The following is a 57,671-nucleotide window of genomic DNA, read 5'->3' as shown; positions in this document are numbered from 1 at the left end:
AAATCAGCAAATATAAATCCAAAAACTAACATAGAAGAACCTTCATAAATACCCAATATGATAATAAGCGTAAAGCCTAGTAAAGAAGCTAACAGTAAACGCCAATCTTTAAACCATAAAGCAATATAGAAGGCTACTAAAAATAACATAAGGATAATTATTTTAGCCATTAACGGTAATGGAGAATTCGAACTTAATACCATTGTAAATAAAAAAACAAGTGATACAACATCGATAATTAAATAGTACTTTACCTGGTCTCTTGGATAAATCTTTATAGTTCACACCAACCCTTGTCGATTATTTCTGTGTGACACTTTGAATGGCGTGTTTCCGAATCCATTCCATTGGCCCAACATGAAAATGCTTGATACAAATATGTGCCATGAAAAGTTGTAGAAGGGAGAGGGTTAGCCAAATGCTGATAACTTCAATGCTATTCAATTTTCCACCTAAACCTAAGCCCCAACCATAGAAAATAATAGATGCAATAACATTTTGAAGCACATAGCAACTTAAAGACATTTTCCCAATCTCACCAAATCTCTTCCATAACCAATCAAGCTTCTTATATTCTATCATTTTACCTAATATACCAATATAACCAATTGATAGAATTGGTGCGAATAAATAACGTACAGGTAAATCAAATGCTCCACCGGGAATAAAAATTAGAAGGTTTAAAGGTACTCCAATAAAAATACCGATTTTGAATAGTTTTTGACGCGCCTGACGTCCTTTGTCATCTTGCGAAAATACACCATTCCTCATCAGTTTAACACCAAGTAAAAATAAAAAGATATTCATTGGAATAATAAAAATAGCTTCTGTTCTATAATAAAGAAAATTTGTTAAACGATATTGTATTTGCTCAAACCAAGTTCCATTTTCATAAAGACTAACGACTGGATCGAGTCCAGCAAGGGAAACATTGATGGCACCTAGCAATGCGCTAACTAAAATCAGCAGAATCGTCAGTGCGTGGAAACTACCAAAAACGTATAAAGCACGTTTAATCGCTTTATCACCAAATTTAACGATAAAAGTAACGATGACGGCTGTCACAGCATAGCTCATTAAAATATCATATTCCATAACTAAGGCGAAGTGGATAAGCCCCTCCATAAATAAAAAGACTATCGTCCAAATATACATGCCTGGCCAAGCATTTCCTTTTCGCAAAGCTTGCTGATATTTTAATTCTAGACCTACACCAAACATGATTGTTAATAAACCAAGGAGTTTACCGTTTACTAAAAAAAGGACTGCCATTCGTAAAAAGTCGTTCAATGACCACCAACCTGAATAACTACTCGTTGTGATATACGAAATATCTCCAAGATAAGCAAAAATCCAAATATTCGTGCCAAGTGTCCCTAATACAGCAAAGCCTCGTAACATATCGATTAGGGGTAATCTTTGTTGAACCTTCATCATAAAATCACTCTTTCTCTGTTTTCTTACAATAATGATAAGAAAACGAAAGGGAAAAACATATTCACACCAGTCAAAGCTTCTTTATGACAGGTGTCATTTTATGGTGTATCAAGAGCACAGGAAATAATAAAACAGCTTTGCTTTTTATTAACACTATGGTGTTTTGGCTAGGGAAAATAGGAAGCGGTCACTTTTAGAATAATGTATTAGAAAAGCAGGAATCTTTCCTTCGAGGCACGAGAATTTTAGTCAAAATCCAAATTTTTATAATTTAAATATTGCGAAAACTAATCATATTAGTTAAAATAGAAATACGATTAGTCGATAAAGGGGATTTGATTTAGAATGAAAATTACGAAGATTGGTACAGTGTTTCAATTGTCATTTATGCCGAGGATTTTTCCTGTTAATTGTTATATTGTAGAAGAAGAAAGCGAGCTTACACTGATCGATGCAGCCCTACCATATAGTGCAAAAAGTATAATAAAAGCGGCTGAAAGTATTGGTAAACCGATTACAAGAATCATCATTACTCACGCACATAGTGATCATATAGGAGCGCTAGACACGTTAAAAGAATTATTACCAGATAGTCAAGTGTGCATTTCTTCCAGAGATGCTTTGTTATTGGAAGGAAATAGTGCATTACTTCCAAATGAAAAAAACACACCCATTCGGGGAGGTATTCCAAAAAATATTAAGACTAAACCGGACTTATTACTCGAAGAAGGTGATCGTGTTGGTTCATTAGAAGTGATTGCAACTCCAGGTCATACACCTGGTTCCATCACACTTTTCGACACACGCAATAGAAGTTTAATCGCGGGTGATGCCCTCGTAACAAGAGGAAAACTACTAGTATCGGGAGTAATGAATCCGTTGTTTCCATTTCCTGCTCTAGCAACATGGGATAAAAGCACAGCTCTAATAAGCGCAAAAAAATTAAGGGATTTAAATCCAAGCTTACTTGCTGTGGGGCACGGAAAGATGTTGAAGCAACCACAGGAACTTTTGGACATAGCAATAGCAGAAGCAGAAGCAAAAAAAAAATTTAGACAATCAAAATAGGAAGTGAAAAAAATGTCCCGTCGAATGAAAATAGATATATCGATTATTTTACAAAAGGCAACGGAGCTAGTTGATGAACAAGGATTGGATCAACTTTCAATTGGACTATTAGCAGAAAAATTGGAAATACGACCACCTTCCTTGTATAACCATCTTGATGGATTAAATGAATTGAAGCAGAAGTTAGCTATTCAAGGCGTAAACAAATTAAATGAATATATGCTTCAAGCTGCAGTAGGACGTTCAGGTGATGATGCCGTTCGTGCAATTAGTCAGGCATATATTCGATTTGTTAGAGAGCATCCGGGGCTGTATGATGCAAGCACTCGCTTTCCAGATACTAACGATCAAGAACTTCAGCAAGCCCAAGAAGCTGTCGTGCAACTTGTACTTCAAGTACTTGATGCCTATAATTTACAAGAAGAAATTGCGATTCATATGGTCAGAGGGTTACGAAGTATTCTACATGGATTCACTTCTATTGAACAAATGGGGGGATTTGGGATGCCACTTGATATCAATAAAAGCTTTTTAATCTTAATCAATACTTTTATTGAGGGCATTCATGCAGTGACGATTAATGAAGATAAATACATGCAAAGGAATGACTAAGGAGGAAATCTTGCTCTTTTAGGGAAAAGAAAGAAGCGGGAAATGGCACAAAGGATTAATTTCCCGCTATAAATTGTTGAACAGAATGGATGTTGAAGTGGGAGATTTGTCGTTGAACGAGTCTGCTGCTCTTTTTTATTTACATAGCAGTTAAGTTAAATAACATCCTCACACTATTTAGTACATGAATAAATTCTATAGTCTAAAACGCCTTCATACTTTAAGTTCATTTCAAAATGTTTATCCATTACCTCATAAAGTTCAGGTGCAATATCCTTCGAGTGATGAAGCTCAGGAATGGAGAAGATTGATTTATTTTTTTGAATACGAATATTTTTAAAACCAGCCTGGTTAAACAAAGCTACCCAATCCTTTTTCATTGAACAAGAATCAAATCCATAAAACTGTTTGATTTCCTTTTCAATTTTTTCTTCAAGTGGTTGATGAATAGTAAATTCAATGGCAATAAACCGACCACCTTTTTTTAATAAACGAAAAATTTCTTTCAGTGCATTAGGTTTATTGACAAAAGAAAGAACAGATTCAGAAATAATAAAATCAAATGTATGATCAGGTAACGGCACTTGTTCTATAGAGCATTGAATTATTTTTACGGGTAAGTGATTTTTTTTCATTCTCTTTTTAGCCTTTGCGACCATTTCAGGATTGATATCAATACCAGTTACTTTTGCTTCATATGTTTCCGCCAAATAGGCAGAAGTTTGGCCTGTACCACACCCTGCATCCAAAATGCGGGAGTTTTCGTTAATGCTCTCTACCTTGAATATTTCCTTAGTTAGATTAATGCCACCAGGATGCGCACCGCCAACGCCAAATTTGGACAGAAAATCTAGATATTTTGAATTTTGAATCGGAATCCCTTCTTTATTCGTATTTTTGTATAATATGAAATTAAAAAAAGTATGGTTCCAGAGTTGTCATGAAGAACCTTTCAGAAAGGAAGGAGAGAATGATAAATAATTGGGCTTCAACATTTTTACAATACATATCAATATATTTTTTTAGCAACTTCTCCGATAGTCTAAACAATAAAAAAATACAGACGTATACTAGTAAAAAGATATTTGATAGGGGGTGAATTGATGCCATTTTATCCGCCTAATTCTAGAATGAGACCATTACCACCAAGATATAGACAAGGTTTTGGCCCTCCTATTCAAGGTAGAAGGGTGCAACCTTTCTTTAACCCTAATCAACAACCCCAAACTTCTAGATTTGGAAGATTACCACAGCATTTAAATACCATTATGGGCCATGCGGGAACAATAACAAATGGAGTTGGTATGTTAAGGCAAATGGGTGCATTTTTAAATTTCTTTAGGTAGATTATTTCGATGGGTCTTTTAAAGTCCATCCTATAAAGATAGCAAGAAAGGCTTAAGAACCCCTCTGAAGAGTAAATTTTCTTAAGAGGGGTTGTTGTGATTGAATAATCATTGTATTTAGTTTTTAAAGATTATTTAAGGTGCTTTTCAATAATAGAGCGATTTTTCTCTTTAAACACTTCATTATGTGATGAAACGACCCCGTGACGATAGGCAGTAGGCTCTAAATACGTTTTAATAGAGTTCACGGCATTGGCTGCATCTTGGAAAGTACCTAAAAGGAGATGAATTTTCCCTTCAAATGCTAAAATATCACCCGCTGCAAAAATACCGGGCTGCTCAGTTTCTCCCGTTGCTTTTCCTTCGAAATAGTAATCATCTTTTTTAGGAATGGTCAGTGATTGATCCAATGCTAATGATGCTTCGCGGTTATAGCCATGACTAACAATTACTTCATCGATTTGACGCGTGTAACTTTGCTTTGTTTTTGAGTTTTCACATGTCACTAATTGAATCGCTGTTTTGTCAGCATTAGCAGTCAATTTTGAAATAGTTGTATGGCATTCAATCTTTACACCAGCATCTAAAGCTTCTTGTATTGTTGATTCATGCGCAGATAACTTATCTTTCCGATAAACTACAGTTACATTTTTAGCGATAGGACTAAGTTCAACTGCCCAATCAATAGCCGCATTTCCGCCTCCTGAAATAATAATTTCCTTGTCCACAAAGTGTCGATAAGATTGCACTGTATAGTGTAAATTAGTCATTTCATATTTTTCTGCACCTTCTAGTGAAAGCTTTTGAGGGTTAATAATTCCACCACCAACTGCTAAAAGAACGGTTTTAGAATAATGTTTATCTCCTTGCGCCGTATGTAGAACAAAAATTTCATCTTGGCGCTCGATAAAATCGACTTTCATACCTGTTAAAATGGTTGGATCAAAAGTTTTTGCCTGCGCAATCAACTGTTTTACAAATTGTTCGCCTAACACAGGAGGGTGTCCGCCAATATCCCAAATGAGCTTTTCAGGATAAAGTAAAACTTTACCACCAAGCTGATGTTGACTCTCAATTAACTTCGTCTTCAATCCTCGTAAACCACTATAAAAGGCACTATATAGACCTGCGGGGCCACCGCCAATAATTGTTACATCGTATAAATGTTGCATTTATAACACCACATCCTTAAAAAATAATAAAAAAGTATTTGACAAAACTTTATAGGAAAACTAGACTAACTTTAGTGATAATGATTATCATTATCGGTTATTCGTTATCATAGCATGGAAAGAAGTAAAAGGAAAGAGAGGTTATGTTGTGCGTTTACAAGTTGAATCGATTCGTATCGGCTACGAGGACAAAACGATTGTGCATGATTTATCGCTACAAATTCCAGACGGTAAAATAACGACCATTATTGGTTCCAATGGCTGTGGCAAATCAACACTTTTAAAGGCCATTACAAGGATTTTGAAGCATAAGAGTGGACAAGTCATATTAGATGGTCAAAATATTTCCGAGATGAACACAAAAGAATTGGCGAAAGAACTCGCCATCTTACCACAAAGCCCGGAAAGTGCACATGGTTTAACAGTAGAAGAACTTGTATCCTACGGTCGATTTCCATATCAAAAAGGCTTCGGTAATTTATCGAAAAAGGATAAAGAAATGATTGACTGGGCCTTAAAGGTAACTAAAACGGATGACTTTCGTCAGAACACGGTTGATGCCTTATCAGGTGGACAGCGTCAACGAGTGTGGATTGCGATGGCATTAGCGCAAGAGACCGATATTATTTTTTTAGATGAGCCAACAACGTATTTAGATATGGCCCATCAGTTAGAGGTTTTAGAATTACTTTACAAGCTTAACGAAGAAGAGGGACGCACAATTGTTATGGTGCTACATGATTTAAATCAGGCAGCCCGTTTTTCAGATTTTATCGTTGCGCTGTCAAAAGGAGAGCTTGTGAAGTTTGGTACTGCAGAGGAAGTCATGGTACCTGAAGTATTAGAAAAAGTGTTTAATATTGATGCAGTCATTGGTAAAGATCCACGAACAGATAAGCCAATGTGCATTACATATAACTTACTAGAAACAGTGTAAAAGGAGATATATTTATGAAAAAGTGGCTATTACCAATGTTTATGATGGTCGTACTAGTGCTTGCAGCGTGCGGCAATAAAGAAGAGAAGGCGGAAGAGGGCTCTAAAGATAAAACATCTGCAGAAACGATTACGTATCAATCAGAATCAGGTCCTATTGAAGTACCAGCTAACCCTAAACGTGTAGTTGTGTTATCTTCATTTGTTGGGGATTTACTACAGCTTGGCGTTAATGTTGTCGGTGTTGATTCATGGGCTGCAGATAATCCAAACTTCCAAGATGATATTAAAGATGCAGTAGTTGTTGAGAATACGGATATCGAAAAAATTATCGAGCTTGAGCCAGATTTGATTATTGGTTTAAATGGTATTGAAAATGCGGATAAATTAGCAGAAATCGCACCAACTGTATTATTTACTTATGGTAAAGTAGATTATTTACAACAATTTATTGAAATCGGTAAGGCTGTCAATAAAGAAAAAGAAGCAACTGATTGGGTAAAAGATTTTAAAGAGCGTGCCGCAGAAGCGGGTACAAAAATTAAAGAAAAAATCGGCGAAGATGCAACGGTTACTGTTGCAGAAATGTTCAATAAACAATTGTATGTTTATGGAGATAACTGGGGTCGTGGCACAGAAATTATATATCAAGAAATGGGCTTGAAAATGCCTGAGAAAGTGAAGGAAGGTGCTTTAAAACCAGGTTATTTAGCAATTTCTCAAGAGGTATTAGGGGATTATGCGGGTGACTATGTGATTTTTAGTACATTTAAAGGCGAAGATAGCGCCATTAAAAATGCTGCGTGGTTTAAAGATTTAGAGGCTGAGAAAAATGGCCATTTATTTGAAGTGAATGCCAACGAATTTTACTTTAATGACCCAATCACTTTAGATTATCAACTAGATTTCTTTGAAAAGAAATTTTTACAATAATTTCAGTAGAGAGTAGCGAAGGAAAATGATAAAGTTTCAACATTTCCCATTTTGGCTTCAGGTGTTGCTTTCACTGATCTTATTAGCAGTGACAGTTACGATTTCACTTTGTATCGGCGCAGCAAATACGAGCATTCAAGATGTTTATCAAGCGATTGTCGGACAAGACGGTGGCAAGCATTATGCTATTTTAAGAGAAATTCGATTTCCTCGTATTATTGCTGCTATTTTTGTAGGTAGTGCACTCGCAGTAGCTGGGGCTATTATGCAAGGAGTTACTAGAAATCCGTTAGCGGATCCGGGACTTCTTGGCCTCACAGCAGGTGCGAATGCAGCACTTGCATTGACGATGGCATTCATCCCAAATTCCTCGTATTATATGCTTATTTTTGCATGTTTCGTAGGTGCGGGCGTAGGGATGATTGTTGTCTATGGTATTGGCGCTTCAACTAAGAATGGCTTTTCTCCATTAAAGTTAGTTTTAGCTGGGGCAGCTGTTTCCGCTTTATTACAAGCAATAGCAGATGGTACGGGAATATTATTTCAAATTTCAAAAGATGTTTCGATGTGGACGAGTGGTGGTTTAATAGGTACTACATGGCAAGCTTTAATAATTGCTCCGGTTATTGTGGTCGGATTAATTGTAGCGTTTGCGTTTAGTCGTCAGCTAACCATTTTAAGTTTAAATGAAGAAGTAGCTGTTGGGTTAGGACAAAATACAGCCGTTATTAAAGGAATTATGATGTTTGTCGTTGTAATTCTTGCAGGCTCCGCAGTAGCACTTGTAGGTAATCTAGCATTTGTTGGTTTAATGGTGCCACATATTGTCCGTGCAATTGTAGGGACAGACTATCGATTTGTCTTACCGATGAGTGCTATTACCGGTGGATGGTTTATGGTGACCGCGGATTTTGCAGGTAGAATGATTAATGCTCCATATGAAACTCCGGTAGTTGCCATTATTTCAATAATAGGCCTTCCATTCTTCTTACTTCTTGTTCGGAAGGGAGGTCGTCAGATTGTTTAATGTCGGGCGAAAAAAACAACGTAGATGGTTATTGGTTTGGATCTTATTAACAATAGTAATTTTTGTTATGGGTATTTCAATGGGAGCAGCTTCGGTTTCGATTGATCGCATACTACCGATTTTAATGGGAGACGGTAGCTTCAAAGAATCATTCGTATTGTTCTCTGTTCGCTTGCCAAGATTGTTTGTGCTGGCAGCTGCAGGGATGGCGTTAGCTTTAGCCGGTGCCGTTTTGCAGGGGGTGACCCGTAATGACTTAGCGGACCCTGGTATTATTGGGATTAATGCAGGTGCAGGTGTAGGGATTACCCTTTTTTATCTCCTCGTCAATGGAGACTTACCTAACTTTGCGTATATGCTACCACTTGTAGGATTTTGTAGTGCTTTATTAACGGCAATCTGCATTTACTTTTTCTCGTACAAGCGCAATGAAGGTGTGCAGCCGGTCCAACTCATTTTAGTCGGAGTAGGTGTAGCATCTGCCTTATCGGGTGTAATGATCATATTAATTTCCTCAGCTGAGCGTAGTGATGTGCAATTTATCGCGCAATGGCTTGCGGGCAATATTTGGGGAACAGATTGGCCATTCTTCTGGGCTTTATTGCCTTGGCTTGTGCTAGGCATTCCATTTATTTTTTATAAAGCAAATGTGTTAAACGTACTGGCGATGACAGAACAAACGGCGGTTGGCTTAGGCTTAAATATCGAACGAGAACGTTTACAATTATTAGTTGTCTCTGTAGCACTAGCTGCGGCAGCTGTATCGGTCACAGGAGGCATTGCCTTTATCGGTCTCATGGCTCCACATATTGCAAAACAGCTTGTCGGACCACGCTACCAGTTCTTTCTACCCCTGACATTGTTTATCGGTGCAAGCTTACTAATGCTAGCGGATACAATTGGCCGCGTAGCTATTTCAAGTGCAACAGTACCAGCAGGTATTGTCGTAGCATGTATCGGTGCACCTTATTTTTTATATTTACTACGGAAAAACGACTGAATGGCTTTGGCTGTTCAGTTGTTTTTTTATGTTGAAAGGCTTTATGGAAAGAAGTCTCAGAGCGACGGAAAGAACAGCGACTTCGACGGAAAGAAAGCCCGAGTCGACGGATAGAATTTATGGCGACGGAAAGCAGGCCAGACCGATGGAAAGAACAGCGACATCGACGGAAAGAAAGTCTGAGGCGACGGATAAAATTAGCGTCGACGGAAAGCAAGGCCAGACCGACGGAAAGAAGTCTCAAAGCGACGGAAAGAACAGCGACATCGACGGAAAGAAAGCCTGAGGCGACGGATAAAATTAACGTCGACGGAAAGTAAGGCCAGACCGACGGAAAGAAGTCTCCGAGCGACGGAAAGAACTCCTGCATCGACGGAAAGAAAGCCCGAGTCGACGGATAGAATTAATGGCGACGGAAAGCAAGGCCAGACCGACGGAAAGAAGTCTCCGAGCGACGGAAAGAACTCCTGCATCGACGGATGGCAATCCCAGGGCGACGGATCGAAATAGCGGCGACGGAAAGCGAGACCCCACCGACGGAAAGAAGTCTCCGAGCGACGGAAAGAACTTCTGCATCGACGGAAAGAAAGCCCGAGCCGACGGATAGAATTAATGGCGACGGAAAGCAAGGCCGACCGACGGAAAGAAGTCTCAAAGCGACGGAAGGAACAGCGACATCGACGGAAAGAAAGCCTGAGTCGACGGATAAAATTAGCGTCGACGGAAAGCAAGGCCAGACCGACGGAAAGAAGTCTCAAAGCGACGGAAAGAACAGCGACATCGACGGAAAGAAAGCCCGAGTCGACGGATAGAATTAATGGCGACGGAAAGCAAGGCCAGACCGACGGAAAGAAGTCTCCAAGCTACGGAAAGAACTCCTGCATCGACGGAAAGAAAGCCCGAGTCGACGGATAGAATTAATGGCGACGGAAAGCAAGGCCAGACCGACGGAAAGAAGTCTCCGAGCGACGGAAAGAACTCCTGCATCGACGGATGGCAATCCCAGGGCGACGGATCGAAATAGCGGCGACGGAAAGCGAGACCCCACCGACGGAAAGTCCGAGCGACGGAAAGAACTCCTGCATCGACGGATGGCAATCCCAGGGCGACAGATCGAAATAATGGCGACGGAAAGCAAGGCCAGACCGACGGAAAGAAGTCTCAAAACGACGGAAGGAACGCTGACATCGACGGAAAGCGAGCAAAAAAATACTAGCAAGAGCTGAATAGTAGGAATTTTTCCGTTCTTTCTATCTAAAAAAGTTGATGAAAGATTTAATTTGTATTATACGTATTTCAAGTTTTTTGGAACCTCTTTTAATGAGGTTCTTTTTTTATACAATAGTTATAGGGGGTGAAGAAACAATGATTTTATTAGACCGTCAGGAATCGGAGCAACACAAAATTTTAGATGCTTTGATACGGAGATTACCTAGCACACATACTGAATACATGAATTATTTTGAGAGGTTGAGACGTATACACGCAGGCTTTGCTGGTGAGCAAAGAGTAGATGCCGAATGGCTTGAAATTAATTTACCTCATCAGCATTATTTTCTTCATGATTTACAAATACTTAATCACTTTGGCACTACTCATCAAATAGACACCGTTTTACTTTGTCCTCAATTTATATTGATACTCGAAATTAAAAATGTAACAGGCTTTCTTGATTTCGATGAATCCTTTAATCAATTTACACGAACTACAGCTGAAGGGGATATCGAGGGAATGACTAATCCATTTCATCAAGGGAGGCGACATATGGAATGGATGATGGGAATGTTGCATCAGTCACGGCTTGAGATTCCTGTCCATTATGCTGTCGTATTGGCTACGAAAAATGCTATTTTATCGAAGAGTTTAAGGGGACAACCAATTTTTCATGTTTCAGGTTTACGTTATCATGTTCGAAAATGGCTTCAACAGCATAAAAAGGCGGGGGTGGATGAAGAAAAGTTATTTCAATTTGCTTCTAAATTATTATCCATGCATAGGCCAATCAAAAGAGAAATAGCACTGCCTGTCCGAGATTTAGTAAAAGGTGTGCTATGTGAAAGTTGTTTAAATGGACAGAAAATGAACTATCGTTTCCCAAAATGGTATTGTCAGCGTTGCGGAGCAGTTGATCAAGAGGCAATTTTTAGGACGCTTGAAGATTATCGATTGCTAGTAGGCGAAACGTTAACAAATAAAAGCTTTTGTGAGTTTTTTGCAATAGATTCGCCGAATACAGCTTATAAATTACTACAAAAGTTACCGTTGAAAGCTGAGGGTACAAAAAGTAACAGGAAGTATTGGATTGTAGATTAAAGAGCAGAAATTCAAGCGGTCTGAAGTTTTGCTAGGAATGTTGCAGAAGGCTAGAAGTCTTAGAGCGACGGAAAGAACTCCTGCATCGACGGAAAGAACCCTCAAGGTGACGGATAGAATCAGCAACGATGGAAAGGAAGGTCTCACCGACGGATAGAAGTCTCGGAGCGACGGAAAGAGCTCCTGCCCCGACGGAAAGAACCCTCAAGGAGACGGATAGAATTAGTGTCGATGGAAAGGAGTGCCTAAACGACGGAAAGTAGTCTCAGAGCGACGGAAAGAACTCCTGCCCCGACGGAAAGAAACCTCAAGGAGACGAATAGAATCAGCAACGACGGAAAAACTGGCCTCAACGACGGAAGAAAGTCACGAAGCGACGGAAAGAACTCTGGTCCCGACGGAAAGAATCCTCAAACTGACGGAAAGAACATTCCCCAAATGACAGGATTACTCGCAAATTCCCTACTAGACAAATAGAATTTTTAAGTATATAGTTAGCTAGGCTAACTAATTGAAAAGGAGTGGTATTTTTGACAATCGAACAAGAATTTTTTAATCAATACCGCTTAATGTACAGACCGTTTATCAATCTAGTAAATGTGCAGTTAGAGAAATATCAGTTGTATAGTTCTCAATGGGCTCTCCTTCGGTTATTGATGGATAAAGGGCCACATACATTTGTTGACATTGCGAATTTTATGTTTATTGAAAAGCCGAGTGTGACAAGGCTTGTGCAAAAGCTTGTGGAGCTTGGCTATGTGGAAACGGTAGCGGGTAGGGATAAGCGCGAAAAGCTTATACAATTAACGGCTAATGGTGAAGAGGTTGTGCAGGAAATTAAGGCACAATTAAAACCATTTTTTGAACAGGCACTCGCAGGCGTATCAGAGAAGGAGATTGAAATTGCGACAAAAGTTTTAGCGAACATTTGTGCAAATATCAATCGGTAGGAGAGAAAAAAGTGGAAGCATCTAGACAAAAACTTTGGACGAAGGACTTTTTAATCGTCTCACTTATAAACTTTACCATTACATTAATTTTTTATTTATTGATGGTAACAATTGCAGGTTATGCGGTTGAGCACTTTGGGGCTTCAACTAGTACGGCAGGGCTTGTATCGAGTATTTTTATTATTGGTACTTTATTTGGTCGTCTTGGGACAGGGCGTATCATTGGGGATTGGGGTAGCAAGAAAACATTATTTTGTGGATTATTATTGTTTATGCTATCAACGATGTCTTATTTTATCGCAACGAATTTGCCGCTTTTAATGATCAATCGTTTAGTACAAGGGATTGCACTTGGGGTGGCTAGTACGGCGACAGGAACAATTATTGCGCAAATTTTACCGCCTGAGCGTCGAGGGGAAGGTATTGGTTATTACAGCTTAAGTGCTATTTTAGCAACGGCTATAGGACCTTTTGTAGGTATTCTTTTAACACAGTTGTTTGAAGATTATCGTATGATTTTTGCTGTTGATTCCGTATTAGCTATTGTTTGTTTTTTGATGTATTTTATCGTAACCGTTCCGGATGCAACGAAGAAGGCCAAAGAAATGGCTGAGAAAACAGGCTTTAAGCTAAGTAATTTTATCGAAATGCGCGCTGTGCCAATTGCTTTTGTGGCGCTCGTTATTGGCTTTGCCTATTCAGGGGTTATGTCATTTATGACGTTTTACGCGAAAGAGCTTAATTTGGTTACAGCAGGAAGTTATTTCTTTATTATTTATGCAATTGTTATTTTAGCGACACGTCCATTTACAGGGAAATTACTAGACACTAGAGGTGCGAACATTGTTATCTATCCATGTCTAGTCATTTTTGCGATCGGTATGTATGCCTTTAGTTCGGCGACAAGTAGTGTTGTCTTTTTACTAGCTGCTGCTTGCATAGGGATTGGTTATGGCAATTTCAACTCGGTAGCGCAAGCAATAGCTATTAAAGTTACACCAAATGAGCGTTTAGGACTTGCGACATCGACATATTTTATCTTATATGATTTAGGTTTGGGGGTTGGTCCTTATTTCTTAGGATTCTTCGTCCCTACGTCGGGGTACAGTGCCATTTTCTTCGCGATGGTATTCGTTATTTTAGTTTCAATTGTCCTTTATTATTTCTTATACGGAAAGTATGAAAAACAAGCAAAAATTTCATAGGTTAGAATCGTTATATTGAAGAAAAAACATCATTATCAACTAGATAATGATGTTTTTTTCTTTAAATGAAAATACTTCTTGCATTTGAAGATGATAATCATTATCATTCTCGATATAAACTATTTCGGAAGTAGGTACTTAGCATGAAAAAAACATCATTATTGTCAGTATTAGTTGCAGGGGGCATTCTTATGACTGGCTGCGGCAATACAGATGAAGCTAAAAAAGAAGATAAGCCTGCAACAGTGCAAACAGAGCAAGCTTCAAAGGTTGATTTATCTGCTGAACTAGCAGCCTATCAAAAATTTGCTTTAGAGCAAATGGATCAATTTTTAATAAAAACAGAAGACTTTGTGAACGCATTTAAATCTGGTGATATTGAAAAAGCAAAAGCAGCTTATGCACCAGCACGTATGTATTTTGAGCGTTCAGAGCCAATCGCTGAGAGTTTCGGTGACCTTGACCCACGAATTGACGGTCGTTTAGCTGATATCCAAGAAGAAGGCAAGGGAGAAGAAGAATGGACTGGCTATCATAAGCTTGAGCATGCGCTTTGGGTAGAAAATAAAACAGCAGGCTATGAGAAAATTGCAGATCAATTACTAGCAGACGCAAAAGAATTACACGCTTTAGTTCAAACTGTAGAAGTAACACCGGATTTAATGATTACGGGTGCTGTTGATTTATTAAATGAAGTATCGACATCTAAGATCACTGGTGAAGAAGAAATTTATTCTCACACAGACCTTTATGACTTTAAAGCAAACATCGAAGGCGCAGAAAAAATCTTTGAAATCCTACGTCCGAAATTAGAAGCGAAAGACAAAGACTTAGTAGCAACATTAGATGAAAAATTCAAAGCAGTAGATGATTTATTGGCACAGCATGCAACAGCTGATGGTGGGTATGTTTCTTACGAAGAGTTAACGGAAGAAAACACAAAAGCACTTGCAGCAGCAGTTAATCAACTTGGAGAACCATTAAGTCAAATGGGTATTATTTTGGAGTGATAATGAATGACAGCGTCAAATGATGAAAAATGGATGAATAAAAAAATATCTAGACGTGACATGTTAAAGCTATCGGGTATCGGAGTAGCTGGTGTAGCTATCGGTGCTTCTGGCTTAGGTGGTGTTATGAAAGTAATGGGCTATGATGTCTTTGAGCCTGTTGCGGACAGCACGACAGCACGTAATAAAGTTGATTTCTATGGAAAACATCAATCTGGCATTATTACACCAGTTCAAACAAATATTTATTTTGCTTCTTTGGATGTTTTATTTACATCAAAGAAAGAACTACAAGAGTTGTTCAAACAATGGACACCTCTTGTTGTACGTTTAATGAATGGTGAATTAATGGTAGATTTAACGAAAAATGCTAGTATCCCAACAGGAGATACGGGTGAGGCGGCAGGATTGGATGCATCAAACTTATCGATCACAATAGGTATAGGACCATCTTTGTTTGATAAGCTTGGTATCCAGCATTTGAAACCTGCTGAATTGAAGGATTTACCGCATTTCCCGAAAGATCAATTGCAAAAAGAATTTACTGGTGGCGATCTTTGTATTCAAGCTTGTGCGGATGATCCACAGGTAGCATTCCACGCAGTCCGTAATTTAGTTCGAGCAGCTTCAGGCAAGGTAGAAATTAAATGGTCACAGGCAGGGTTCAATTCATTCCCAGCTGGTGGAGGAACACCGAGAAATTTATTTGCATTCAAGGATGGCACTGGAAATCCATCGACTACCGACGACAAAGATTTAAATAAAGTTGTATGGGTCGATAAAGGATGGCTAAAAGGCGGCTCTTATTTAGTTGCACGTAAAGTTCAAATGCATCTTGAAACATGGGATCGCACATCTTTGAAGGAGCAGGAGGCAACATTTGGTCGTTATCGCGATAGTGGTGCACCTTTCGGTAAAAAGAAAGAGTTCGATGATTTTGATGTAGAGGCGAAAGATAGTAACGGTGAGTATATTATGCCAGATACTTCACATGTCCATTTGGCACGTAAATCAGGTGCACGTATTTTACGTCGTTCTTACTCTTATGCATCAGGTGTTATGACGAATACTGGTGCGCACGATGCCGGACTATTATTTATATCTTATCAAAAAGACCCAGCCCAATTTACAACAGTTCAAAATAGCTTAGGGCGAATGGATAAAATGAATGAGTACATTACCCATCGAGGCAGCGCAGTGTTTGCTTGTTTCCCTGGTGTATCAAAGGGGAGTTATATAGGTGAAGCACTTTTTAACACGTTGTAGTTTAGTACTTTGCTTGTTATTGGCACTTGCTGTACCGGTGCAGGCAGCGCAATCATATAGTCATTTGTACATTTCTATAAGTGATGCGCTAATGAATACGAAGCAGGACAAAGAAGCTGAGGCACAACATGCCCTTGAACAATTTGCAACAGACTGGGCGTCGGTCACATCTGAGCAAAAGGATGCAAAGGAAAAAGTGGATGAAATTCTTGAGCAAGCAGTTAAAGCTACTTCCAAGGATGAACGTTTAAAGGCACTATCTGACTTGTCAAATGCCTTACGTGCATTAGAAAAGCTTGAGAATCCTGTAGATGAAGCGGCGCAGCGAACAGAATTTGGCATGAAATTTAAACCTATCATGAAAGCATTTGAAGATGCCTTAGCAAGTGGTGATTTAACTACAATCGACGCGGAGTATAAGGATTTTAATGCGAAATGGAAGAAAATTGAACGCCCTGTACGTGAGCAAAGCATTGCGATGTACGGTCAAATTGAAACACAAATGGCTTTTATTCGGATCTCACTTGCTTCTGAAAAGCCAGATGTAACTTTAATGCAATCGCAATATGCAGATTTAAAACAAACAATCGAGGATTTTGTAGCAGGTAATGATACGGCGAAAGTTGTTGAAGGTGAGTATTCTTTAGCAACATTAGTCGCTTATATTGATGAGGCGAATGATTTTATCGATGCAGGTGACTACAAGGCTGCATCTGATAAAATTCGAGAGTTCATTAAAATATGGCCAAGTGTAGAGATTGATATTTCAACACGTAACGGTAGCCTTTATACAAAAATTGAAAGTGATATGCCGATTCTCGTTAGTGACTTATTAAAATCAAACGTCGATGTCAAAGCAATTAAAAGTAAGCTTGATACTTTCCGCACTGAAATTGAGCTGATTCAAGGTGACTCGGATTATACTCTGTGGGATGCAGCATTAATCTTACTGCGAGAGGGCTTAGAGGCACTGCTCATTATTATGGCATTAGTATCGTTCTTAGAGAAATCTGGACAAAAAACAATGCGCAAATGGATATTTGTGGGCGCATTTGTAGGGATCTTACTATCAGCGGTAGCAGCTGTTTTAATGTCGACACTTTTCCAATCTGCGACAATTGATACAAGTCGAGAGCTGATGGAAGGTTATATTGGGTTACTAGCAGCTGCAATGATGATTGGAGTTGGTATTTGGCTCCATAGTAAATCAAGTGTGACAAGCTGGAATCGCTATATTTCCAAACAAATGGGCAATGCCATCTCAACTGGCTCGGTGTTTGCGATGGCAGCAATTAGCTTCCTATCCGTTTTCCGTGAAGGTGCAGAAACACTTGTCTTTTATGCGGGGATTGCACCTAAAATGGAGACATCTCAATTTGTACTAGGTATCATAGTAGCACTTTTATTATTAGCTATTTTTGCATTTGTGTTATTGAAAGCAAGTGGAAAAATTCCAATTCATAAATTTTTCGCAGTGGCAACGGTGTTAATCTATGTATTGGCATTTAAAATTATTGGTGTCAGTCTGCACACTTTGCAGCTAAGAGATTCAGTTTCAACAACAATTGTGGATGGCTTGCCAGTTGTCAGCATCATTGGATTCTATCCAACAGTAGAAACAATGCTTGGACAAGCGATTTTACTTTTACTTGTTGTAGCTACGATTATTTATAAAAAGAAACAAAAATAAGTAGAAGGGCGGATGAATATATTTTCATCTGCCTTTTTGCTTGTCGATAAATATTTTATGTAATTAATTGTATTGTTTTTACCTTTTCTGAATAAAGTTGTGCTTATTGAAATGAAAGGTAGGGGCTTCTTCAAAAAGTAGAAATAGAGTATTATTGTATGGAGAGGATGAATATGGTGAAAATCATAAAGAAAAATATACAATATCCGTTAATTTTTTTCATACTATGTATTATATTTCAATGGTTATTTCGTAGTGACATTCAATGGGGACAAATTATTGGAGTTTCAATTTTAATTTTCCTTTTTCATATATTTTACGATTGGGCAAATATCCCCTATAAATGGAAGAAGGAATAAGCTTTTTTGAGTTATTATTCGAATAGGCTTTATAAAATTGCTACGGTAGCTAACTCAAAGTTGGACCCGTGCTACAATTGTTTTAATTTCTTTTAGTGGTTGTTTGGACATCCGCTGAACTTAGTCCAAGAACATCATGTCCTGTGGCAATTTATCTGTGCGAAAGCGAAGCGACAGCAACATCAACACATGACTCAGTGACCAACATCAAGTTGGCCAAAAGAATATGGGGGGATGGAGATGGATAGTGACAATAAATACGGTAATGAAAGTAACGAAAGCTACAGTTATCAAACCTACAATATTTTTGCGTATATTATCGGTATTCTATTTTCACCATTATTAGGGGTGATTATGGGAATTGTAGGTGTAATACAGCGTAAGAAAAATGCATGGAGTATTATTATCATTTCAATTCTTAGTTGGGTTCTGAATGTATTCGTAATTAATAATATATAGATGTAGCTTTACTGAAATAGGGATTGTATAATCATTAAGTACAATTTTCATAATGAATGCTCCAACAATCTAGGGGACTTGTGCGTATTACAACTCATACACGTAAGTCCTTTTGTTATGTTGTTCACTCACTTACTGGAACTCTACATTTTCATATGGAGCGCTGCATGTCAAAGCTGTGGTTATGATTGAATCAAATCTCACAAGTGCTACAGCTGCTTTGAATATTTCTGTACTCTTAATCAAACTTATTATAAATAGCGGTGTCAGCCGTTTAAAATACCGTACATCTTTAAAGGGGATATCCAAACTAATGAAAAATATTTTTAACCATATGCATACAGCAGAAGTTTTAAAACGTATCGACAAATTGAGTCCAAATTCACAACCGCAATGGGGAAAAATGGATGTTGCCCAAATGCTAGCGCATTGTTCATCTTTCCAGGACATCGCAATGGGAAATTCTTTTCCACCAAGGAGTTGGTTAGGAATAATAGTAGGGAGGTTTGCAAAACAAATCGTTTACAATGACAAGACATTGCCTCATAATATGTCTACTATTCCAACTATTTTGATTGCAGATGATAGAGAATTTGAGACAGAAAAAGAAAAGCTTAAACAAAAAATTATCACATTCCAAAATAACGGACCAGAGAAGTGCACAACTCATCCTCATCCTTTTTTTGGGAAACTCACTTCTGAGCAATGGGGTAAATGCGTATACAAACATCTTGACCATCATTTTAAACAGTTTGGAGTTTAACTTCTTTCAGCAACAAGTGTTTTCTGTAGCGACAAGTACGGTTCAATTGAATATAGAAAAAGCATGTTTTGATCATTCTTTTTTCAAAACACGCTTTTTCTATTTGCTCTTTTTCATGATTTATAGAAACTGCAGCTAAACAAAATAGTGTTTTTCTCAGTCTGAGGGGGAGCTGCTTAGAAGTTAGTTACCCCAATGAGACGGACGCTTCAGGTGAGAGGGTAATTTTGTTTGGTGATTGCCTTGTGCTGAATTTATTTGCATTTGGGTTAAAAACATACTGCTAGAAAGGTCTGCGCCACGTAAATTTGCGTCACGTAAATCCGCACCTATAAAATCAACACCTCTTAAATCTACATTTTGTAGGTTGGTAGCAATTAAATAAGCTCCTCTAAGATCAGTTGCTCTTAAATCCTTGCCTTTTAAATTCTTCCCAATCCAATCAACTCCACGATAGTTATACTTTCGAGCGTTTTTTCCATTAATCTTCTCGATAAGGTTTTGGCGAATTTGCTCACTTGTTTCTAACAGTAAAACATTCACTGGCAGTCGGAAATTAGGAATATCTATTGCTAGTAATGCATCTGCTTCTAGCTCAGTTGCACGCTGTAGTTGTTCTAATTGCATATGTAGTTTATTAAATAGGAATGAATCAACCGTATACGATAATGCCTCTGCTACGTAGGCGATCATTTCATAAAGTTGTTCCATAATCGGAAAGACTCGATACATTTTCTCAGAAATTTCAGGGTGTTGTCGCCAGTCTTGTCCATGGAAGGTTGTTTGTGACACCTTTTGTCCTGCTCCTAAACAATCAAAAACTGTACACCCTTTAAACCCTTGATCTCTAAGTTTACTATGAATTTGACAGCTAAAATCCGATTGTAGATTAGGGCAAGGTGTCCCAGCTGCTTTATCAATGGCAAAGTCGCTAGAAGCAGCAATATTTAAAGCCGTGCAGCATAGACCAAAACAGCTTTGGCAATCTGCCTGTAAACTTTCACGTATTTTTTTCCCCATTGTATAATCCATTTTTTGTACTTCAGACATTATTGTATACCTCTCTTAACACATAAACTTCTTACATTTAATACTATCACTTATTATGCATATAAGGATAATTTTGTATGGATAAATTTATTATTTACCTCTAGATATTTAGGAAATAAATTGATAGTTTTTTACAAAATCGGAATAGCCCATTGACAATTTATTGTAAAATGCTATAATTTTTATCGACAGACAGTCGGTCTATTAAGGAGGAATAAACATGAGAAAAGAAGCGATAGAGCGCAGAAACGAAATACTTGTTGCGGCTGATGAGCTTTTCGGCCAGAAGGGTTTTGATGGCACAAGTACTAACGATATTCTTGAAAAGGTCGGAATTGCACGGGGAACGCTGTATTATCACTTCAAGTCGAAGGAAGATATTATGGACGCGCTTATTGATCGATATAATACTCAAATTTTAGGTGCAGCCAATGGAATTGCTGCAGATAAGAGCATAGCCGTTCACGAGCGTATTGTTCGTGTTGTGATGGCACTAAACATAAGCGGCGGCAACGGCAAGGAAATTATTGACCATATACATAAGCCTCAGAACGCGCTTATGCATCAGAAAATACAAAAGGTTATCATTAATGGTCTTCCACCGATATTGACGGAAATAATTCGTGAGGGTATTGAGCAAGGACTATTTAGTACACCGTATCCGTATGAATGTATGGAAATGATTGTGGCCTATACGAATACCGTTTTTGATGATGATATGGTAGATCTGACAGATGAAGAACGTGCTGCACGTATACCAGCTTTTATATTCAACGTAGAAAGACTGCTCGGTGTCGAAAGCGGAAGTCTTATGTACATGATGAAGATGTTTGGCAGTGGGGGTGAAGAAAATAGAAACAACAGTTAATTCAGAGGGGTTATTCGGGAGATTTATTCTGCTATGGTCAGGACAACTAATTTCAGCAATAGGAAGCGGGCTTACAGCGTTTGGGCTTGGTATTTATGTTTTCCAACAGACGGGAAAGGCATCGGCAATGGCACTTGTAACCTTACTTGCGTTTATGCCATCACTTCTTTTAAGCCCCGTAGCAGGAGTACTTGCGGATCGTTATGACCGAAGAATTTTAATGGTGTTAGGCGACAGTCTTTCAGCGATAGGACTTGTTTATATTCTTATCTGTATGCTTAGCGGGGAAGCACTGTTATGGCAGATTTGTGTGGGAGTTACAATAAGCTCGGTGTTTTCATCGCTGCTTGATCCCGCATACAAGGCTACGGTTACGGATTTACTGACCGAGGAACAATACACAAAGGCAAGTGGCTTAGTCCAGGTAGCGGGTTCTGCAAAATTTTTGATTTCTCCCATCATTGCAGGATTTTTGCTAACCGTTTCGGATATAAAGCTTTTGCTTGTCATCGACATCTGTACATTTTTTGTAACCGTTACTTCAGCCCTTGCAGTACGGAGAGGTCTTGTTTCAAAGAAATACGAACAGACAAAATCATTTATCCATGAATTCAAAGATGGATGGAGTGCAGTTTCTGAAAACCGAGGGGTGCTTGTTCTTGTCATCATGACATCGGTGCTGACATTTTATCTTGGAATTATTGAAACACTTTCCATTCCGATGTTGCTTACTTTTACGAGCAGCTCCGTAATAGGAACGGTGGAAACGTTTGTCGCTACAGGGATGCTCGTATCTAGTGTGATCATCGGATTTCTTCCAATCAAAAAAGGGTATGTGAAAATTCTTTCGTTTTCGCTATTTTTTGAAGGAGTATTTATGGCGGCATTCGGACTTCGCGAAAATATAATACTTATTTGCATTTCAGGTTTTTTCTTTTTTGCCATGATGCCATTTGCAAACTCAACATTGGATTTTCTTGTTCGTACTAACATTGATAATGCCGTTCAGGGTAGAGCGTGGTCACTTATCGGGGTAATTTCACAGCTTGGATTTGTTGTCGCCTATGCGCTCTCAGGTATACTTGCAGATTATGTGTTCACCCCTTTGCTAGTTGACGGCGGATTGCTTGCCGACAGTGTAGGGAAAATTACTGGTACAGGTCAAGGCAGAGGAATGGGCTTACTCATCATAATTGCTGGCATTTTATTATGTGTTACTTCATTCATTCTGTTCAACTTGAAGTCAGTTAAAAAGCTTGAAAACAGAGGTGACGTATGTATTACAGAATAATCCGGAATGACATTTCTAAAAGCAAACTGATAACGCTGACAACAACAATATTTGTCGCCGCAGCGGCTATGCTCGTTTCTCTCTCGGCGATACTTATCATCAATCTTTCAGGTGCGATTGATTCACTTATGAATCAGGCGAAAACTCCGCATTTTATGCAAATGCACTCGGGGGATATTGATACTGTACGGCTTGCGAATTTCGCGGAGCAAAATAGCGATGTCGATGAATTTCAAGTACTTGAATTACTCAATATGGATAACGGGCAAATTATTTTAGGGGATAGTTCGCTTGCGAATAATGTGCAAGACAATGGTTTCAGCATACAGAGTGAAAAATTCGATTATCTTCTTGATCTTGAAGGAAACATTATCAACGTATCCGATGGCGAGCTTTATGTTCCAATTAACTATATGAAGGACAACACAACTAGAGTCGGTGATAAAGCCGTAATAGGTGGAAAGGAATTTACTGTAGCGGGCTTCCTTCGTGATTCACAGATGAATTCTATGCTGTCTTCTTCAAAAAGATTTCTAGTCAGTCCGAATGATTACGCGGCAATAAAAGACCATGGAAGTATGGAATATTTGATTGAGTTTAGATTAAAGGATTTATCTGCGCTCGGTGAATTTGAAACTGATTATGCCTCCGCAGGACTTGAAGCGAACGGACCAACGATTACATATCCACTTTTCAAAACACTTAACGCATTTTCTGACGGGATAATGATAGCGGTTATTCTTCTTATAAGCGTTCTCGTCGTTGCCATCGCATTTATGTGTATACGCTTTACACTTCTTGCGAAAATTGAGGACGATTACCGTGAAATTGGTGTTATGAAGGCAATAGGGCTACGTCTATCTGACATTAAGAAAATTTATCTTGCGAAGTACACAGCGATTGCAGCAGGGGGGAGTATTCTCGGTTTTGCACTTTCGTTCTTATTCAAAGGCATCCTTCTTGAAAATATCCGGCTTTATATGGGGGAAAGTGAAAACTCTTCCTTTGCTGCGGCTTTAGGAATAATCGGAATTCTGCTTGTATTCCTCGCAATCATTGCCTATGTAAGCGGGGTGCTGAGACGCTTTCGGAAAATATCTGCTGCAGAAGCAATCCGTTTTGGCACTTCACAGGAAAAAAACGCAGGCGCAAAGCTTTTTAGTTTGAATGAAAACAAACTGCTTAACACGAATATTTTTCTTGGTATCAAAGATGTTCTTGCAAGGAAAAGACTTTACGCCACTATGCTTGCAGTACTTGTAATTTCAGCATTTATCATTATTGTTCCACAAAACCTTTACAACACGATTTCCTCAACAAGTTTCATTAAATATATGGGTATTGGAAACTACGATATTCGTATCGATATTCAGCAGACTGATCATATATCCCAAAAATCTGCCGATATTTTAAAATCGATGAACAGTGATAGTTCCATTTCAAAATATACCATCCTTACAACTAAGACATTCAAAACCAAAAAGGAAGACGGTTCGGAAGAAAATATAAAAATCGAACTCGGCGACCATTCAATATTCCCAATTCAATATACCGAGGGCAGAGCACCCGCAGCAGAAAACGAAATTGCACTTTCGGCTTTGAACGCTGATGAAATGAGCAAAAAAGTCGGCGATGTCATTACGATCGTGATGAAGGGGAAGGAGACAAAGCTCACGGTCAGTGGCATTTATTCCGACATTACGAACGGCGGAAAAACGGCAAAGGCTGTTTTTACCGACAATTCGGAAGGTATAATGTGGAGCGTGATTTGCGCGAAGCTTTCAGATAAATATCTTGTTAATGAAAAAGTCTCAGAGTATGCGGACAGATTTACTTTCGCTAAGATTTCCAATATCGATGAATTTGTAACTCAAACATTCGGCTCGACTATACAATCAGTCGGCAAAGCATCCATTGCTGCCATTGCTATAGCACTCGTAATAACGGTACTAGTAACACTGTTATTTATGAAAATGCTTGTCGCAAAGGACAGATATTCGATTGCCGTCATGAAAGCATTAGGCTTTACAAATAAGGATATTACGATACAGTTTGCTTCGCGAGCGGTATTTGTATCAATGATCGGCATTGTCCTTGGCACTCTACTAGCAAATACTCTCGGAGAAGTACTTGCAGGCGCAATTATCTCCTCGTTTGGGGCGTCGTCGTTTAGTTTTTCAATTAATCCACTTTCGGCGTACGTGATTTGTCCGTTAATGATGGTATGCTCGGTACTGATCACAACAATAATTGGTACATCGGGCGCGGGGAAAATAAAAATATCCGAAAATATAAAGGAGTAGTTTATGAAGAAGATTATAAGCGGTGAACATATTGTAAAATCTTTCGGTGAGGGCGATGAAAAGTGCAATGTTCTCGACGGAGCGTCCGTTGACATAAACGAGGGTGAGTTTGTTGCGATAATGGGACCCTCTGGCTCGGGAAAATCAACGCTAATGTTTGCACTGAGCGGCATGGACAGCGTTGATGGCGGAAGGGTTATTTTTGATGGCAATGATTTATCGTCAGTCGGAGAGGTTGAACTTTCAGATATACGTAGAACTAAAATGGGCTTTGTATTTCAGCAGCCAACGATGCTTAAAAATCTAAATATTCTCGATAATATAATTCTTCCATCAATGCGCGAAAACAGAAAAAACGTTGCAAAAATATCAGAGAAGGCAAGGGCACTTATGAAGAGGGTAGGCATTGAGGAGCTTGAAATGCGCGACATTACGCAAGTTTCGGGAGGGCAGCTACAGCGAGCAGGGATCTGCCGAGCACTTTTGAACAGCCCGAAAATCATCTTCGGCGATGAGCCTACAGGTGCTCTTAATTCAAAATCAGCACAGGAGATCATGGACATCTTTTCCGAAATTAACGCGGGCGGTACAGCGATTATGCTTGTCACTCACGATGCAAAAGTAGCGGCGCGGACGGAGCGTGTGATGTTTATGCGTGATGGAAAAATCGTAAGTGAGTTGAAACTTCCAAAGTTCGACGGTATGAATATTGATGGTAGAGTAGAGAAAGTAACGGAGAAAATGTGGGAAATAGGGATATGAGTTGCTGTATCAACTAACGCTGTATCCAACAATGGGAAATGTAAGACTTCTAGAGTAGTAACGTATCGAGTTGCTAATAAAGGATTGGCTTTAGAGAAAAGCAGGGGAATTGGTTTACAAACCAACCTCTGCTTTTAGTTGTACGAACAAATTATTGTAGCTCATTATTTTCTGAAAAAAATGAAACTTTTGGATGTGGAATTCGTATTAACTGGAAAATACTGATTTTTAAGGAGGTAATATGTTTAAGTTTAGAAGCTTCTTACTTATATTTATATTCATATTCTTAATAACAGCCTGTACTCAGGATTCAGTTGTTCCTAAAGGAAAAAATGATGAAAATATTGTGGTTACACCGGATGGGAAAATTACCTTTGAGATTATTAATAAAATAAAGGTTCCACAAGAAAAAGTAGAATCAATAAAAGACGAACTCCTTAATGCCTATGATGAAATTCAGAATTCAATTCACACTCCATATGTCCCTTCCGAGAGAATAAATGTATTTCTCAATGAAGGAAATGGAATGTCATGGGGTTTGAAATCAGAACTTCAACTATATGGCATTAAGGAAAATCAATATCCACTTGTCCATGAACTGACACATTCCTTACTTGGTTATGGCAACAATTTTGATGGAAGCAGGGGCTATTTTACGCAAGAGGGTTTTGCTACTTATATGGCAGAAAAGTATGGGAAAAATGAGTCATATATCCATGAGATTATGAAGTACTTTATCGATGCAAACAAATTCATACCAATTAGCAAGTTGATAGATCAGAATCAAGACGATGCCTATTTTCGCCCAGCGCTTACAAATCAAAAAGAGTACACCCTTCAATGGATGAGCTATATTCATTCAGCTTCATTTATTACTTATTTAATTGATACTTATGGATTAGAAAAGTTTGAACAAATATACAATGAAGAGGACTTGGCTAAAAAAATAGAGGAAATATACGGAAAGAACATAAGTGAGATAGAAAATGATTGGGTAGTTTTTATTAAAAATAGTCAAACGGAATTAACATATGATGACAAAAGGAAAATAGAATCATTTTATACTGTTACTTCAGTTATTGATCAAATTGACCCCGAATTTTTCGCTAAAGAATAATTTATTGTAGAAGTTTATATGAAGCAAATGATAAAAAAAACGGTAAGATGTGATTCAAAGTAAGTTGTTAGCAATTATTTGAGAATCGTGTTTGAAGTTATAGCCGATGACACCGGATATATTACCTATCTCTTCTTCAAAAACAGGGGATGTGGTATTCTTCTTCATAAGGATACGATGCCGTATTTTTAGCAAGGCTTTTCTATTGGAAACATCCCAGAAAGCACATAACAAATATAAAAAGAAGAAGTGGTGAAGGAAAATGGGGTAACGGTAAAAGATATACTGCAATTGCCATCTTTTAGGGGGGCAGAAGTATTAACTGGAAAAAATAATCTTCATCGTACGGTCTCATCTTTATCTGTGTTAGAAGTATCAAATGTCGATTTTTTATCTACGATTATCCAATCAGTTCAGGAAGAATGGTATGCGGAAGAGCTAGTCATTAGCTCTTTTTATTCAATTAGAGATAGTGTTGAACAACAATGTGCAACCATTCAACACTTGCATGACCTTGGAGAATTGGGTCTTATTTTATATTATGTGGGAATTGTTGTGCCAGAGATTCCAGAGGAGGTACTGCAATTAGCAGACTCACAAGATTTTATTATTATTTGTATGCCTAAAAATGATTACTCTTTACGCTATAATGAAGTCATTTACGAAGTGATGGAAGCGATTGTTAGTAATCAGGCTGTCAATGATCATTTTGTGAAGGAAACATTAGAAAAGGTCAGCTTGCTACCGGAGCATTTACAAAGTGTAGAAATCACATTGAAAATGCTATCTGATCGCCTGAAAGCTAACATTGTACTGACAAACAATAATTTTGATATTGTGAATCAAGTAATGTGGCCTAGAAATTCTTCTTTAGATGTTTGGCATGTAATACAGGAATTTTCACAAAGTCATCTGAATAAGGACAAGGGAAAACTAGAATTTCAAAGAAGCGATTTATCGTGTGTCGTTGAATATAAAAGTGTTCAACAAAAAAATGGAGAACAACTTCATCTGTTTGTTTTAAAAGAGAATACGCCATTACCAGTAAAGACCATTGAAAAAATTAGTGAAGTTGTACAAGTGGCCATTAATTTATGGGGGGACAAGCATGATGAAGTTAGTGAGTATGCTTTAGTAAAAGCGATTATTAATGATGAAAGTGAAAAAATGCGAAGATTGGCTAACATGCTAAATATCGATGTATCTGCCATTCAAATGATGTGGTTAATGTATATTAACGACTTATCAGAAGAGAAGAAAATTAGGGACGAACTGGAAGAACAGCTTTCAAAGTATTATCAAACGACAGTGATTCAATGTATTGATCATTGTATTATTGTTCTTTTAGGAAATGGCTTATATAAATTTCATGAATTTGAGATTGCTACTGAGTTTATTGAAACGACGAATTACTACTCTCAAATATCAGAAATCGTTTACTCTCCGAAAATGAAAAATACTAAAGCTGTTCGTCAAATGTATCAATTGGTGAATCAAGTAGGAAAGAAAGTCCATATCATCTATCCAATGCGCAAATTGTTTACCGCAGCTGAACTTCGATCGATGAAGCGCGCCATTGATTTAAGTAAACAAGGGGAAGAAATAATTGAAGAATACCTGTCAGTTATTGACCCCATTTTAAATGATAAAGAGTCTCTAAATACATTAATTGCTTTTCTTTTAGATGCAAATGGAAGTTTTGATGAGTGTGGGAAAAACTTATACATTCACAAAAATACAGTAAAGTATCGTATCAGAAAAATTAGTGAACTAATTGGCAACGATGTAACGGTTTATTCGGAATTTTACGATGTCTATATGGCTTGCATGATCTATCGCCTAATTAATGGTTAGAAAAGTCTGGATTTTTGTCAAAAAAGATAAAAATTCAGACTTTTTTTTCATTTTTGAAAAAGACGTACGTTCCTAACTTCTTCTATAATAAAGAACATTAATTAATGAACTAACAATAAAAGGAGGGGACGATATGGGGAAAGATGGGCAAAGTCAGTCTTGGTATAGTCTAGGGATTATTTGGGCCGGTGCAATGATTTGTATACCAAGCTTATTAGTAGGGAATGCATTAATTTCTGGTATGAGTTTAACGAAGGCATTAGCGGTGTCTTTGGTTGGCTATACAATTGTAGTAATCATCATGATTTTTCAAGGAATGCAAAGTAGTGATTTAGGAAAGCCAACCGTGCATGTCGCAGGACAAGTGTTTGGTAAAAAAGGATCACGGACGATATTATCTATTATTTTGGCGATTGCTTGCTTAGGCTGGTTTGGCATTCAAGCCAATGTTTGCGGAGTTGCGCTAGCTAATTTGTTAGCACAGTATGATATGAATGTACCTATTCCATTAGCTTCTTTACTTAGTGGTTTAGTGATGGTGATTTCAGCTGTTTACGGCATCAAAGTGCTACGTGTCTTAAGTTATATTGCAGTTCCATTCTTAATTGTCATTTGTATACTAGGTCTAGTTCAAGCTTTATCTGGGGATAATCTACAGCTTATCTTGGATTACAAACCTAAAAATAACATGAGTTTTTCGGATGGACTAGCTATAACGATTGGTTCATTTGCACTTGGGGCAGTAATCGCGGGTGATTATTCTCAATTTTCCGAAAAACGATCAGATGTTTTTAAAGCTGCAACATTTGGGATTATTCCAGCTGGAGTATTGATGATTGGCGTAGGAGCAGTTTTAACAATCGCCTATCAAACAAGTGATATTACTGCTGTCTTTCTGAATATTGTCACTCCATTTATCGGTGGTATCGCTTTGATTTTAGCTACATGGAAAACCAATTTGGTGAATGCAATATCAGGAGGAATCGCCTTAATTAATGTTTTTAACGTTTCGAAGGACAAAGAGAAAATGGCAATTGGCATAGCTGGAACGATTGGGACTTTACTTGCCGTGATCGGTATTTTAAATTACTTTACACCAATTATGTCGATTTTATCAGCGATGATTCCTCCAGTTGCGGGCGTTATGATTGTCTCTTATTGGGTGACGAATAAAGGGAATAAAACAAGCTGGAAGGAAGTTGAAGGTGTAAATCGACTAGGAGTTTTCTCGTGGCTAGTTGGTGCAGTGATTGCTAGTATTCCAGTTGTTTTATCGTTATTCCCTAGCATGCCGCAATTACCGAATCAGCCACTAATTGGTATTGTTATTTCATTTGTTATTTATTATTTCGGTTATCGTCTAGCGATGCAAAAGACTGTCATATTGGAGGAGAATAGATGAGATATATAGATAAAGAAGCTATTGAACATATTGCAATTGGAGCAGCTTTTTTAGGAACAGGAGGAGGGGGGGACCCTTATATCGGAAAAATGATGGCTCTTTCTGCCATTGAAAAAAATGGACCAGCAAAATTGTATTCCGTCGATGAAATTGAAGATGAAGACTTTTTCATTCCAGCAGCTATGATGGGGGCACCTTCTGTTTTAGTTGAAAAATTTCCGCGAGGAGATGAGTTTGTTAAAGTTTTTCAAAAGCTAGCGAAATATATTGGAAAAGAAAAGGTTACAGGAACATACCCAATGGAAGCGGGCGGCGTAAATTCGATGATCCCGATTGTAGTAGCGGCACAGCTGGATATCCCTCTCATTGACTGTGATGGAATGGGGCGTGCATTTCCGGAATTGCAAATGGTGACATTTAATTTAGATGGTATTTCTGCAACACCGATGGCTATTACAGATGAAAAAGGAAATATCGGAATTTTTGAAACTATTGATAATAAATGGACGGAACGCATAGCTCGCTCAGCAACTGTTGAAATGGGCGCTAGCTCTTTAATTAGTTTGTACCCAACGACTGGAGCTCAGATTAAACAGAGCGGAGTCCATCATATCATTACGCTTTCAGAAAAAATCGGTGAAATTATTTCTTCAAAAAGTAAAAATGTGAAAGATAAACTGCATGAATTGCTACAGCTAGTTTCTGGCTATGAATTATTTCAAGGTAAAATTGTCGATGTTATTCGAGAAACGAAGGGTGGATTTAACCTTGGAAAAATGAATCTGGAAGGTATGGAAGTCAATAAAAACGAAAGCATGAAAGTCCATTTTCAAAATGAAAACCTTATTGCAGAAAAAAATGATCAAGTTGTCGCAATGACTCCTGATTTAATTTGTTTAGTAGATTATGAAACTTTATTGCCAGTGACAACGGAAAGCTTAAAATACGGTAAGCGTGTCCGAGTAATTGGATTGCCAGCTCATGAAAAATGGCGAACTAATAAAGGGATTGAAACAGCAGGTCCCAAATATTTTGGTTATGATTACGATTATGTTCCAATTGAGGAATTGGTTAAAAAGGTGGTAGCCGAACATGTATAAGATTGGAATTGATGTTGGTGGGACAAATACGGATGCCATTATTTTAGATGAAAATAGCAATCTCGTTCATAGTGTCAAATCCCCAACTAGTTTAGATATTAAAACAGGCATTGAAACGGCTTTACGAAACTTATTACAAGAATCGAACATTGATAAGACGAAAATTACGCATGCCATGTTAGGAACAACGCAATGTACAAATGCCATTGTAGAGCGTAAAAAATTAGCGAAAGTCGGAGTAATACGTCTAGGATATCCGGCAACTGCCTCTGTGCTGCCATATACTGCTTGGCCAAAAGATATGGTTGAAAAACTATCGGGCAATTATGCCTTAGTCCATGGTGGTTATGAATACGATGGTCAACTTTTAGGCGAGCTTGATGAAGGCGAAATTCAAACGCTTCTCGAGAACTGGCGTGATCAGGTAGAGTCAATAGCGATTGTTGGCGTTTTTTCTTCCATTAAGAATGATCAAGAATTTAGAGTACGCAATCTGATCCAAGATATTTATGGAGAAGAATTCCCTGTTTCTTGCTCGTCGTTGATTGGCTCAGTCGGTTTAATTGAACGTGAAAATGCAACTATTTTAAATGCGGCCTTATGCAAAGTAATTGAAACGACAACGACGGGCTTTGTTCATGCATTAGAAGGTGAAGGGATTTTCAATGCCAAAGTCTATTTATGTCAAAACGATGGAACATTAATGTCAATTGATTATGCTAAACAATTCCCGATTCTAACGATTGCATGTGGACCGACGAACAGCATACGAGGTGCTTCATATTTAGCAAAAATCAAAGATACGATGGTATTGGATGTTGGCGGAACGACCTCTGATATTGGGGTTTTACAGGATGGATTTCCAAGGGAGTCTTCTGTAGCGGTTGAAGTAGGGGATATACGTACAAATTTTAGAATGCCAGATATTATTTCTGTTGGCCTAGGTGGAGGCAGTATTGTCCGAGTAAATAACGGAGAAATTACCGTTGGACCTGATAGTGTTGGGTACAAAATTGCTGAAGAAGCACTTGTTTTTGGAGGGAACACTCTTACGACAACAGACATTGCTGTTCGCCTCGGGTTAGCTGATGTTGGTGATCGTAGCTTAGTAGCGCATATTGATGAAGCGTTTGCGAAAGAAGCTCAAGTAGAAATATCATCTTTAATTGAGCAAGCCATCGATAAAATGAAAACTTCATCAGAAGATGTTCAGCTTGTATTAGTCGGTGGAGGCAGTATTATTGTTCCGGATACTCTTCGAGGGGTCTCCAATATAGTTAAGTTTGAAAATGGGACTGTTGCAAATGCGATTGGTGCCTCTATTGCTCAAATTAGTGGTCAATATGAACAGATTTATATTTATTCTAGAGAGCCTCGTGAAATTTCTCTGAAAGATGCTCAAGAAAAAGCAGTGAAACAAGCTGTGTTAGCTGGAGCCCTTTCTGAGACGATTGAATTAGTGGAAGTAGAAGAAACGCCCCTTGCTTATCACCCAGAAAATGCAACAAGATTAAAAGTTAAAGTGGTAGGGAAAATGGGCTAGTCTTTCTTCATTTTGTTAGATAATTTTCTGTCAAAATCGATGATAATAATATAAAGAATTAGGCAGTAACGACAAGGAACAAATTCTTGTCGTTACTGCTTTTTTATAAAATAACTAATCATTTTTGTAACTTCTTTACGGGTTTCCTCTTGTACAAAATTCTGTATAAGCCAAAAAACTCAGACGGAAACAAATATGCTAAAAATATATACTGCTTTTTGAGTAGTAACTTCTTAGAAATTTTGCTTTTTCGGAAGTAAACCGTATTTTTTTGATTTTTTTCAAGTTTTGTTCAGTTTTCAACAAAACTTGATTTTGAAACACTTATAGCTAACGATATGCTACTAGCATAACTAGTTGAATTCTGATTTCTGTCAATTTTCGCTCTGTTTACGACAAAACTTGATTTTGAAACATTTATAGCTAATGATAAGCTACTAGGATACCCGGGAAAAGTAAAGAAAGAGGTAATATCAGGTTAATATTTTTAAATTAGGAATTATATCCATATAGAAAAGAACACAGAATATGGATTAAGTAAAAAAAAGACGCGTCCAAATATTACTGCAAATAAGAACATTACATTGCAATAGGGACTCCAAGTACAAATATTACGTCTGCAATGTAACTTGGAAATTCAAATTCTGATTAACTAAAGTATATTTAAAGAAAGGGGGGAATTTACAATGTCGATTATCGCATCTTCTATTTTGAGTTTTAGTTTATTAACTTCCCCTGTGGCTTCTGAAGATTTTTCAGAACCAATTGACGATTCTGTTGAAGGACCGGAAATTACATTGTCTGATGATTCCTTTTTAACAGCTGAGGGTTTAAGCGTTAGAGCATCAAGTGGAAAAGGGCATCTTGAAGGGAGTAATCCTTTTGGTTTAAAGCCTAGAACAATTGCTTCTACTACTGTGAATAGTGGTACAGCTGTAACAGTTAAAGCCAAAGTTGATAGTAACAATAATGGTACAAGCACTAGCACGTCAGGATGGCACACTTTATCAAATACTAATAAGATTTCTACATCCAAGCTAGTAGCTTTAACTGAGAAAACTACTTTCTTTGGATATCATCAAATTAAAAAATATAAAAGTAGTGATTGGGAAAAAGCACAAACACAAGTTTCATTTTAATTAAATTATAAAGTACAGAATAGTCTGTACTTTTTAGGAGATGCTTTTATGAAAAAATATCCATTCAAAAGTAGAAAAAGCATATTCTTCTTCTCGTTTATAATTTTATTACTTGCAGGGTATATAGGGTTTATTCTTTTTGGAGATGAAAGTATAAAAGAAGAAACACGAGAAAATTTCAAAGTTTCCAGTTTACCTCAAGAGGATTTGTCTTTAGGTGCTGGATATGGCATGGGGGTGAATAGTTTAATAATTGATCAGGAAAGTCAAGAGAATGGTCAAATATTAATGAAAAATCCACAGGATTTATTAGAAGTAAATTTTAAAAATAGAGGAAATAGTGGTAAATATATATTGAAAGTATTTTATGACTTTAAAGAAACTAAGTTTTCTGTTGAAAAAGATCATTACGCTAGTTCCTATGTGTTTGATTTAGAAACTGGTAAATCAATAGATATTATTTTTTCTTTAGATCAAAATTTAAACAAAGATAATAAAATCCATAAATTAATTGTTGCAATTTATGCATCACCTGAAAAAAATGCTAAAACAATTAAAGCTATGACTAATTCGTATGGAATGACATTACCATATACAATTTATTTTGAAGGAAACAAAAAATACAATATGCAAAAAACATTGACTAAAGAATATCAACAGCCTTTAGATAAACTTGATTTACAGTTTCAAGGGTTGATGATTAATAATGATTTCAAAAAATCAAAAGAAGTATTATTCCCTCCATATTCTATTAAAGCAAAAAAAGGAGAATATTTAAAACTAGCATATTATTCAGGGAAATATGATATAGATATACAAGATTATTTGATTATTTCTATGATTGATTGGAAGCAAGTTAAGATGAATAATGATGATTATTTATTGTTAGAAAATGATTCAGAAAAAGTAGATTATGGAACTTTTTCTGTAAAAGTACCTAATGAAGAAGGTTTATATGAATATTCAGCAATCATTATTCCAAACTCTACTAATGTAATGGACGAAATGAGTTTCTCTCCATTAGACACAGCTTATAGATTTACGATAGAGGTAGAATAAATCACGATAAAATATATAAGGACTTTCTTGAAGAAGTTATTTATTTTTTCATTTGCACGGAGTTAATGCCTATACAATGTGAGATTGGAATAAAGACTGGGCGACTCCTTGGGGATCAGCAATAGAGGAACGAAGGCTAAAAACATCACGTCCAGTGATAACGCCTTCGTGATCAACATCCTGCTGTTGCTGCCGCTCCGCTTTCGCACAAAAAACATCTTGTTGCTGCCGCTCCGCTTTCGCACAAAAAACATCTTGTTGCTGCCGCTCCGCTTTCGCACAAGTTGCCACGATGCCCCCAGGAAAGCGCCCAGTCACGGATGTCGATAAAATTCAGAAGTTGGGTGATAAAACGCAAAAGTTAGTCGATAAATTTAAAAAGTTGGGTGATAAAATGCAAAAGTTAGTAGATAAATCTAAAAAGTTGGGTGATAAAACGTGAAAGTGTAAAGTAGGATGACGTTTTGTTAAAACGTCTGTCATGGGGATAGTTGATTGGAGTGAAGACTTGCCTCCTCAGGAAATCACCTCCAATCTTACAAAAGATGCATACTTTATTAACATTAAATTCATTACAACATGAAGGAATAAGCCTAAAATTTAAAGGTTCTTCCTTTTTTTTGCTTTTGATACTTGCAAAGTTAAAAGTCATAGTGTAATATTTGGCTAGTACACTATGACACGAGGTGTTTATTTTGAAAAATTTTGTAGGGCTATTGAAAAAGGAATGGGTGCTCTATAGGGCATGGTTATTCGGTGGGATTTTTATTGGGATCATGCTGTCAATGGTAGTTCCATATTTAATTAGGCGTTTTAGTGATGAATTTACGATGGAAAACCAGCTGCCATTTTTCTTCTCGATATTAGTACTTATGTTAGGTGGTTTTTTTTCGGTATTACAATATCTAGTTAGTATCCGTAATGACTTAAGGACCAAAGAGATCTGGCTGCATTCAACTAGTTCCATTGCACAGCTTGTAGGTGTGAAAATTGTATTCTCCTTAATAGGATACGCTATCTTCAATTTTATCTTTGTGAGTATAGCTATTTACAATGTTAAAGATGGGATTATAGGCAACTTCGCCCAAATACTTTTATTGCTTATATTTACCGTGGCAATTATTGTTATTTTCCAATTGATGATGTTTGTGATAGTGCTACTATTTTTTGCATTTAATCTCCAAATGAAACACTTTATTGGTAACTTTTCCGTAGTTATCACTATGTTTACCTTTTTCTTCAGTTTGAATTTATGGTTAGAATTTACAAAAAGTGAGTTATATGATAATATTTTCCATCGTATGGGTATTTCATTAACGGGTCTGGAACAATTTTTCCCGAAGTCACCAACAATGAATTTAAGTTTGAGCACAATGTATATCGTAGATGAAGTAGCAACTTTTATTTTGGTAGCAATCCTATTTTTCATAGCGACAAAGTGGCTTGAAAAGGTGGTTTTACGATGACAATCGACTTTTCACGTGATAAGCCCATTTATAGTCAGCTAGTAGATAGGATATGTGGGGACATTTTGAAAGGGAAGCTAGTGCTAGGGGATCGACTTCCTTCGGTACGAGAATATGCAGTGGAAACAGGTGTTAATGTAAATACTGTGCAACGGGTGTATAAGGAGTTAGAAGCGATGAATATAACGGAAACTAAACGAGGTCAAGGTACATTTATTACAACTAATGAAGAGCGAATTGCGCTTTTACGCGAAGAAATGAAAACTCAATTAGCAGATCACTTTTTAACTTCCATTGAAGCACTTGGATTTTCAAAAGAAGAGATGCTCGTTGTTTTACAAAATAAATCGTGAGGTGAAATAAATGCTACAGTTATCGAATGTTTCTTTTCGTTATATGAAAAAGCCTATTTTACAAGATGTGTCTTTTTCCTTTCCTGTTGGACAAATCATAGGGCTTGTTGGAGAAAATGGTAGTGGTAAGTCGACGCTATTAAAAGTGTTGGCAGGTTTATTACGTCCATCAAGTGGTGAAGTATTGCTAAACGGAACGCCTGTTACACGCAGAAGTGCTGACAAAATTGCATATTTAACAGATATTGATTTGTTTTTTGATTTTTACACAGGTGAGCAGCTTTTTCAGCATTATGCTTCTCAATTCGAAGATTTTTCGTACGAAAAGGCATGTATTGTTGCGGAGTTTTTACAGGTTGATAAAAGTGTGAAACTACGGCAATTATCAAAGGGGAACCGTGGTCGAATGAAAATGGCCGCAACTCTTGGGCGAGAAGTACCCTATTATTTAATGGATGAGCCATTTTCTGGTCTTGATCCTATTGTTCGTGAACAGCTCATTAAAGGGTTAATTCAATTTACAGATATTGAACACCAAACAATATTATTATCAACGCATGAATTATATGAGGTAGAGCCTATTTTAGATCAAATCATTTTATTGCAAAATGGTTCGATTATTGCACATGAGGAAGTAGAAACGATTCGAGATGTCTCGAATAAGGATGCTGTGCAATGGATGAAGGCGTATTATAAGAAAGGGTGAAATTAATGACAACACAACCAATTGTTCAATTGCAAAATATATCAAAAACCATTCGTGGTAAGCAATTGATTCAGCAATTGAATATCGATTTATATCCAGGTCAAATTACTGGATTTTTAGGACCGAATGGAGCAGGGAAAACGACGACAATTCGTATGATGACAGGGCTTATGCATCCAACTGAGGGGAATGTCATTATTGATGGTCTTTCTCTAAAGGACAATTATGAAGAAGCGATTAGTAAGGTCGGCGTAATTGTAGAAAATCCGGAAATGTATAAATTTATGACGGGCTATAAAAACTTGCTGCACTTTGCACGTATGCATAAAAACGTTACAAAAGAGCGTATTGAAGAGGTCATTAAACAAGTTGGTCTTGAAAAGCGCATTCATGAAAAGGTGTCAACGTATTCGTTAGGAATGCGTCAGCGTTTAGGACTTGCACAGGCACTACTTCATCGACCGAAGTTTTTAATTTTAGATGAACCAACAAATGGTCTGGATCCAGCAGGTATCCGCGAATTTCGTATGTATTTGCGTAAAATTGCGGCGGAGGATGGAGTATCTGTTTTTGTTTCCAGTCATTTATTATCCGAAATTGAGTTAATGTGTGATCGAGTAGCTGTCATACAAAATGGCAAACTTATCGATATTCGTGATATTAACGTTGAAACTTCTTCGTTTTATTATATTGAAGCTACACCAAATGATCAGGCTGCAGCACTTCTACAAAAACTTGATTACAACTTTGTTGCAGAAAATAATGGTTATGTAGTGGAAATAAAGAAAGAGGATATACCGAAACTCATTTCACAATTTGTTAATGAAGGAATTCAATTATTTGCCGTCCAACCACATCAAAAAACGTTAGAGGATCAATTCCTAGAAATGACAGGAGGTGGCCAAATTGCTGAAGCTAATTCAAAATGAATGGATGAAATTATGGCATAAAAAGGGTACTTGGGTAATGGTCGCGCTATTAATCCTCTTTATTATTGGCCCTGGTATTATGATGAAATACTATGAAACAAAAACGACAGAGGATATAACGTGGCAGGAAAGTGAACAGAAGGCTATTAATAATAATAAAGAGATGATGAAAGAAGACGGTTTATCGGTAGAGGATAAAAAACGCTTCGAGGAGCAAATTGCTATTTCTGAGTATCGAATAGCAAACGATGTGCCGTCTCAAGAAAATCTAAGCGTAGCAAGCTTTATGTCATTTACAGGTAGCATGCTGACTTTAGTGACATTATTTACAGTTATTACTGCAGCAAGTATTGTATCTAGTGAATTCTCTACTGGTACGATTAAAATGCTATTAACACGTCCGGTTTCGCGAGCAAAAATATTAACTTCAAAATTACTTACAACTTTCATATTCGGACTCTTATTGTTTGTTGTCAATGTAGTAGTAAGTGCTCTTGTTGGACTGATACTATTTGGCGGTTCAACTGGTGTTGAGCTAGAAATGGTCAATGGTCAGGTTGTTGAAAAAGCAGTATGGAATGACTTAGCCTACCACTATTTACTTTCTGGCGGAGACTTTGTCATGTCAATATTGTTCGCTTTCTTAGTGGGCTCAGTTTTCCGTTCAAGCTCTTTAGCGATTGGCTTAACGATGTTCTTATCTTTTACAGGTGGAATGATTGTGATGTTCCTAAGCAGATTTGAAATCGTTAAATATATTTGGCTAACACATTCAGACTTAACACAGTATGAAAAAGGCTATTTTATAGTAGATGATATGACAATGCCATTTTCACTCACAATTCTTGCGATTTACGCTGTAATTTTCCTTGTGATCAGCTATATGTCCTTTACGAAACGCGATGTAACTGCATAAAAAGGCGTTAGCTGTTTCATGAACTGCACCTCAATTGTTAGAGATATAGCTAACAATTGGAGGTGCTTTTTTTGTCTGGATGAGACAATTATAGTTGTTATATGTATTGGATGACCATATATAACTTTATCCAAATAAAACAGATACATAGAGATAAGAGGTTGAATATGAGGGATAAATAACGAAAATTCTGAAAATTGGTTGTTTTTTTCTAGATAAAGAATATAATAGATAGTACAATGATTGGTATAGACAACTATACCTAGGGAGAGGCGAAAAATTGTTAGCTTTCTTACAAAAAATCGGTAGGTCGTCAATGTTTCCAATCCTGACGAAGCCTTTTCATCAGGTATAATGGGGACGGGTTTTGGCATTCATCCGACAGATGGTACGGTATATGCACTGTTTGATGGAAGAGTAGTCATGATTTTTCCAACGAAGCATGCTACTGGCTTAAAATCCGATACAGGTGAAGAAATTTAATTCATGTTGGTTTAGATACTGCCAAGCTAAACGGTAATGATAGTTTCAGAGGGGCAATTAATTCAAAGTGGTGATCCTTTATTAAAAGTAGACTTTAAGAACGTTAAAGACAATGTACCTTCTATCGTCACACCAATTGTATTCACAAGTTTAATTGGACGAGAAGTTACACTTGAAAAATCCGGTTTCCAACGAGCTGGTTCTAATAATATGATTTCTATTAAGAAGTAATAAACAAGATGAAAGTGTGGGAAAGCTTGAGTCTCATGTTTTTCCCACAGGAATCTAGCAACTCTGGTAAGATGAGCTACAAGTATAGGTGTTTTAACGAAATTGAGTAAAGGGGATAGTGAGTTGAAATTAGAACGTTATTCTTCTAGAAATGATTTATACGCTCGTGCAGTAGATATTATAACGAATGTAAAAAATGACGGTGCTATAACGTTCGGTCTAGCTACAGGTGGTACAATGGAACCGCTTTATTCTAAAATCTGTGAGACTGAGGTTGATTTTTCCGATTGTATTAGCTTTAATTTAGACGAATATGTTGGATTAAGTGCTAAACATGAACAAAGCTATGCATATTATATGGATACACATTTATTTCGTCATAAACCATTTAAAGAATCCTATTTACCGAATGGTTTAGCTGATAATCCTACAGAGGAAGCTGCACTCTATGAATTGCTATTACAACAGAATCCATTAGATTTCCAATTGCTTGGTATCGGACAAAATGGCCATATTGGTTTCAATGAACCTGGAACGCCATTTGATTCATTGACACATCTTATAACGCTTGAACAATCAACCCGCCAAGCAAATGCACGCTTCTTTGATTCAATCGATGGAGTTCCAACACAAGCTATAACGATGGGGATTCAATCCATTATGCACGCAAAATGCATTTTGTTAATCGCAGTTGGAGAAGCAAAACGGGATGTATTACAACGTGTACTTGCTTCTGAATATACTGAAGAGGTGCCAGCAAGTGTTTTAACAAAGCATCCAAATGTTGTGATTTTAACAGATTTACAAGAGTAGGGAACAGGTCCTCATACGTCCGACTAGTCAGCTACTAGTAGACGAGGTAATAAGCAGTTGAAGATACAAGAGATTGTAGCTTCAACTGCTTTTTTTTATTTCTGTAAGTGTTTTGTAGAAAAGGTTTCAAGACGTAAATAGAATTCGATATAATGAATAAAAAAACTAGAGAGGCATGTTTATGGAAACAGAATGGTTACGAACTTTTATAGTTGCTGCGAAAACAGAGAATTTTCGTGAGACGGCAGAACAACGTTTTATAACACAATCAACTGTATCGAAGCATATTCTACATCTAGAAAAAGAACTACAAACAACACTTTTTGAACGACAAGGGAAGAATGTGAAATTAAATCATATCGGTGTTCACTTCCTTCAACACGCTGAGAAAATGATGGCAACGATTGATGAAGGATTACAAAATACTAGATCCTTTTTGAATGGTTATACGTCCCAGTTAACGATTGGTGTTTCACCACAAATTGCTAATTCTACATTGCCTGCAATCATTCATACATTTCAACAGCAAAACCCTGCTATTCAATTAACGATCGAACTGTTAAAGTCCAATGAAATCGGAGAAGCGGTATATGCAGGCAAAGTAGATATCGGTTTATCAAAATTAACATCGACACGTGACATCCACACAGTCCTTCTCGCCCAGGAACCACTTCATTTGATTGCTCCGATATCAAAAAAGGCGACAGATGCACAGACTCTATTACAGCAAGAAACTATATTAACACATGAATATGCACCTTATTGGCAGGACATACAACAAGTACTACAACAATTCCAAAGCTATAAAAGTATGAATATTAATCAAACAGAGGTTATTAAAAACTTTGTTAAGCAAGGATTAGGGATTGCCTTTTTACCAAAGAGTGTAATTGAGGCTGAATCTCATCAGCAATTGCTTCATAGCTATTCGTTAAAGGAATGCGCCCATATTGTTTCGAATACCTATTTTTTAACGAAATATGTAACTGCGGATATTGAGGCGTTTTTAGCAGTCTGTCATCTGATTTACAAAGACGTTATTAGTGATTAATATGAGAGCTAGAGAGTAGATGTTCTTTCATTAAAGGGCAATTAGATTGAGTAATAGTATGAATGAAGCGCTTTTACTGTTTTTATTGTTTATAATATTTTTGAATCTCTTATACAAAGTTGGTGTAATTGAAAAATGAAAGTGTTACTTGTAGATGATGAAGAAAAGATTACTGAGGTATTGTCATCTTATTTTGAAAAAAACGGAGATCATACATATATTGCGCATACAGGAGAATCCGCAATTCAAGTGATCGATCAAGTACCTCTTGATATGATTATTTTAGATTTAATGTTGCCGGATATGGACGGAGAGGATATTTGCCAATATGTAAAATCAAATTACGATATTCCTGTGATTATGCTTACAGCAAAAATCTCTATTGATGATAAGATAATTGGATTTGAAATGGGTGCAGATGACTATGTAGTTAAACCATTTCATCCTAAAGAAATATTAATAAGAGCTGAAAGGTTGTTACCTAGTTCACATAAAAAACAAATTATTATTTTAGGACAGTTGGAATTCCATAAAGATGAGAGAAAAGTATTTGTAAATCATCAAAGTATTCAGCTCACGCCACATGAATTTAGCATTTTACTATTACTGGCTGAAAATCCTAAAAAGGTTTTTAGCAGGGATGATATCATTCTAAAAATATATAGTTTTGATTTGAACATAAATCCACGTATTGTGGATCAACATATTAAAAATATTCGTAAAAAAATGAAGGAAGAGTACATCCAGACTGTTTTTGGTTTGGGATACAGAATAAATGAAAAGGTTATAAATCAATGAAATTTCATATAAAAATTGCCTTAATTATAGCTATCTTTTCTACAAGCATACTTTTATTCATCACAGGGATATTACTTTATAAAGGTCATGAACATTTGATGATGCTTCATATTACAGATTCTAAAGAATTAATTCACCACTTTGACATGGCATTAAGGGAAACAGCAATGTGGTCATTAGGCCTTTTGCTTATTTTTATAGTAATTTCTAGTTTGTTAATTGCAAAAACATTAACGAAGCCTATCCAAGAACTGAATCACTTTGCGTTAAGACTAGTGCGTGGAGACCGTCACTTAAATATCAGCTATACGATTAATGATCAAATTGGTCAATTAGGTAAATCACTGATGAAACTAGATGAAACGTTAAACGCTTATGAACTCCGTCGTAAAGAAATGACACAGGATCTTGCGCATGAAATTCGTAATCCATTAGCCTCGATTAAAAGCTACTTGAGTGCATTTGAAGATGGGATTTGGACAGCTACTCCAGATCGTTTGAAAGCATGTGTTGAGGAAATTGATAGGCTAACTCTTCTTGTTGGAGAATTGGATACATTAAATGATATTAATAATCCTACATTTAAGGTCATGATGAAAGAGCAACCGATTGCTAATGTAATCGAAAAGTCTGTTATTATGTTGGCAAGTGAATTACTTGAAAAAGAAATACAAGTAGAATTGGATTTAGACAAAACAATCAATGCAAAGGTAGATGCCTTGAGATTGAATCAAATTCTACACAATATTATAAAAAATGCAATGTACCATGTTCAAAAAGATGGCATGATATTAATCAAATTATTTAAAGAAAGTGACGATTATATAATACTTGTACATGATAATGGAATTGGTATGGATGAAGAAATAAGTAAAAAAATCTTTGAACGAAATTACCGAGTGGAAAATCGATATACTGGCAATGGTATTGGTATGACAATTACCAAAAAACTAGTGGAAGCACATAATGGTACAATTTCAGTCAAAAGTGAGAAAAATATAGGAACAACATTTTGTATACAAATGCCGTTTTCTACATAATTCCTACACAACTGTTCTATATACTTTAGGTGAAAGGAATGGTTGATATGAGGAAAATAGCATTAGCAGCAAGTATTATTGCGAGTTTGGGCATACTTGGGGCTTGTAGCCAAGGGAATAGTAACGATATGAAGGATATGGATCATTCCTCTATGAAGATGGAGGATATGGAACACTCTTCAAAAGATATGAAAGACATGGATCATGACAAGATGAAGGGCCATGAGAGTCATAGCAATGTAGTAAGTTTAAACAATTCGACAGGAGTAAATGATTTAAAAGTCCCTGCTGAACTTAAAAGTAATAAAAAGGATGAAGTTGTATACACAGTTAGGGCACAAAAAGGAAAAACAGAAATATTCGATGGTGTTCAAACAAATACGTATGGGTATAACGGATCGTTTCTCGGACCGATGATTCGTCTTGAAAAAGGTGAAACTGTAAAGATTAGAACTATCAATGAACTTGATGAGAATACAACTTTTCATTGGCATGGACTAGAAGTGTCAGGGGAAAAAGATGGTGGGCCTCAAAGCATTCTGAAACCTGGAGAAGAAAAAATTCTCGAATTTAAAGTGAATCAGGAAGCAGCAACGCTATGGTTCCATCCCCATCCACATGGAAAAACAGCTGAGCAGGTATATAACGGGCTTGCAGGCTTAGTTTATATTGAAGATGATCATTCAAAAAGTCTTGGATTGCCAAATGATTATGGAAAGAACGATTTCCCTTTGATTTTCCAAGATAGAATATTTGATGATAAGAAGCAATTGAATTATAGCGCTACAATGAACACAGACGGAACGATTGGAGATACATTATTAATTAATGGAACGCTCAATCCTAAATTGACTGTAAACAAAGAGAAAGTGCGCCTTCGTTTATTAAATGGATCTAATGCGAGAAATTATACCTTTAAATTGAATACAGAGGATTCATTTTTTCAAATCGCAACAGATGGTGGTCTCTTGAATGAACCGGTTTCTTTAAAAGAGATTACACTAACGCCATCCGAAAGGGCAGAAATCGTAGTTGACTTTTCAAAAATGAAGGACGTTAAAGACCTAGCTTTAATAAATGAGGATGGTTCTGTCCTTTTACCATTTGTAGTTACTGATCAAAGTGGAAAGACGAGTATGCTCCCTAAAAAATTAAATGATTTATCATTAGAAGGTAAAGAAGTAGATCTACCTGTTACAAAAAAAGTGGAACTCTTTGGAATGATGGACATGGTCACGATAAACGGAAAGAAATTTGATCCGGAAAGAATTGATTTTACCCAAAAACAAGGTGTTACTGAGGTATGGGAAATTTATAATAAACCGGATATGATGGGCGGCATGATTCATCCATTCCATATTCATGGAGCACAATTTAAAGTACTCTCTCGTGATGAGAAAAAGCCACCTGAAAATGAACAAGGATGGAAGGACACAATCTCCGTAAAACCAGATGAGACAGTAAAAATAGCTGTACAATTTAAACATAAGGGCATCTACATGTTCCATTGTCATATTTTAGAGCATGAGGATAATGGAATGATGGGTCAAATTCAGGTGGATTAATGCTTATTTGTGTTTTGATTAAAATCCTGTGTTAATTTTTTGATACAGGATTTTTCTTTTATGTTCTTGTAGTGAAAAGCTATTTTTTTACGAGCGGATATTGAGGCAATTTAAACAGTTTGTCATCTGATATACAAAGAAACAGTAAATAACTTGAGGTACTAAATCTGTAATCGTACTTTATTAAAAAATAGAAGGTGTTTTTAGATGTATAGTTTAATGTCCAAAATAAGCCAATTCATTAGTGACCCTATTACAGTATTTTTGAACTCCTATGAACATTCTCCTTTCATTGTTGCGATTCTTCTTGGTTTAATAGGCGCTTTAGCACCTTGTCAATTAACGGGGAATATAAGTGCAATCACTTTTTATGGAAATCGGACATTTCAAACGAAAAATAATTGGCAAGAAATTGTATTTTTTATTCTAGGGAAAGTTGTTGTATTTAGTTTAATAGGTTTCTTCGCCTGGCTTTTCGGTCAGTCCTTTGAAACTGAGATGACTAAGTATTTTCCTATTTTTCGCAAAGCAATTGGTCCAATCATGTTCCTAACAGGGCTCGTGCTAATTGGAATTTTAAAATTGAAATTTCTAAATCAAATTCCTAAGTACATTCCGGCAGTTATAAAAGAGGGGAAATTGGGCTCCTTTCTGATGGGGGCTAGTTTTTCAATAGCCTTTTGCCCTACGATGTTTGTGCTATTTTTCGTGTGGTTAATGCCAACAGTCGTAACCTCTTCGTATGGGGTAGTTTTACCGGCCATTTTTGGAATAGCAACTTCTGTACCACTACTAGTGATGCTGGGGCTTATTCATTTTTTTGACGCAAAAAGATTCATTATGCGTACAAGCATGAAAATGGGACGAGTGATTCAAATTGTAGCGGGTGTTATTCTGATTATTATAGGGGTAGCAGATGCGATTACATACTGGGGATTGTATTAAAGAGGAAGAAGCGCCTTTGCCCCTAAACGCTACAGAGCATTTAAACATCGAAATTGGAGTTGCATTCCATATTTTATCTAAAGGAGGGAATACATGATTGAACAATTATTGAAAGAGATACCTTTGCTAAAAGATTATCGAGAGTTGAAGAGAATTAATAAGGGGTTTTCTTCAGATGAAAAGTATTTCATTTCTCTTAAAAATAGTGATGAAAAATATATGATAAGATTTTTTCCAATTAATCAATTTGAAGATAGAGAAAAGGAGTTTGCAATATTAAAAACAATTGAGACTCATACAAATAAAGCGATAAAAGCGATTGAGATTGGGAAAATTCAAGGTCGAGGTTATATAGTAACCACTTATATTGATGGGAATGATGTTGAAGCTGAATTGTTAGTATTAACAGAAAAAGAGCAATATCAATTAGGTTTTGAAGCAGGGCAAGAGCTTTTGAATCTACATAAGATACAAGCACCTAAACATATAGAATCATGGTATGAACGAAAAAGTCTAAAGCATAAAAAATATGTAGAGGCATATCTAGCATGCCCAATAAAAATTGATCAAGATGAAAAAATCCTACAATTTATAGATAATCATATGTTGTTGATGGAAAATCGCCCTAATATATTTCAGCATGATGACTATCACCCAAGTAATTTAATTGCACAGGAAGGGAAATTAAACGGAATTATTGATTTTGGGAGATTTGATTGGGGTGATCCGATTCATGAATTTTTGAAAATCGGTATTTTCACACGAAATATTAGCGTTCCTTTTTCCATTGGTCAAATAAAAGGTTATTTTAATGGTGAAGAGCCAAGTGATGAATTTTGGACTTTGTATAGCCTATATTTAGCCATGTGTGTATTTTCAACAGTTGTATGGACATTAAAAACAATACCAGATGATATGGATAATATGCGAAATAAAATTAGTATTTTACTAGATGATCATCAGTATTTTAGTAATGTAAAACCAAATTGGTATACATAAAACACAGACAAAATCTAAAAATAAGGCTGTTTTCTTAAAGATTGTTGTTATTTAACAAACTTACAGGATAGTTGTATAAGATAGGTCCTTTTAATTGCTAAATTAATGGTATTATAAGGGTGCTAAAATGCAATGGGGTGAGATTATGGATGAACGAAAAAGACTAATGCAGCAAAAAATAAAAGTTGTCAAACAAAAAAATCAGAGAACTAATCTAATGAATTTATTTCCAAAACATATTTCAAGTGTTATAGAAAAAAGCGAGTTGATTACGTCTCCAGAATTAGAAAGAATTCTAAATAAAGTTCACGAGAAATGGAATTATGAATTACATAAAGTGGATTTTGCGATTAAATATAGTGATTTCAGAAAAGAATTTAGTTGGGAACAAGAGGTTATTCATTATGTACAAGGAATTGATATTGAAAATAAATTAGTGTACTTGTTATTTGGTATAGGTGATTGTCCAATATTTCTTGTTGACGGAAAATGGGCATTAATGAACTTTAGCATTCTATGGGAACATATCAACAATGATGATATATGGATTATTAGTCAAGATTTTAGCTATGGTGTTCTAGTTTCTCGTTATCCAGGCTATTTAGAACACGATCCAAATCCCAAAGAAATAATATACGCAATTACAAAATGGGGTTATTAATCAAAAGGCCTTATTCAACTAATGGGGTCTTTATGTATTAATAGCAACAATCTATACAAAAACTGCCAAAAATAAAGACTGAAACCTATCTAAAAAGTGTTACAAGAAAGGGGAGTGTTGTAAAAACATAATAGGGATATCATCTTTAAATATTTTCGCATCCCTCCGTTTAATTAAACCATCTTTTACCCTTCATTACACAGGAGTTAAGCGGAATTTTTTGATTTTATTAATGGTAACGTGCTTTTATGTATAATAGAACAGATACTGAAACATATACAGAAAGAGTGAAAAAAATGATTAGTGCAACATTATTATTTATCCTCGCAGGAATTGGCGAAATAGGGGGCGGCTATTTAATTTGGCTTTGGTTAAGAGAAGGTAAACCATTTTATTGGGGAATTATAGGCGGGATTGTGTTGGCTTTATATGGAGTTGTCGCTACTTTTCAGTCCTTCCCAACCTTTGGAAGGGTCTACGCTGCCTATGGAGGTGTCTTTATCGTCCTATCTATTTTATGGGGATGGGGAATCGACGGGAAAAAGCCTGACATCTTGGATTTCGTTGGAGCAGGCATTTGTTTGATTGGTGTTTTGGTGATTTTAATACCTCGTTCATGATAGATAGTATGTTTTTATAACCTTCACAATCATGATTGTGAAGGGTTTTTTATTTTAAATTAAAAATTTAATTTAAAAAAATAAAAATTTTTGTAACGAATCTTCTTTAAAATCTATATATAAGTATCCAACCGTTAAAAGTAGAGAGAGGAGGGAGGAAAGTGGAGGATTTAAGTGAAATATACAAATCTTATGCAGATGAAGTAAAACGGTTTCTTATTTGTTTAACAACTAATGTCGATTTAGCTGAGGAACTAACGCAAGAAACTTTTTATCAAGCTGTAAAGTCAATTGACCGATACAACGGTGAATGTAAGATGTCTGTTTGGCTATGCCAAATTGCAAAGCATACATACTATAACCATTTAAAAAAGGAAAAACGTTATAGCCATAGTAGTGTAGAACAAATGATGGAAATGGGGTTGGATGTTCCATCTAATTCGGAATTACCAGACGTGGGGCTTGCCAATCGTACTACATTTATTTCATTACATAGAGAAATTCATCAATTAAAAGAACCGTATCGTGAAATATTTTTACTTAGAACTTCCATCAATCTTAGTTTCAAGGAAATTGGAGAAATATTCGATAAAAGTGAGAACTGGGCAAGGGTAACGTATTATCGAGCTAAATTAAAATTAGTAGAAAGGGTCCGAGGTGATCATGATGAATTGTAATATTATAAAGGATTTATTACCCTCATATATTGATGGAATTTGTAGTGAAGATACTACTAAAGTTGTCGAGGAACATTTACATCATTGTAAAGAGTGTCGATTGTATCTAGAAGTGATGGAGCAGCCAACAAATGATATTCTGCCAGAAGAAGTTATAATCGCAAAAGCACCATTTAAAAGAATAAATAAAAAGCGTCGTATGCAAGTTTTAATTTCCATTTTGATTACTTTTATTATTACAATTATAGGCTCTTTTGTTGTTCAAGAAGTGGGAGCTGTAAATCAAATCTTTTTTCCGATGAGTACTGCTACTGTAAATTTAACGGATGATAAGGAAGAGTGGAATACCTTATATTTTAATGACGAAAATTATTTAATGTTCGATAGTATTTTTTGGGACAAGGAAGTCGTTAATCATGCAAATAGTAATGGTAATGTAATTCTAAGAATCAAAGATGTAGATGGACATGTTGTGGTTGATGAAATTGAGATATCACCAGGAAAAAGCATGAAATTGGAGGGACTAAAGAATAATATAAAATATTCTTTTGAAATTAAGGCTAAAAAAGGTCAATTTTTCATTAATGTAGTTTAAAATATGTTCTTTTTGTTTACTTAAATTACTGGATATAACCAAGGTTTATTCCTGGATTTAATCAAAAAGTACAAAAAGAAGGATTTTAAGAACTTGAAATCGAATATCTTATAGTAATCCCAGAAATGTTTGGAGGTCGCAATTTTGCTACTTTATTTTTGAGATATATCATCCACCTAAAAATTTAAAGAAAATTTAGGAGCTGATATATGATGATATACAAAAATTCTCTTGATGGAATTTCTTCTGAAATGTTGAATGGCTTTTTTGTAGATTGGCCGAATCCACCTAATCCACAAACTCACTTAAAGCTGTTAACAAACAGTAGTAAGGTGGTCATTGCTTTAGATGATTATACGAATCAAGTAGTTGGATTTATAACAGCGATTAGTGATGGAGTTCTATCTGCTTACATTCCGTTCCTTGAAGTTTTGCCAGAGTATAAAAATAAAGGTATTGGCAAGGAATTAGTCAAACAAATGTTAAAGGAACTTGATGATATCTATATGGTTGATTTGTGTTGTGATGATGACTTAGTTCCTTATTATGAGAAGTTAGGTATGATAAAATCAAACGGGATGCTCGTTAGAAATTACGAAATGCAGTCTGGAATTAAATAAACATAAAGAAAAACGCTTGGATATTTCCAAGCGTTTTTACGTGCTTCGTTACTCATCAAAGCTTTCTGTGATTAATGGCTGTTATTTTTTTATTGCAACAAAGCGTAATCGGCAATAATCAGCAACCCATTGATGATTCTGATAAAATTTTGGCTTTAATAATTCATCACATTTCTCATAAATCTGTTCTTTTTCAGTTTCTGATAAATGTTTTAGCATATTATTACTGAACATCACTAGCCAATTACGTAACCCATCCTCGCCTTGAAGCGGTGTTGGGCGCTCATATAGCGTAATCATTTCAACTGTAAATCCAGCGCCTTCCAACTTCGCCTGATATTCTTCTAAAGTTGGAAAATACCAAGGGAAATATTCCTCAATATAAGATAGTTTTAATTCCTCCATACTTTTTTGCAGTGCCCACACAATTGAAGCAATATTGCCGTGTCCTCCCATTTCAGCAACGAAACGCCCACCTTGGTTCAGTGCATTGTAAATATTTTGAATGACTTCATCTGGCTGTTTCATCCAATGTAATGCAGCATTTGAAAAGACTGCATCAAATTGATCTGTCATGTGAAGTGCGGTAGCATCCATTGTGTGAAAAGTAATGTTTGGGTATTTTTGCTGTGCGGCGATAATCATGTCATGAGAAGCATCTATCCCTTGAACATTGGCACCAAGAGCTGCAATTTCATGGGCTAAATCACCTGTGCCACAACCCATATCTAAAATTTCTTCATTTTTTTGTGGTGCAAGCAGATCTACTAAACTCCCTCCAAATTTTGAAACAAAGTCATGCTTTTGATCATACAAATTGGCATTCCATTTTGTTGTCATTGTCTCTCATCTCCTTTCTTTGAGCTTACCAGAGAGTTTAATTGAACAGAAATGCGTAAAATGATCAGTTTTGATTCCACATTGGAATATAAGAGGGATTAACGCTGTAATAATACGATACCGCCTTCTGACTAATACTCGTTAACTCAATTAGTTCATTGAAAGCTCCAACCAGAATGTAATCAACCTCACGCTATGCTGATAGCCAATATTTTTTATTAATTCGCACACTTTATTGTGTTACTAAGATAATGTTGTTTTTTTGTCAACGTTTTTCGGATAAATAGGCACCATTTGTCAATACGAGTAATATGATATAAAAAAATAAGGGATGTGGTACGGTGAATTGGTTAATCATTTTGGCTTTTACTTTTTCTTCTAGCATTGACAATTTGGGTGTCGGTCTTTCTTACGGAATTCGTAAGATAAATGTTAGATTTGATAAAAATATTTTAATCTCGGTTATTTGTTTTCTTATGAGTATGGGAGGCATTTCATTTGGTGTATGGATGTCAAAAATTCTTCCAGGTATGCTTCCTGTGATCATTGGAGCGTTATTATTATTTATCATCGGAATTCGGATAATTCTGTTGGCTAAACCGCGGAAACAAGAGACTTCAATAGTGGATAGTAACAATGAAATGCAGTCCAATAATGTTCAAGGTATTTTAAGAAATCCCGAGGAAGCTCATTTCAATAAGTCTGGGGAAATTGGATGGGGAGAAGCTGTACTTCTCGGTATTGCCTTATCGGCGAATGCACTTACGAATGGGGTAGGTGCAGGTTTACTCGGTCTTTCGCCGCTTGTCATCTCGATACTTGCTGCAATTGGGAGTTTTATTACTGTTTGGTTAGGTGTCAGTTTAGGAAGTAAAGTAGCAGATGTTCGGATCGGCACATTTACTGTAGGTCAATTTGGAACAATTATTAGTGGAGTAATGTTGTTAATAATTGCTTTTGCAGCATTCTTTTAACTTCTTTAGTGGACGCAATTATGTGTCGAGACTTAAATGGTTTATATGTTGACAAAATGTCAACGTAATTATACACTTCTTGAGAATGATAATTTAACATATTTCAGAGGGTGTTCAAACATTTGTACTTGTCGCTACGCTTTTGGTACAAAAGACATCCGCTGAAATAGAGGAACTCAGTTCTAAAAACGCCACGTCCTGTGGCATTTATTTACAAAGCCTCCGGTGGATGTCACGGAATTATGCCGAGGTATAATTGATTTATTAGACGACTGCTTTAAGTCACGTTAGTCACCGTAAGAAGGGAGAATCGAAAATGGCTGAACAGAGTAACAGTAATACTCTAGGTTTATTACTGAGACAGTTATTGAAAGAACGTTCATTATCTATGCGGAAGTTTAGTGAACTCACTGGAATCGATACAGCTACGATCTCACGGATAATAAATGATAAGAGAAAAGCGACACCACAACATTTAGAAAAATTTGCTGACTGCCTTGAAGTTCCTTTAATCAATCTTTTTGAAGCAGCAGGATACCCGATTGAACAGAAACAAGAAGATTCAGATTCAGATGATATTCATACGTCTGTTGATGCAATACAAGCTCTTCTTAAGTCTTCAAATGTTTACGATAATGAATTTTCGGTGTCCAATGTTGAACAGAAACTTGAAAGCTATGGATTATATGCGCAAACAGAAGAAGGTAAAAATACGATTCTTAAGGATTTTGACGAAAAAATTAAGAGTGTAGGAAGCATTGGCCCTTTTATAAACCAATTAAAAGAGTTATATGGAAAATTCACATCGGGGAAAGGAACACTTTTTGAACTAACTTTAATTGGAAGTACATTATTATATTTTATTATTCCAGTAGATGTAATACCGGATTATTTATTTCCTATTGGTTATTTAGATGATGCAATAGCTGTACAGCTTACTACAAAGGCGTTACTAAATAGAATAACTTAGATTTTAACTTCTTATAGCGGGTGCGCAAACATCCGCTGAAAGAAGTAAAAGCCTCCGGACGCAATGATACCGTGGCATAATTGAAATGATAGGTGGATTGATTTATGAGAAGAAGCAAAAAGAGCCGTAAATGGCTAAGGAATTTGTTCTTAGCATTCGCATTAGTAATCGTAGCAGGGATTATTTATGGGGTTTACCAATACAATAGTGGATTGGCTATGGCAGACGACAGTCATATAAACGATAACGAAAAGGCGTTTGATCCATTTGAAGGTGCGGATGTGCAATTTGGTCAGATTAATGTGCTATTAATAGGCAGTGACGCTAGAGATGAGGATGGTAGATCAGATAGTTTAATGATTGCACACTATGATCAAACGACAAATGATGTCAAACTTGTTTCGATTATGAGGGATACGTATGTCGACATCCCAGATTACGGAATGAATAAAATAAATGCTGCTTTTGCTTTAGGAGGTCCTGAACTTGTAAGGAAAACAATTAAGCAAAATTTTGATATTGATGTAAATTACTACGCTCTCGTGGATTTTAAAGGATTCCCTAAAATTATAGATCTTTTAGCACCTGATGGGATAGAGGTTGATATTCCTTATGAAATGTCTCATGGAATTGGTATGACATTACATCCAGGGGAACAAGTTTTACATGGTAACGAGTTATTAGGTTATGTTCGATTCCGCCATGATCGTTTAAGTGATTTCGGGCGAGTGGAACGCCAGCAAGAGGTTTTAGGTAAGGTGAAAGAACAAATCGGTGTTTCAAGCTTAATGAATTTGCCAAAAATACTTGGCGTTGCAGATTCCTACATTGATACAAATGTTGATAATAAAACAATCCTTACAATTGCAAAAGGGATAGTAAATGGAAAATCTAAAGGTATTGACACTTTACGAATTCCTGTTGCAGATGCTTATGAAGACAAACGTGTCGATGTAGGTGACGTTTTGGATATTGACTTTGATAAGAACAAACAAGCATTAGAAGACTTTTTATCATCAAAGGACAATGGGAAAAATGACTAAGAGACTTGATGAGACAAAAGATAACAATATAATTAACTAGTCAGCAGGGCAAAAATTAGAGTATGTTTTGAAAAATTATTTCAAAACATACTCTTTTGTTATTTTATGGTTTAATTGAGGTTCTTATATCTTGTAGTTAAAGTAAAGAAAGGTTATTTAGCAATAGGAATAACAGTTAATTTCATTTTTTGATTATCTGGATTTAATTCATATTGTTCCCCAGACTTTGTAGTAATTGTTGCTGCTTCGCCTGTATACTTTTCATCCATATAAGCGAAGATAAAATTCTCAGTTTCAATAGAAATCATTTCACCAGCTTTACCTTCGACAAAATGTTGTAAACTGTATCCAGCTGTACTATATGTAAAAACAGCAATGGTTGGTGAATCATGGACCTCTAAAGCAAAAACAGTTAATCCATCTCCGTTAAACCAAAAATCTTTTTTTGTAATGAGAGGTATTTTTTTATCGAGTGTATATTCTTCAAAAAGGTGAAATTCGATCACCTTCCATAGATTCTCTTGTGTAGGGTATTCCTCTTTTGTCCATGTAGAGACTTGCGTAACTTTTCCGTGTTTATCAACTCTAAGATCGACGCCAATTTGAGGTGTTTCCATTGCATGCACACTAAACTGACCAACTGTATAGCCAGGCTCAAAATGCTCAGGTGTTACCGAAAATTGTTGATTAGGATATGTTTGGTTCAAATAAGCTTCTAATTGAATATACCTTTCTGCATGAGTTTTGATTTTTAAAGTAGGATAGTAAGCAATATAGCTTATATAACTGATAATCAGCACAATAATAATAGCTAATACGCATTTTTTTCGTTTTCTAAAAATGAAAGCGATTAGTAAAATAATGATTAATAGAGCAAGAGCAATCACGCTAAAATAAATTGATTCAGCTGGTGTCAATTCTATACCCCCTCGAATAAAACCAGTTATTATTTTTAGCATAGCAGAAGAAAGTAAGATAAAACACATAAAGTCGTTAAATATCCATTTAAAGTCAAAATTATAGAGGGAGATAGAAAAAAGGTAGCTGACGAATTCATCAGCTACCAATCTTATTTTTCAAGCTTCGTTAATGTTTTACCACTCCAACCAAAGATAATCGTCAAAATTGGTCCGAGTAGACAGAAGAAGGTAAACGGCAGGTAAGTTGTTGTTGGTATATCTAGTACACTAGCAATGAAAATACCACAAACACTCCACGGAACAAGAGGATTGACTACAGTACCTGCGTCCTCCATAACACGGGATAAATTTTTAGGGGCAAGCCCTACCTTCTCAAATTGTGCTTTAAATGCTTCACCAGTAAGTAGGATAGATAAATATTGCTCACCAATTAATGTGTTAACACCAATCCCCGTAATAGCAGCTCCTGTAATGACAGAGCCAGCACTTTTAAAGAGGCTCTCTACCTTCGCTAAAATACTTTGAATAATGCCGAGAGTAAATAATAGACCACCCATTGTTAATGCTAATAAGACTAAGGCAATTGTAAATAGCATACTGTTCATACCACCACGACTTAGTAATGCATCCACGTCTTTATTCCCCGTAGTAGATACATAGCCTTCAAAAAGCATTTTAAAGACATTTGAGAGTGCAATCGGTTCTTGTATGTAGGCAAGTCCAACACCAAGAATTGAGACGACTGCGAGTGTGATAAGTGCAGGCGTTTTATAAAAAGTCATAATAACAAGAACAACAATTGGCAATAATGTATACCAATGAATAAGACCAGTTGACAGTAATCCATCTTTAAATTGCTCAACTGTTTCAAATGAAGTATTTTCACCTGTTGGCGATAATATGGCATATAGAACGAATGAGATTGCGAATGCTGGAATCGTTGTCCAGCCCATATTTTTAATATGCTCGAAAAGATCGACGCCAACCGTACCAGATGCAAGATTGGTTGTATCCGATAACGGAGACATTTTATCGCCAAAGAATGCTCCTGAAACAATCGCACCAGCCGTTATCGCTAAAGAGAGGTCCATTGCACCGGCAATTCCCATAAAGGCAACCCCAACAGTTGCTACAGTAGTTAAAGAACTACCAACAGAAACACCAACGATACTACAAATCAAAAATACGATTGCAAAGAAAAAGCTTGGTGTAACTGTTAAAAAGCCGTAGTAGATAAGTGTTGGAATTGTGCCACCCATCATCCAACTCGAAATTAAAATGCCAATAAAGAAGAAAATAAAAACGGCCCCAAGTCCAGCACTTGCACCAGCAATCATACCAGTTTCAAGCTCACGAAAAGGAACTTTTTTTAGTAATCCATAGGCAATTAAAAGTGAAATGACAAGAAAAATAGGTATATGGGGTGTTGCTTTTAAATACCCAATACTGACTGCCATCGTGGCAATTATTAATATAATTATAGAGCTTGCCTCAATAAATCGAGGGTTACTCTTAGCTTCTATTCGAAACATGCTAATCCTCCTACTAGTTACTTCTTCGCTTCAACGCGGTGAAGCCTAAAAGAATTATAGCACGCTAATAAATTTTGTCAATTGGCTGATAAATTTCGCCGATGAAATCGATAGTATTTCTCCTTGGTGATTTTTTAAAACTGGACCTTAATGGCTCATCATCAAAAGTTGTGGATGACATTCATTAAAACGTATGCCTTGTATATTAGTTGATTGGAGTGGAGACTGGGCGACTCCTTGGGGATTAGCGTCACAGATGAGACCCTGCAGCCAAGCGAAGCGGCTCATCGGACGCCCCCAGGAAGCTTTGCTCTGTGCGAAAGCGAAGGGTCAGCAACAAAGCGCCCAGTTGGAACGGAAATCAACCACACTTTATGGTAATGATCCACCTTAATGAATACTGAAATAATCCCAGGCATTTTTGATAATTAATGTACAAGTCATGATGATAAAAATAGTACGCATCATTTTTGTCCCGCGTTTCAGCGCAAATTTTGAACCCATTATCGCACCGAAAATCATGACGAAGCCCATAGGTAGACCATATAAAAAATTAACCTTGCCTAAAAATAAAAACATAGCAAGCGCGGCTAAGTTCGATGTGAAATTAAACGCTTTTGCATTTCCCGCGGCCTGTAAGAAATCATTTCCCATCATTAATAAAAGGAAAATAAAAAAAGAACCAGTGCCAGGTCCAAAGAAACCATCGTAAAAGCCAACAGCAGCAAAAGCGCCAACAAAGGCAATTTTTTTAACAGTACTTAATGTCTGCTCTTCAGGTTTCTGACCCCAATCTTTTTTGAAAACCGTATAAGCTGTAACTAGTACGAGCATAACAAGCATTAGAGGCTTTAAAATAGCTGGCGATACGAGATGCACAGTATATGCAC

At 36.6% G+C, this 57,671-nt stretch carries 59 protein-coding genes and 1 pseudogene (1 of these 60 running past the window's edge); 48 read left to right on the top strand and 12 right to left on the bottom strand.

Annotated features, from left to right (window positions below; genetic code table 11):
- A protein-coding gene (locus ACMZ42_RS00300; protein ID WP_415730169.1) for a sensor histidine kinase crosses the window boundary here: on the bottom strand, positions 1–149 show its beginning. Its footprint begins 829 nt before the window's first position; the window shows 149 of its 978 coding nt (coding positions 1–149); the start codon lies at positions 147–149; its stop codon lies off the left edge, out of view.
- A 151-nt stretch (positions 150–300) separates the two neighbouring features.
- Positions 301–1,434 carry a DUF418 domain-containing protein gene (locus ACMZ42_RS00295; RefSeq protein ID WP_415730422.1) on the bottom strand — a complete coding sequence of 378 codons (1,134 nt, stop codon included), beginning with the start codon at positions 1,432–1,434 and terminating at the stop codon, positions 301–303.
- Between the two features lie 348 nt (positions 1,435–1,782).
- Here ACMZ42_RS00295 and ACMZ42_RS00290 point away from each other — a divergent pair, with 348 nt between their 5' ends.
- Positions 1,783–2,505, top strand: coding sequence for an MBL fold metallo-hydrolase (locus tag ACMZ42_RS00290; protein ID WP_415730168.1), 723 nt, complete (start codon positions 1,783–1,785; stop codon positions 2,503–2,505).
- Between the two features lie 12 nt (positions 2,506–2,517).
- On the top strand, positions 2,518–3,117 hold the full coding sequence (locus tag ACMZ42_RS00285; protein ID WP_415730167.1) for a WHG domain-containing protein: 600 nt from the start codon (positions 2,518–2,520) through the stop codon (positions 3,115–3,117).
- Positions 3,118–3,290: 173 nt separating this feature from the next.
- On the opposite strand, the gene ACMZ42_RS00280 is transcribed toward ACMZ42_RS00285, so the two are convergent.
- The gene (locus ACMZ42_RS00280; RefSeq protein WP_415730421.1) at positions 3,291–3,905 is read right to left on the bottom strand and encodes a class I SAM-dependent methyltransferase; all 615 of its coding nucleotides are present in this window, start codon (positions 3,903–3,905) and stop codon (positions 3,291–3,293) included.
- Positions 3,906–4,220: 315 nt separating this feature from the next.
- Between ACMZ42_RS00280 and ACMZ42_RS00275 the strand changes: the two genes are divergently transcribed.
- Entirely contained in the window at positions 4,221–4,463 is a 243-nt protein-coding gene (locus ACMZ42_RS00275; RefSeq protein ID WP_370077646.1) for a hypothetical protein, read from the top strand.
- 131 nt (positions 4,464–4,594) lie between these two features.
- On the opposite strand, the gene ACMZ42_RS00270 is transcribed toward ACMZ42_RS00275, so the two are convergent.
- The gene (locus ACMZ42_RS00270) at positions 4,595–5,635 is read right to left on the bottom strand and encodes an NAD(P)/FAD-dependent oxidoreductase (protein WP_370077648.1); all 1,041 of its coding nucleotides are present in this window, start codon (positions 5,633–5,635) and stop codon (positions 4,595–4,597) included.
- A gap of 148 nt (positions 5,636–5,783) precedes the next feature.
- Here ACMZ42_RS00270 and ACMZ42_RS00265 point away from each other — a divergent pair, with 148 nt between their 5' ends.
- The 4 genes from ACMZ42_RS00265 to ACMZ42_RS00250 are packed head-to-tail and all read left to right on the top strand — an operon-like array spanning position 5,784 to position 9,531.
- Entirely contained in the window at positions 5,784–6,572 is a 789-nt protein-coding gene (locus tag ACMZ42_RS00265) for an ABC transporter ATP-binding protein (RefSeq protein ID WP_402869122.1), read from the top strand.
- A gap of 14 nt (positions 6,573–6,586) precedes the next feature.
- Complete coding sequence (locus ACMZ42_RS00260) at positions 6,587–7,504, top strand: iron-hydroxamate ABC transporter substrate-binding protein (RefSeq protein ID WP_415730166.1); 918 nt, start codon at positions 6,587–6,589, stop codon at positions 7,502–7,504.
- A gap of 25 nt (positions 7,505–7,529) precedes the next feature.
- Positions 7,530–8,531, top strand: coding sequence for a FecCD family ABC transporter permease (locus tag ACMZ42_RS00255; protein ID WP_415730165.1), 1,002 nt, complete (start codon positions 7,530–7,532; stop codon positions 8,529–8,531).
- Complete coding sequence (locus ACMZ42_RS00250; protein ID WP_415730164.1) at positions 8,524–9,531, top strand: FecCD family ABC transporter permease; 1,008 nt, start codon at positions 8,524–8,526, stop codon at positions 9,529–9,531. The genes ACMZ42_RS00255 and ACMZ42_RS00250 overlap by 8 nt, the downstream gene beginning before the upstream one ends.
- Before the next feature lie 197 nt (positions 9,532–9,728).
- Here the strand turns inward: ACMZ42_RS00250 and ACMZ42_RS00245 are convergent, their stop codons facing one another.
- Positions 9,729–10,262: a hypothetical protein gene (locus ACMZ42_RS00245; protein WP_415730163.1), complete on the bottom strand. Its 534-nt coding sequence runs from the start codon at positions 10,260–10,262 to the stop codon at positions 9,729–9,731.
- Positions 10,243–10,629: a hypothetical protein gene (locus ACMZ42_RS00240; RefSeq protein ID WP_415730162.1), complete on the bottom strand. Its 387-nt coding sequence runs from the start codon at positions 10,627–10,629 to the stop codon at positions 10,243–10,245. Before ACMZ42_RS00240 ends, ACMZ42_RS00245 begins: the two co-directional genes overlap by 20 nt.
- 267 nt (positions 10,630–10,896) lie before the next feature.
- Between ACMZ42_RS00240 and ACMZ42_RS00235 the strand changes: the two genes are divergently transcribed.
- The 8 genes from ACMZ42_RS00235 (at position 10,897) to ACMZ42_RS00200 (ending at position 19,546) form a co-directional block, all read left to right on the top strand.
- Entirely contained in the window at positions 10,897–11,844 is a 948-nt protein-coding gene (locus ACMZ42_RS00235; protein ID WP_370077662.1) for a nuclease-related domain-containing protein, read from the top strand.
- Positions 11,845–12,374: 530 nt separating this feature from the next.
- The gene (locus ACMZ42_RS00230) at positions 12,375–12,794 is read left to right on the top strand and encodes a MarR family winged helix-turn-helix transcriptional regulator (protein ID WP_415730161.1); all 420 of its coding nucleotides are present in this window, start codon (positions 12,375–12,377) and stop codon (positions 12,792–12,794) included.
- Positions 12,795–12,805: 11 nt separating this feature from the next.
- A complete protein-coding gene (locus ACMZ42_RS00225; RefSeq protein WP_415730160.1) occupies positions 12,806–13,999 on the top strand; it encodes an MFS transporter in 1,194 nt (397 codons plus the stop codon).
- Between the two features lie 143 nt (positions 14,000–14,142).
- Positions 14,143–15,009 carry an iron uptake system protein EfeO gene (efeO, locus tag ACMZ42_RS00220; RefSeq protein WP_415730159.1) on the top strand — a complete coding sequence of 289 codons (867 nt, stop codon included), beginning with the start codon at positions 14,143–14,145 and terminating at the stop codon, positions 15,007–15,009.
- 6 nt (positions 15,010–15,015) lie between these two features.
- Positions 15,016–16,275: an iron uptake transporter deferrochelatase/peroxidase subunit gene (gene efeB / locus ACMZ42_RS00215; protein ID WP_370082267.1), complete on the top strand. Its 1,260-nt coding sequence runs from the start codon at positions 15,016–15,018 to the stop codon at positions 16,273–16,275.
- Positions 16,250–17,965 carry an FTR1 family iron permease gene (locus ACMZ42_RS00210; protein WP_415730158.1) on the top strand — a complete coding sequence of 572 codons (1,716 nt, stop codon included), beginning with the start codon at positions 16,250–16,252 and terminating at the stop codon, positions 17,963–17,965. Before efeB ends, ACMZ42_RS00210 begins: the two co-directional genes overlap by 26 nt.
- Before the next feature lie 599 nt (positions 17,966–18,564).
- Positions 18,565–18,783 (top strand): hypothetical protein, encoded by a 219-nt coding sequence (locus ACMZ42_RS00205; protein WP_415730157.1) that lies wholly within the window; start codon positions 18,565–18,567, stop codon positions 18,781–18,783.
- Positions 18,784–19,096: 313 nt separating this feature from the next.
- Entirely contained in the window at positions 19,097–19,546 is a 450-nt protein-coding gene (locus tag ACMZ42_RS00200; protein ID WP_415730156.1) for a DUF1569 domain-containing protein, read from the top strand.
- A 183-nt stretch (positions 19,547–19,729) separates the two neighbouring features.
- Here ACMZ42_RS00200 and ACMZ42_RS00195 read toward each other — a convergent pair whose 3' ends face one another.
- Complete coding sequence (locus tag ACMZ42_RS00195; RefSeq protein WP_415730155.1) at positions 19,730–20,596, bottom strand: pentapeptide repeat-containing protein; 867 nt, start codon at positions 20,594–20,596, stop codon at positions 19,730–19,732.
- Positions 20,597–20,816: 220 nt separating this feature from the next.
- On the opposite strand from ACMZ42_RS00195, the gene ACMZ42_RS00190 reads away from it, so the two are divergent.
- From ACMZ42_RS00190 to ACMZ42_RS00140, 11 genes are all read left to right on the top strand, one after another.
- Positions 20,817–21,464, top strand: coding sequence for a TetR/AcrR family transcriptional regulator (locus ACMZ42_RS00190; protein WP_415730154.1), 648 nt, complete (start codon positions 20,817–20,819; stop codon positions 21,462–21,464).
- Positions 21,433–22,755: an MFS transporter gene (locus tag ACMZ42_RS00185; RefSeq protein WP_415730420.1), complete on the top strand. Its 1,323-nt coding sequence runs from the start codon at positions 21,433–21,435 to the stop codon at positions 22,753–22,755. Before ACMZ42_RS00190 ends, ACMZ42_RS00185 begins: the two co-directional genes overlap by 32 nt.
- Positions 22,740–25,058, top strand: coding sequence for an ABC transporter permease (locus tag ACMZ42_RS00180; RefSeq protein WP_415730153.1), 2,319 nt, complete (start codon positions 22,740–22,742; stop codon positions 25,056–25,058). The genes ACMZ42_RS00185 and ACMZ42_RS00180 overlap by 16 nt, the downstream gene beginning before the upstream one ends.
- A 3-nt stretch (positions 25,059–25,061) precedes the next feature.
- On the top strand, positions 25,062–25,820 hold the full coding sequence (locus ACMZ42_RS00175) for an ABC transporter ATP-binding protein (protein WP_415730152.1): 759 nt from the start codon (positions 25,062–25,064) through the stop codon (positions 25,818–25,820).
- A 241-nt stretch (positions 25,821–26,061) separates the two neighbouring features.
- The gene (locus ACMZ42_RS00170) at positions 26,062–26,937 is read left to right on the top strand and encodes a hypothetical protein (protein ID WP_415730151.1); all 876 of its coding nucleotides are present in this window, start codon (positions 26,062–26,064) and stop codon (positions 26,935–26,937) included.
- 252 nt (positions 26,938–27,189) lie between these two features.
- A complete protein-coding gene (locus tag ACMZ42_RS00165) occupies positions 27,190–28,791 on the top strand; it encodes a PucR family transcriptional regulator (protein WP_415730150.1) in 1,602 nt (533 codons plus the stop codon).
- A 133-nt stretch (positions 28,792–28,924) separates the two neighbouring features.
- The gene (locus tag ACMZ42_RS00160) at positions 28,925–30,193 is read left to right on the top strand and encodes a cytosine permease (RefSeq protein WP_415730149.1); all 1,269 of its coding nucleotides are present in this window, start codon (positions 28,925–28,927) and stop codon (positions 30,191–30,193) included.
- Positions 30,190–31,293: a DUF917 domain-containing protein gene (locus ACMZ42_RS00155; RefSeq protein WP_415730148.1), complete on the top strand. Its 1,104-nt coding sequence runs from the start codon at positions 30,190–30,192 to the stop codon at positions 31,291–31,293. Before ACMZ42_RS00160 ends, ACMZ42_RS00155 begins: the two co-directional genes overlap by 4 nt.
- Positions 31,286–32,836: a hydantoinase/oxoprolinase N-terminal domain-containing protein gene (locus ACMZ42_RS00150; protein WP_415730147.1), complete on the top strand. Its 1,551-nt coding sequence runs from the start codon at positions 31,286–31,288 to the stop codon at positions 32,834–32,836. The genes ACMZ42_RS00155 and ACMZ42_RS00150 overlap by 8 nt, the downstream gene beginning before the upstream one ends.
- A gap of 686 nt (positions 32,837–33,522) precedes the next feature.
- The gene (locus tag ACMZ42_RS00145; RefSeq protein WP_415730146.1) at positions 33,523–33,975 is read left to right on the top strand and encodes a hypothetical protein; all 453 of its coding nucleotides are present in this window, start codon (positions 33,523–33,525) and stop codon (positions 33,973–33,975) included.
- A gap of 48 nt (positions 33,976–34,023) precedes the next feature.
- A complete protein-coding gene (locus ACMZ42_RS00140; RefSeq protein WP_415730145.1) occupies positions 34,024–35,034 on the top strand; it encodes a hypothetical protein in 1,011 nt (336 codons plus the stop codon).
- Positions 35,035–35,103: 69 nt separating this feature from the next.
- Here ACMZ42_RS00140 and ACMZ42_RS00135 read toward each other — a convergent pair whose 3' ends face one another.
- On the bottom strand, positions 35,104–35,325 hold the full coding sequence (locus ACMZ42_RS00135) for a hypothetical protein (protein ID WP_415730144.1): 222 nt from the start codon (positions 35,323–35,325) through the stop codon (positions 35,104–35,106).
- 404 nt (positions 35,326–35,729) lie between these two features.
- Here ACMZ42_RS00135 and ACMZ42_RS00130 point away from each other — a divergent pair, with 404 nt between their 5' ends.
- The 19 genes and pseudogenes from ACMZ42_RS00130 to ACMZ42_RS00040 all read left to right on the top strand — a co-directional run bounded on the left by ACMZ42_RS00130 (position 35,730) and on the right by ACMZ42_RS00040 (position 50,502).
- Positions 35,730–36,500, top strand: coding sequence for a hypothetical protein (locus tag ACMZ42_RS00130; RefSeq protein WP_415730143.1), 771 nt, complete (start codon positions 35,730–35,732; stop codon positions 36,498–36,500).
- Positions 36,497–36,853: a GntR family transcriptional regulator gene (locus ACMZ42_RS00125; RefSeq protein ID WP_415730142.1), complete on the top strand. Its 357-nt coding sequence runs from the start codon at positions 36,497–36,499 to the stop codon at positions 36,851–36,853. Before ACMZ42_RS00130 ends, ACMZ42_RS00125 begins: the two co-directional genes overlap by 4 nt.
- Positions 36,854–36,863: 10 nt before the next feature.
- Positions 36,864–37,559: an ATP-binding cassette domain-containing protein gene (locus ACMZ42_RS00120; RefSeq protein WP_415730141.1), complete on the top strand. Its 696-nt coding sequence runs from the start codon at positions 36,864–36,866 to the stop codon at positions 37,557–37,559.
- A 5-nt stretch (positions 37,560–37,564) separates the two neighbouring features.
- Positions 37,565–38,488, top strand: a complete 924-nt coding sequence (locus tag ACMZ42_RS00115) for an ABC transporter ATP-binding protein (RefSeq protein WP_402869143.1) — start codon at positions 37,565–37,567, stop codon at positions 38,486–38,488.
- Positions 38,466–39,404 (top strand): ABC transporter permease, encoded by a 939-nt coding sequence (locus ACMZ42_RS00110; protein WP_415730140.1) that lies wholly within the window; start codon positions 38,466–38,468, stop codon positions 39,402–39,404. The genes ACMZ42_RS00115 and ACMZ42_RS00110 overlap by 23 nt, the downstream gene beginning before the upstream one ends.
- Before the next feature lie 339 nt (positions 39,405–39,743).
- Positions 39,744–39,887: pseudogene (locus ACMZ42_RS00105) on the top strand (PTS glucose transporter subunit IIA); the annotation flags it as partial.
- A gap of 36 nt (positions 39,888–39,923) precedes the next feature.
- Positions 39,924–40,118 (top strand): hypothetical protein, encoded by a 195-nt coding sequence (locus tag ACMZ42_RS00100; RefSeq protein ID WP_415730139.1) that lies wholly within the window; start codon positions 39,924–39,926, stop codon positions 40,116–40,118.
- Positions 40,119–40,241: 123 nt separating this feature from the next.
- On the top strand, positions 40,242–40,931 hold the full coding sequence (locus ACMZ42_RS00095) for a glucosamine-6-phosphate deaminase (RefSeq protein ID WP_415730138.1): 690 nt from the start codon (positions 40,242–40,244) through the stop codon (positions 40,929–40,931).
- 181 nt (positions 40,932–41,112) lie between these two features.
- Positions 41,113–41,982 (top strand): LysR family transcriptional regulator, encoded by an 870-nt coding sequence (locus ACMZ42_RS00090; RefSeq protein WP_415730137.1) that lies wholly within the window; start codon positions 41,113–41,115, stop codon positions 41,980–41,982.
- A gap of 135 nt (positions 41,983–42,117) precedes the next feature.
- Entirely contained in the window at positions 42,118–42,780 is a 663-nt protein-coding gene (locus ACMZ42_RS00085) for a response regulator transcription factor (protein ID WP_415730136.1), read from the top strand.
- Positions 42,777–43,820, top strand: coding sequence for a sensor histidine kinase (locus ACMZ42_RS00080; RefSeq protein WP_402869150.1), 1,044 nt, complete (start codon positions 42,777–42,779; stop codon positions 43,818–43,820). Before ACMZ42_RS00085 ends, ACMZ42_RS00080 begins: the two co-directional genes overlap by 4 nt.
- A gap of 47 nt (positions 43,821–43,867) precedes the next feature.
- Entirely contained in the window at positions 43,868–45,385 is a 1,518-nt protein-coding gene (locus tag ACMZ42_RS00075) for a multicopper oxidase family protein (RefSeq protein WP_415730135.1), read from the top strand.
- A 207-nt stretch (positions 45,386–45,592) separates the two neighbouring features.
- Positions 45,593–46,330, top strand: a complete 738-nt coding sequence (locus ACMZ42_RS00070; RefSeq protein ID WP_402869154.1) for a sulfite exporter TauE/SafE family protein — start codon at positions 45,593–45,595, stop codon at positions 46,328–46,330.
- A gap of 93 nt (positions 46,331–46,423) precedes the next feature.
- Positions 46,424–47,329: an aminoglycoside phosphotransferase family protein gene (locus tag ACMZ42_RS00065; RefSeq protein ID WP_415730134.1), complete on the top strand. Its 906-nt coding sequence runs from the start codon at positions 46,424–46,426 to the stop codon at positions 47,327–47,329.
- Between the two features lie 145 nt (positions 47,330–47,474).
- Positions 47,475–47,990, top strand: a complete 516-nt coding sequence (locus tag ACMZ42_RS00060) for a hypothetical protein (RefSeq protein ID WP_415730133.1) — start codon at positions 47,475–47,477, stop codon at positions 47,988–47,990.
- Positions 47,991–48,286: 296 nt separating this feature from the next.
- Positions 48,287–48,610: a YnfA family protein gene (locus ACMZ42_RS00055; RefSeq protein WP_415730419.1), complete on the top strand. Its 324-nt coding sequence runs from the start codon at positions 48,287–48,289 to the stop codon at positions 48,608–48,610.
- 161 nt (positions 48,611–48,771) lie between these two features.
- Complete coding sequence (locus ACMZ42_RS00050; RefSeq protein WP_415730132.1) at positions 48,772–49,287, top strand: RNA polymerase sigma factor; 516 nt, start codon at positions 48,772–48,774, stop codon at positions 49,285–49,287.
- The gene (locus ACMZ42_RS00045) at positions 49,277–49,882 is read left to right on the top strand and encodes a zf-HC2 domain-containing protein (RefSeq protein WP_415730131.1); all 606 of its coding nucleotides are present in this window, start codon (positions 49,277–49,279) and stop codon (positions 49,880–49,882) included. Before ACMZ42_RS00050 ends, ACMZ42_RS00045 begins: the two co-directional genes overlap by 11 nt.
- 212 nt (positions 49,883–50,094) lie before the next feature.
- Positions 50,095–50,502 (top strand): GNAT family N-acetyltransferase, encoded by a 408-nt coding sequence (locus ACMZ42_RS00040; RefSeq protein ID WP_415730418.1) that lies wholly within the window; start codon positions 50,095–50,097, stop codon positions 50,500–50,502.
- Between the two features lie 81 nt (positions 50,503–50,583).
- On the opposite strand, the gene ACMZ42_RS00035 is transcribed toward ACMZ42_RS00040, so the two are convergent.
- On the bottom strand, positions 50,584–51,342 hold the full coding sequence (locus ACMZ42_RS00035) for a class I SAM-dependent methyltransferase (RefSeq protein ID WP_415730130.1): 759 nt from the start codon (positions 51,340–51,342) through the stop codon (positions 50,584–50,586).
- Between the two features lie 341 nt (positions 51,343–51,683).
- On the opposite strand from ACMZ42_RS00035, the gene ytaF reads away from it, so the two are divergent.
- The 3 genes from ytaF (at position 51,684) to ACMZ42_RS00020 (ending at position 54,329) form a co-directional block, all read left to right on the top strand.
- Positions 51,684–52,316, top strand: coding sequence for a sporulation membrane protein YtaF (gene ytaF / locus ACMZ42_RS00030; protein ID WP_370082316.1), 633 nt, complete (start codon positions 51,684–51,686; stop codon positions 52,314–52,316).
- A 316-nt stretch (positions 52,317–52,632) separates the two neighbouring features.
- Positions 52,633–53,286, top strand: a complete 654-nt coding sequence (locus ACMZ42_RS00025; protein ID WP_415730129.1) for a DUF1232 domain-containing protein — start codon at positions 52,633–52,635, stop codon at positions 53,284–53,286.
- Between the two features lie 104 nt (positions 53,287–53,390).
- A complete protein-coding gene (locus ACMZ42_RS00020; RefSeq protein WP_370082320.1) occupies positions 53,391–54,329 on the top strand; it encodes an LCP family protein in 939 nt (312 codons plus the stop codon).
- Between the two features lie 152 nt (positions 54,330–54,481).
- Here ACMZ42_RS00020 and ACMZ42_RS00015 read toward each other — a convergent pair whose 3' ends face one another.
- The 3 genes from ACMZ42_RS00015 to ACMZ42_RS00005 all read right to left on the bottom strand — a co-directional run.
- Positions 54,482–55,246, bottom strand: coding sequence for a hypothetical protein (locus ACMZ42_RS00015; RefSeq protein WP_415730128.1), 765 nt, complete (start codon positions 55,244–55,246; stop codon positions 54,482–54,484).
- 152 nt (positions 55,247–55,398) lie between these two features.
- Positions 55,399–56,781 (bottom strand): Na+/H+ antiporter NhaC, encoded by a 1,383-nt coding sequence (gene nhaC, locus ACMZ42_RS00010; RefSeq protein ID WP_415730127.1) that lies wholly within the window; start codon positions 56,779–56,781, stop codon positions 55,399–55,401.
- 390 nt (positions 56,782–57,171) lie between these two features.
- A partial coding sequence (locus ACMZ42_RS00005) for a sulfite exporter TauE/SafE family protein (RefSeq protein WP_415730126.1) occupies positions 57,172–57,671 on the bottom strand: 500 nt, incomplete at its 5' end.

The sequence above is a fragment of the Lysinibacillus sp. NPDC056185 genome (assembly GCF_047737915.1).
GTDB lineage: Bacteria > Bacillota > Bacilli > Bacillales_A > Planococcaceae > Lysinibacillus.
Note: the sequence above shows the minus strand (reverse complement) of the source record. Positions and strands in the feature narration are given on the sequence as shown.

Excerpts from the sequence above, each read along its gene's own strand:
- ACMZ42_RS00060 (WP_415730133.1), top strand. The coding sequence starts at position 47,475 with ATGGATGAACGAAAAAGACTAATGCAGCAAAAAATAAAAGTTGTCAAA.
- ACMZ42_RS00125 (WP_415730142.1), top strand. The coding sequence starts at position 36,497 with ATGACAATCGACTTTTCACGTGATAAGCCCATTTATAGTCAGCTAGTA.
- ACMZ42_RS00205 (WP_415730157.1), top strand. The coding sequence starts at position 18,565 with ATGGATAGTGACAATAAATACGGTAATGAAAGTAACGAAAGCTACAGT.
- ACMZ42_RS00180 (WP_415730153.1), top strand. The coding sequence starts at position 22,740 with ATGTATTACAGAATAATCCGGAATGACATTTCTAAAAGCAAACTGATA.
- ACMZ42_RS00100 (WP_415730139.1), top strand. The coding sequence starts at position 39,924 with ATGATAGTTTCAGAGGGGCAATTAATTCAAAGTGGTGATCCTTTATTA.
- ACMZ42_RS00150 (WP_415730147.1), top strand. The coding sequence starts at position 31,286 with ATGTATAAGATTGGAATTGATGTTGGTGGGACAAATACGGATGCCATT.
- ACMZ42_RS00290 (WP_415730168.1), top strand. The coding sequence starts at position 1,783 with ATGAAAATTACGAAGATTGGTACAGTGTTTCAATTGTCATTTATGCCG.
- ACMZ42_RS00145 (WP_415730146.1), top strand. The coding sequence starts at position 33,523 with ATGTCGATTATCGCATCTTCTATTTTGAGTTTTAGTTTATTAACTTCC.
- ACMZ42_RS00120 (WP_415730141.1), top strand. The coding sequence starts at position 36,864 with ATGCTACAGTTATCGAATGTTTCTTTTCGTTATATGAAAAAGCCTATT.
- ACMZ42_RS00195 (WP_415730155.1), bottom strand. The coding sequence starts at position 20,596 with ATGTCTGAAGTACAAAAAATGGATTATACAATGGGGAAAAAAATACGT.
- ACMZ42_RS00235 (WP_370077662.1), top strand. The coding sequence starts at position 10,897 with ATGATTTTATTAGACCGTCAGGAATCGGAGCAACACAAAATTTTAGAT.
- ACMZ42_RS00070 (WP_402869154.1), top strand. The coding sequence starts at position 45,593 with ATGTATAGTTTAATGTCCAAAATAAGCCAATTCATTAGTGACCCTATT.
- ACMZ42_RS00175 (WP_415730152.1), top strand. The coding sequence starts at position 25,062 with ATGAAGAAGATTATAAGCGGTGAACATATTGTAAAATCTTTCGGTGAG.
- ACMZ42_RS00170 (WP_415730151.1), top strand. The coding sequence starts at position 26,062 with ATGTTTAAGTTTAGAAGCTTCTTACTTATATTTATATTCATATTCTTA.
- ACMZ42_RS00270 (WP_370077648.1), bottom strand. The coding sequence starts at position 5,635 with ATGCAACATTTATACGATGTAACAATTATTGGCGGTGGCCCCGCAGGT.
- ACMZ42_RS00075 (WP_415730135.1), top strand. The coding sequence starts at position 43,868 with ATGAGGAAAATAGCATTAGCAGCAAGTATTATTGCGAGTTTGGGCATA.
- ACMZ42_RS00275 (WP_370077646.1), top strand. The coding sequence starts at position 4,221 with ATGCCATTTTATCCGCCTAATTCTAGAATGAGACCATTACCACCAAGA.
- ACMZ42_RS00140 (WP_415730145.1), top strand. The coding sequence starts at position 34,024 with ATGAAAAAATATCCATTCAAAAGTAGAAAAAGCATATTCTTCTTCTCG.
- ACMZ42_RS00160 (WP_415730149.1), top strand. The coding sequence starts at position 28,925 with ATGGGGAAAGATGGGCAAAGTCAGTCTTGGTATAGTCTAGGGATTATT.
- efeO (WP_415730159.1), top strand. The coding sequence starts at position 14,143 with ATGAAAAAAACATCATTATTGTCAGTATTAGTTGCAGGGGGCATTCTT.
- ACMZ42_RS00285 (WP_415730167.1), top strand. The coding sequence starts at position 2,518 with ATGTCCCGTCGAATGAAAATAGATATATCGATTATTTTACAAAAGGCA.
- ACMZ42_RS00295 (WP_415730422.1), bottom strand. The coding sequence starts at position 1,434 with ATGAAGGTTCAACAAAGATTACCCCTAATCGATATGTTACGAGGCTTT.
- ACMZ42_RS00090 (WP_415730137.1), top strand. The coding sequence starts at position 41,113 with ATGGAAACAGAATGGTTACGAACTTTTATAGTTGCTGCGAAAACAGAG.
- ACMZ42_RS00045 (WP_415730131.1), top strand. The coding sequence starts at position 49,277 with ATGAATTGTAATATTATAAAGGATTTATTACCCTCATATATTGATGGA.
- ACMZ42_RS00085 (WP_415730136.1), top strand. The coding sequence starts at position 42,118 with ATGAAAGTGTTACTTGTAGATGATGAAGAAAAGATTACTGAGGTATTG.
- ACMZ42_RS00260 (WP_415730166.1), top strand. The coding sequence starts at position 6,587 with ATGAAAAAGTGGCTATTACCAATGTTTATGATGGTCGTACTAGTGCTT.
- ACMZ42_RS00190 (WP_415730154.1), top strand. The coding sequence starts at position 20,817 with ATGAGAAAAGAAGCGATAGAGCGCAGAAACGAAATACTTGTTGCGGCT.
- ACMZ42_RS00040 (WP_415730418.1), top strand. The coding sequence starts at position 50,095 with ATGATATACAAAAATTCTCTTGATGGAATTTCTTCTGAAATGTTGAAT.
- ACMZ42_RS00065 (WP_415730134.1), top strand. The coding sequence starts at position 46,424 with ATGATTGAACAATTATTGAAAGAGATACCTTTGCTAAAAGATTATCGA.
- ACMZ42_RS00200 (WP_415730156.1), top strand. The coding sequence starts at position 19,097 with ATGAAAAATATTTTTAACCATATGCATACAGCAGAAGTTTTAAAACGT.
- ACMZ42_RS00020 (WP_370082320.1), top strand. The coding sequence starts at position 53,391 with ATGAGAAGAAGCAAAAAGAGCCGTAAATGGCTAAGGAATTTGTTCTTA.
- efeB (WP_370082267.1), top strand. The coding sequence starts at position 15,016 with ATGACAGCGTCAAATGATGAAAAATGGATGAATAAAAAAATATCTAGA.
- ACMZ42_RS00025 (WP_415730129.1), top strand. The coding sequence starts at position 52,633 with ATGGCTGAACAGAGTAACAGTAATACTCTAGGTTTATTACTGAGACAG.
- ACMZ42_RS00055 (WP_415730419.1), top strand. The coding sequence starts at position 48,287 with ATGATTAGTGCAACATTATTATTTATCCTCGCAGGAATTGGCGAAATA.
- ACMZ42_RS00255 (WP_415730165.1), top strand. The coding sequence starts at position 7,530 with ATGATAAAGTTTCAACATTTCCCATTTTGGCTTCAGGTGTTGCTTTCA.
- ACMZ42_RS00080 (WP_402869150.1), top strand. The coding sequence starts at position 42,777 with ATGAAATTTCATATAAAAATTGCCTTAATTATAGCTATCTTTTCTACA.
- ACMZ42_RS00035 (WP_415730130.1), bottom strand. The coding sequence starts at position 51,342 with ATGACAACAAAATGGAATGCCAATTTGTATGATCAAAAGCATGACTTT.
- ACMZ42_RS00155 (WP_415730148.1), top strand. The coding sequence starts at position 30,190 with ATGAGATATATAGATAAAGAAGCTATTGAACATATTGCAATTGGAGCA.
- nhaC (WP_415730127.1), bottom strand. The coding sequence starts at position 56,781 with ATGTTTCGAATAGAAGCTAAGAGTAACCCTCGATTTATTGAGGCAAGC.
- ACMZ42_RS00115 (WP_402869143.1), top strand. The coding sequence starts at position 37,565 with ATGACAACACAACCAATTGTTCAATTGCAAAATATATCAAAAACCATT.